Source organism: Pikeienuella piscinae (assembly GCF_011044155.1).
Taxonomy (GTDB): Bacteria; Pseudomonadota; Alphaproteobacteria; order Rhodobacterales; family Rhodobacteraceae; genus Pikeienuella; species Pikeienuella piscinae.
On record NZ_CP049056.1, the window covers coordinates 2023873 to 2080120 of the forward strand.

The 56248-nt window shown below is 68.2% G+C and carries 54 protein-coding genes and 1 riboswitch (2 of these 55 running past the window's edge); of the genes, 33 read left to right on the forward strand and 21 right to left on the reverse strand.

The features are described 5' to 3' along the window. A protein-coding gene (locus G5B40_RS09805) for a TRAP transporter permease (protein ID WP_211907441.1) crosses the window boundary here: on the forward strand, window positions 1–206 show its 3' end. Its footprint begins 1582 nt before the window's first position; 206 of the gene's 1788 nt are visible here — the last part of the coding sequence; its start codon lies off the left edge, out of view; it ends in the stop codon at window positions 204–206. Window positions 207–209: 3 nt separating this feature from the next. On the opposite strand, the gene G5B40_RS09810 is transcribed toward G5B40_RS09805, so the two are convergent. Beyond that, window positions 210–971, reverse strand: coding sequence for a competence/damage-inducible protein A (locus G5B40_RS09810; RefSeq protein ID WP_165098003.1), 762 nt, complete (start codon window positions 969–971; stop codon window positions 210–212). Between the two features lie 178 nt (window positions 972–1149). Between G5B40_RS09810 and map the strand changes: the two genes are divergently transcribed. From map to G5B40_RS09845, 7 genes are all read left to right on the forward strand, one after another. Next, entirely contained in the window at window positions 1150–1959 is an 810-nt protein-coding gene (gene map, locus G5B40_RS09815; RefSeq protein WP_165098006.1) for a type I methionyl aminopeptidase, read from the forward strand. Between the two features lie 83 nt (window positions 1960–2042). Further along, on the forward strand, window positions 2043–2723 hold the full coding sequence (locus G5B40_RS09820) for a VPLPA-CTERM sorting domain-containing protein (protein ID WP_165098009.1): 681 nt from the start codon (window positions 2043–2045) through the stop codon (window positions 2721–2723). A 123-nt stretch (window positions 2724–2846) separates the two neighbouring features. Further along, window positions 2847–4031, forward strand: coding sequence for an ABC transporter substrate-binding protein (locus G5B40_RS09825; RefSeq protein ID WP_165098011.1), 1185 nt, complete (start codon window positions 2847–2849; stop codon window positions 4029–4031). A 66-nt stretch (window positions 4032–4097) separates the two neighbouring features. After that, a complete protein-coding gene (locus G5B40_RS09830) occupies window positions 4098–4880 on the forward strand; it encodes an ABC transporter ATP-binding protein (RefSeq protein WP_165098013.1) in 783 nt (260 codons plus the stop codon). Then, window positions 4880–5590, forward strand: a complete 711-nt coding sequence (locus G5B40_RS09835; protein ID WP_165098015.1) for an ABC transporter ATP-binding protein — start codon at window positions 4880–4882, stop codon at window positions 5588–5590. The genes G5B40_RS09830 and G5B40_RS09835 overlap by 1 nt, the downstream gene beginning before the upstream one ends. Before the next feature lie 136 nt (window positions 5591–5726). After that, a complete protein-coding gene (locus G5B40_RS09840; RefSeq protein ID WP_165098017.1) occupies window positions 5727–6740 on the forward strand; it encodes a branched-chain amino acid ABC transporter permease in 1014 nt (337 codons plus the stop codon). Beyond that, complete coding sequence (locus G5B40_RS09845) at window positions 6737–8062, forward strand: branched-chain amino acid ABC transporter permease (RefSeq protein WP_165098020.1); 1326 nt, start codon at window positions 6737–6739, stop codon at window positions 8060–8062. The genes G5B40_RS09840 and G5B40_RS09845 overlap by 4 nt, the downstream gene beginning before the upstream one ends. A gap of 6 nt (window positions 8063–8068) precedes the next feature. Here the strand turns inward: G5B40_RS09845 and G5B40_RS09850 are convergent, their stop codons facing one another. Beyond that, the gene (locus G5B40_RS09850) at window positions 8069–10111 is read right to left on the reverse strand and encodes a tetratricopeptide repeat protein (RefSeq protein WP_165098023.1); all 2043 of its coding nucleotides are present in this window, start codon (window positions 10109–10111) and stop codon (window positions 8069–8071) included. A 94-nt stretch (window positions 10112–10205) separates the two neighbouring features. On the opposite strand from G5B40_RS09850, the gene G5B40_RS09855 reads away from it, so the two are divergent. Beyond that, the gene (locus tag G5B40_RS09855; protein ID WP_165098026.1) at window positions 10206–11096 is read left to right on the forward strand and encodes a DMT family transporter; all 891 of its coding nucleotides are present in this window, start codon (window positions 10206–10208) and stop codon (window positions 11094–11096) included. Window positions 11097–11100: 4 nt separating this feature from the next. Here G5B40_RS09855 and G5B40_RS09860 read toward each other — a convergent pair whose 3' ends face one another. After that, entirely contained in the window at window positions 11101–11988 is an 888-nt protein-coding gene (locus G5B40_RS09860; RefSeq protein ID WP_165098029.1) for a DMT family transporter, read from the reverse strand. An 82-nt stretch (window positions 11989–12070) separates the two neighbouring features. On the opposite strand from G5B40_RS09860, the gene G5B40_RS09865 reads away from it, so the two are divergent. The 5 genes from G5B40_RS09865 (at window position 12071) to G5B40_RS09885 (ending at window position 18255) form a co-directional block, all read left to right on the forward strand. Then, on the forward strand, window positions 12071–13225 hold the full coding sequence (locus G5B40_RS09865; RefSeq protein WP_165098032.1) for a M20 family metallopeptidase: 1155 nt from the start codon (window positions 12071–12073) through the stop codon (window positions 13223–13225). Beyond that, a complete protein-coding gene (locus G5B40_RS09870) occupies window positions 13226–14014 on the forward strand; it encodes a 2-keto-4-pentenoate hydratase (protein ID WP_165098035.1) in 789 nt (262 codons plus the stop codon). It abuts the gene before it with no gap. Window positions 14015–14084: 70 nt separating this feature from the next. Beyond that, entirely contained in the window at window positions 14085–16520 is a 2436-nt protein-coding gene (pheT, locus tag G5B40_RS09875; protein ID WP_165098038.1) for a phenylalanine--tRNA ligase subunit beta, read from the forward strand. Between the two features lie 81 nt (window positions 16521–16601). Next, window positions 16602–17033 (forward strand): large conductance mechanosensitive channel protein MscL, encoded by a 432-nt coding sequence (mscL, locus tag G5B40_RS09880; RefSeq protein WP_165098040.1) that lies wholly within the window; start codon window positions 16602–16604, stop codon window positions 17031–17033. Window positions 17034–17097: 64 nt separating this feature from the next. Beyond that, window positions 17098–18255 carry an alpha-hydroxy acid oxidase gene (locus tag G5B40_RS09885; protein WP_165098044.1) on the forward strand — a complete coding sequence of 386 codons (1158 nt, stop codon included), beginning with the start codon at window positions 17098–17100 and terminating at the stop codon, window positions 18253–18255. A 70-nt stretch (window positions 18256–18325) separates the two neighbouring features. Here G5B40_RS09885 and G5B40_RS09890 read toward each other — a convergent pair whose 3' ends face one another. Together G5B40_RS09890 and G5B40_RS09895 are read right to left on the reverse strand one after the other, a co-directional pair. After that, the gene (locus G5B40_RS09890; RefSeq protein WP_165098046.1) at window positions 18326–19336 is read right to left on the reverse strand and encodes a cytochrome d ubiquinol oxidase subunit II; all 1011 of its coding nucleotides are present in this window, start codon (window positions 19334–19336) and stop codon (window positions 18326–18328) included. Between the two features lie 4 nt (window positions 19337–19340). After that, window positions 19341–20720, reverse strand: a complete 1380-nt coding sequence (locus G5B40_RS09895) for a cytochrome ubiquinol oxidase subunit I (RefSeq protein ID WP_165098048.1) — start codon at window positions 20718–20720, stop codon at window positions 19341–19343. Window positions 20721–21130: 410 nt separating this feature from the next. Here G5B40_RS09895 and G5B40_RS09900 point away from each other — a divergent pair, with 410 nt between their 5' ends. The 5 genes from G5B40_RS09900 to G5B40_RS09920 are packed head-to-tail and all read left to right on the forward strand — an operon-like array spanning window position 21131 to window position 25527. Next, window positions 21131–22027, forward strand: coding sequence for a formate dehydrogenase accessory sulfurtransferase FdhD (locus G5B40_RS09900; RefSeq protein ID WP_165098051.1), 897 nt, complete (start codon window positions 21131–21133; stop codon window positions 22025–22027). Window positions 22028–22068: 41 nt separating this feature from the next. Continuing rightward, window positions 22069–22641 carry a molybdenum cofactor guanylyltransferase MobA gene (gene mobA / locus G5B40_RS09905; RefSeq protein ID WP_165103493.1) on the forward strand — a complete coding sequence of 191 codons (573 nt, stop codon included), beginning with the start codon at window positions 22069–22071 and terminating at the stop codon, window positions 22639–22641. Then, a complete protein-coding gene (gene mobB, locus G5B40_RS09910; protein WP_165098054.1) occupies window positions 22638–23138 on the forward strand; it encodes a molybdopterin-guanine dinucleotide biosynthesis protein B in 501 nt (166 codons plus the stop codon). Before mobA ends, mobB begins: the two co-directional genes overlap by 4 nt. After that, the gene (locus G5B40_RS09915; RefSeq protein ID WP_165098057.1) at window positions 23138–24388 is read left to right on the forward strand and encodes a molybdopterin-binding protein; all 1251 of its coding nucleotides are present in this window, start codon (window positions 23138–23140) and stop codon (window positions 24386–24388) included. The genes mobB and G5B40_RS09915 overlap by 1 nt, the downstream gene beginning before the upstream one ends. Next, window positions 24385–25527, forward strand: a complete 1143-nt coding sequence (locus tag G5B40_RS09920) for an MFS transporter (protein WP_165098059.1) — start codon at window positions 24385–24387, stop codon at window positions 25525–25527. Before G5B40_RS09915 ends, G5B40_RS09920 begins: the two co-directional genes overlap by 4 nt. A gap of 9 nt (window positions 25528–25536) precedes the next feature. Here G5B40_RS09920 and radC read toward each other — a convergent pair whose 3' ends face one another. After that, complete coding sequence (gene radC / locus G5B40_RS09925; protein WP_165098061.1) at window positions 25537–26277, reverse strand: RadC family protein; 741 nt, start codon at window positions 26275–26277, stop codon at window positions 25537–25539. A gap of 204 nt (window positions 26278–26481) precedes the next feature. On the opposite strand from radC, the gene greA reads away from it, so the two are divergent. From greA to G5B40_RS09940, 3 genes are all read left to right on the forward strand, one after another. Continuing rightward, complete coding sequence (greA, locus tag G5B40_RS09930; protein ID WP_165098063.1) at window positions 26482–26958, forward strand: transcription elongation factor GreA; 477 nt, start codon at window positions 26482–26484, stop codon at window positions 26956–26958. Window positions 26959–27007: 49 nt separating this feature from the next. Next, entirely contained in the window at window positions 27008–28090 is a 1083-nt protein-coding gene (locus G5B40_RS09935) for a hypothetical protein (protein WP_165098065.1), read from the forward strand. Between the two features lie 72 nt (window positions 28091–28162). Further along, window positions 28163–28340: riboswitch (FMN riboswitch) on the forward strand. Window positions 28341–28417: 77 nt separating this feature from the next. Continuing rightward, window positions 28418–28897 (forward strand): 6,7-dimethyl-8-ribityllumazine synthase, encoded by a 480-nt coding sequence (locus G5B40_RS09940; RefSeq protein WP_165098067.1) that lies wholly within the window; start codon window positions 28418–28420, stop codon window positions 28895–28897. Window positions 28898–29043: 146 nt separating this feature from the next. Here the strand turns inward: G5B40_RS09940 and G5B40_RS09945 are convergent, their stop codons facing one another. The 8 genes from G5B40_RS09945 to G5B40_RS09980 form a co-directional block, all read right to left on the reverse strand. Continuing rightward, window positions 29044–30222 carry a BaiN/RdsA family NAD(P)/FAD-dependent oxidoreductase gene (locus G5B40_RS09945; RefSeq protein ID WP_165098070.1) on the reverse strand — a complete coding sequence of 393 codons (1179 nt, stop codon included), beginning with the start codon at window positions 30220–30222 and terminating at the stop codon, window positions 29044–29046. Further along, window positions 30219–31112: a dihydrodipicolinate synthase family protein gene (locus G5B40_RS09950; RefSeq protein ID WP_165098072.1), complete on the reverse strand. Its 894-nt coding sequence runs from the start codon at window positions 31110–31112 to the stop codon at window positions 30219–30221. Before G5B40_RS09950 ends, G5B40_RS09945 begins: the two co-directional genes overlap by 4 nt. Before the next feature lie 88 nt (window positions 31113–31200). Next, on the reverse strand, window positions 31201–32370 hold the full coding sequence (locus tag G5B40_RS09955) for a M20 aminoacylase family protein (RefSeq protein WP_165098075.1): 1170 nt from the start codon (window positions 32368–32370) through the stop codon (window positions 31201–31203). Window positions 32371–32381: 11 nt separating this feature from the next. Beyond that, a complete protein-coding gene (locus G5B40_RS09960) occupies window positions 32382–33545 on the reverse strand; it encodes a M20 aminoacylase family protein (protein WP_165098077.1) in 1164 nt (387 codons plus the stop codon). Next, a complete protein-coding gene (gene argE / locus G5B40_RS09965; RefSeq protein WP_165098079.1) occupies window positions 33545–34699 on the reverse strand; it encodes an acetylornithine deacetylase in 1155 nt (384 codons plus the stop codon). Before argE ends, G5B40_RS09960 begins: the two co-directional genes overlap by 1 nt. A gap of 138 nt (window positions 34700–34837) precedes the next feature. Beyond that, a complete protein-coding gene (locus G5B40_RS09970; RefSeq protein ID WP_165098081.1) occupies window positions 34838–36121 on the reverse strand; it encodes a patatin-like phospholipase family protein in 1284 nt (427 codons plus the stop codon). A 46-nt stretch (window positions 36122–36167) separates the two neighbouring features. After that, complete coding sequence (locus tag G5B40_RS09975) at window positions 36168–36455, reverse strand: glycine zipper family protein (RefSeq protein WP_165098083.1); 288 nt, start codon at window positions 36453–36455, stop codon at window positions 36168–36170. 11 nt (window positions 36456–36466) lie between these two features. Then, entirely contained in the window at window positions 36467–36853 is a 387-nt protein-coding gene (locus G5B40_RS09980) for a Rap1a/Tai family immunity protein (protein WP_165098086.1), read from the reverse strand. Between the two features lie 307 nt (window positions 36854–37160). Between G5B40_RS09980 and G5B40_RS09985 the strand changes: the two genes are divergently transcribed. Then, the gene (locus G5B40_RS09985; protein WP_165098088.1) at window positions 37161–37928 is read left to right on the forward strand and encodes a SpoIIAA family protein; all 768 of its coding nucleotides are present in this window, start codon (window positions 37161–37163) and stop codon (window positions 37926–37928) included. A gap of 4 nt (window positions 37929–37932) precedes the next feature. Here the strand turns inward: G5B40_RS09985 and G5B40_RS09990 are convergent, their stop codons facing one another. Continuing rightward, window positions 37933–39600 carry an acyl-CoA dehydrogenase family protein gene (locus G5B40_RS09990; protein WP_165098091.1) on the reverse strand — a complete coding sequence of 556 codons (1668 nt, stop codon included), beginning with the start codon at window positions 39598–39600 and terminating at the stop codon, window positions 37933–37935. A gap of 355 nt (window positions 39601–39955) precedes the next feature. Here G5B40_RS09990 and G5B40_RS09995 point away from each other — a divergent pair, with 355 nt between their 5' ends. Genes G5B40_RS09995 through G5B40_RS10015 form a run of 5 tightly spaced genes read left to right on the forward strand, consistent with a single transcriptional unit; the run spans window position 39956 to window position 44595 of the window. Next, window positions 39956–40750 carry an ABC transporter ATP-binding protein gene (locus G5B40_RS09995; RefSeq protein ID WP_165098093.1) on the forward strand — a complete coding sequence of 265 codons (795 nt, stop codon included), beginning with the start codon at window positions 39956–39958 and terminating at the stop codon, window positions 40748–40750. Then, window positions 40747–41460, forward strand: a complete 714-nt coding sequence (locus G5B40_RS10000; protein ID WP_165098094.1) for an ABC transporter ATP-binding protein — start codon at window positions 40747–40749, stop codon at window positions 41458–41460. The genes G5B40_RS09995 and G5B40_RS10000 overlap by 4 nt, the downstream gene beginning before the upstream one ends. Before the next feature lie 9 nt (window positions 41461–41469). Continuing rightward, entirely contained in the window at window positions 41470–42348 is an 879-nt protein-coding gene (locus tag G5B40_RS10005; RefSeq protein WP_165098096.1) for a branched-chain amino acid ABC transporter permease, read from the forward strand. 1 nt (window position 42349) lies between these two features. Then, window positions 42350–43360, forward strand: coding sequence for a branched-chain amino acid ABC transporter permease (locus tag G5B40_RS10010; RefSeq protein ID WP_165098098.1), 1011 nt, complete (start codon window positions 42350–42352; stop codon window positions 43358–43360). A gap of 26 nt (window positions 43361–43386) precedes the next feature. Beyond that, a complete protein-coding gene (locus tag G5B40_RS10015) occupies window positions 43387–44595 on the forward strand; it encodes an ABC transporter substrate-binding protein (protein WP_165098099.1) in 1209 nt (402 codons plus the stop codon). A gap of 139 nt (window positions 44596–44734) precedes the next feature. Here G5B40_RS10015 and G5B40_RS10020 read toward each other — a convergent pair whose 3' ends face one another. Together G5B40_RS10020 and G5B40_RS10025 are read right to left on the reverse strand one after the other, a co-directional pair. Then, a complete protein-coding gene (locus G5B40_RS10020; RefSeq protein ID WP_165098100.1) occupies window positions 44735–45766 on the reverse strand; it encodes an amidohydrolase family protein in 1032 nt (343 codons plus the stop codon). Between the two features lie 63 nt (window positions 45767–45829). Beyond that, window positions 45830–47377, reverse strand: coding sequence for a trimethylamine methyltransferase family protein (locus G5B40_RS10025; protein ID WP_165098102.1), 1548 nt, complete (start codon window positions 47375–47377; stop codon window positions 45830–45832). 216 nt (window positions 47378–47593) lie between these two features. Here G5B40_RS10025 and G5B40_RS10030 point away from each other — a divergent pair, with 216 nt between their 5' ends. After that, entirely contained in the window at window positions 47594–49306 is a 1713-nt protein-coding gene (locus G5B40_RS10030; RefSeq protein ID WP_281350580.1) for an IlvD/Edd family dehydratase, read from the forward strand. A gap of 42 nt (window positions 49307–49348) precedes the next feature. On the opposite strand, the gene G5B40_RS10035 is transcribed toward G5B40_RS10030, so the two are convergent. Then, complete coding sequence (locus G5B40_RS10035; protein ID WP_211907442.1) at window positions 49349–50248, reverse strand: transglutaminase family protein; 900 nt, start codon at window positions 50246–50248, stop codon at window positions 49349–49351. Between the two features lie 104 nt (window positions 50249–50352). Between G5B40_RS10035 and G5B40_RS10040 the strand changes: the two genes are divergently transcribed. After that, window positions 50353–51246: a transglutaminase-like domain-containing protein gene (locus G5B40_RS10040; RefSeq protein ID WP_165098106.1), complete on the forward strand. Its 894-nt coding sequence runs from the start codon at window positions 50353–50355 to the stop codon at window positions 51244–51246. 108 nt (window positions 51247–51354) lie between these two features. Here G5B40_RS10040 and G5B40_RS10045 read toward each other — a convergent pair whose 3' ends face one another. Beyond that, on the reverse strand, window positions 51355–52197 hold the full coding sequence (locus G5B40_RS10045) for a bifunctional helix-turn-helix domain-containing protein/methylated-DNA--[protein]-cysteine S-methyltransferase (protein WP_165098108.1): 843 nt from the start codon (window positions 52195–52197) through the stop codon (window positions 51355–51357). A gap of 90 nt (window positions 52198–52287) precedes the next feature. Then, window positions 52288–52908, reverse strand: a complete 621-nt coding sequence (locus G5B40_RS10050) for a methyltransferase domain-containing protein (RefSeq protein ID WP_165098110.1) — start codon at window positions 52906–52908, stop codon at window positions 52288–52290. 93 nt (window positions 52909–53001) lie between these two features. On the opposite strand from G5B40_RS10050, the gene nth reads away from it, so the two are divergent. From nth to G5B40_RS10065, 3 genes are read left to right on the forward strand one after another with little or no spacing between them, the layout of a single operon-like run. Beyond that, window positions 53002–53646 (forward strand): endonuclease III, encoded by a 645-nt coding sequence (gene nth, locus G5B40_RS10055; RefSeq protein WP_211907443.1) that lies wholly within the window; start codon window positions 53002–53004, stop codon window positions 53644–53646. Next, the gene (locus G5B40_RS10060; RefSeq protein WP_165098113.1) at window positions 53643–54641 is read left to right on the forward strand and encodes an adenosine kinase; all 999 of its coding nucleotides are present in this window, start codon (window positions 53643–53645) and stop codon (window positions 54639–54641) included. Before nth ends, G5B40_RS10060 begins: the two co-directional genes overlap by 4 nt. Continuing rightward, window positions 54629–55111: a GNAT family N-acetyltransferase gene (locus tag G5B40_RS10065; protein ID WP_165098114.1), complete on the forward strand. Its 483-nt coding sequence runs from the start codon at window positions 54629–54631 to the stop codon at window positions 55109–55111. The genes G5B40_RS10060 and G5B40_RS10065 overlap by 13 nt, the downstream gene beginning before the upstream one ends. 272 nt (window positions 55112–55383) lie before the next feature. On the opposite strand, the gene G5B40_RS10070 is transcribed toward G5B40_RS10065, so the two are convergent. Continuing rightward, on the reverse strand, window positions 55384–56248 hold the 3' portion of the coding sequence (locus G5B40_RS10070; RefSeq protein ID WP_165098115.1) for a DNA recombination protein RmuC. Its footprint extends 275 nt past the window's final position; only the last 865 of its 1140 coding nucleotides appear in the window; the start codon falls outside the window, past its right edge; the stop codon is at window positions 55384–55386.

The following is a 56248-nucleotide window of genomic DNA, read 5'->3' on the forward strand; positions in this document are numbered from 1 at the left end:
TCTATCTCATCCCGCTGTCGATGGTCTCGCACCCGGCGCTGATCGCGCTCGCCGCCACGCCGCTGACGGCGCTCTTCGCCGCGGCGCAGGTCTTCGGTGGCCTCGCGCTGATCTCCCGCGCCATCATCGCGCCGGGGCGCCTCCTGATCCGCCTGCCGATGGGACTGGCGGGCTTGCTCCTGCTGTTCTGGCCGGCGCTGATCTGAGCCTCAACCCGGCGGCGTCTCCTCGTAGCGCTCGATTCCGAGGCCCTTCAGCGCCGCGCGCAGATCGGCGACGGCGGCCTCCAGCGCGCTCCGGTCCTGCGCGCGCGCCACCAGGGTGGAGCCGGCCACGGAGCGGTAGAACGGGTAGGAGCCGAACGAGACGTCGGGATGGCGCGCCGCGACGGCGCCGAGCGGCGTAGCCAGCTCGCCTTCGGGGGCCTCGACCCGGATGCTCCAGCTCAGGAGCGGCGCGCCGCCCTTCAGGGTCGGGCGGATCTCCTCCAGCATCGCCGCGAAGATCTCCGGGACGCCGGCCATGACGTGGACATTGCCGATGGTGAAGCCCGGCGCCTGGCTGACCGGGTTGCGAATCAGCGTCGCGCCATCCGGTATCCGCGCCATGCGCAGGCGAGATTCGTTCAGTTCGCCCGCCTTGTAGTGCGCGGTCAGGATCGCCCGCGCGTCGTCCCGCACGTCGATCTTCACACCGAAGGCGGCGGCGATGCTGTCGGCGGTGATGTCGTCATGGGTCGGCCCGATCCCGCCGGAAGTGAAGACATGATCGAAGCGTGCGCGCAGCGCGTTGACCGCCTCGACGATGGCGGCGCGATCGTCCGCAATGACGCGAATCTCCCGCAGCGACACGCCGATTTCGGTCATCACCCCCGCGAGCCGCCAGGCGTTTCCCTCGCGCGTGCGCCCAGAGAGCACCTCGTCCCCGATCACGATCATCGCCGCCGTCGGCTGGCTATTTCGCTCGTTCATTCCCATATCCTCCACCGGTCCCTTCGCGATATACAGGATCGACCCCGGAAAGCGACCCGCCGCGCTTCGCCGCAGCTTCAGCCGTAAGCGGCTTGAACGATGGCGCGGAACGGTCGAAACTGCGGCGACTCGCTAGAGGACGGCGAAGACAGGAACCAGCGGCCAGGGAAACGGCAAGGTGGAGCGGACGACGAGCGACAGGACGCCGGAGGGGATCAAGCTCCACTCCCGGCAGGACTTCGACGGGATGCGCGCCGCCGGACGGCTCGCGGCCGAGGTGCTCGACATGATCGCGGAGCATGTGGTCCCCGGCGTCACGACCGAGCGGCTGGACGACCTGATCCACGAATATATCGTCGCCCACGACGCAGTTCCGGCGACGCTCGGCTATCGCGGCTACACGAAATCTTCCTGCATCTCGATCAACCATGTGGTCTGCCACGGGATTCCGGGCGCCCGGGTGCTGAAACCGGGCGACATCCTCAATATCGACGTCACCACGATCCTCGACGGCTGGTTCGGCGACACCAGCCGGATGTATGTCGCCGGCGCGCCGAACCGCAAATCCGAGCGGCTGATCGACATCACCCATGAATCGCTGATGCGTGGCATCGCCGAGGTTCGCCCCGGCGCGACCTTTGGCGATATCGGCCACGCCATCCAGCGCTACGCCGAGGGCGAGCGCTGCGGCGTGGTGCGGGATTTCTGCGGCCACGGGCTCGGCCGGGTTTTCCACGACGCGCCGAACGTCCTGCATTACGGGCGCCCGGGGACCGGCGCCGTGCTGCGCCCCGGCATGTTCTTCACCATCGAGCCGATGGTGAATCTCGGCCGGCCGGAGACCAAGATCCTCTCCGACGGCTGGACGGCGGTGACCCGCGACAAGTCGCTCTCGGCGCAGTTCGAGCATTCGATCGGCGTGACCGAGGAGGGCTGCGAGATCTTCACCCTCTCCCCCGCCGGCAGGTTCCACCCGACGCAGGGCTGAGCCGGGGCGGCGCGCCCGGCCCTATTTCCGCCTCATTTCCTGTTAACTTTCTGCACTTCCAAACGGGTAAGGGGTTTGACGACATGATCGGCATTCACGTTTTTCTTCGGCCGGCCACGCTCGGCCTGCTGGCCGCCGTCACGGCTCATCCGGCTTCCGCCGCGATCGTGACCTTCACCGATCGCGCGATTTTCGAGGCCAATGTCAGCGGGCCGCTGACGACTGAAACGTTCAACGACTTCACGAATGACACGTCGTTCCTGTCGCCGCTGGATATCGGCGATTTCACGATCTCGACGGAATCGGACGTCGTGTCCGCCGGCGGCGAGCCGACGAACCAGCTTGACGCGTCCCCGTTTTCCTTCGGCTCCAGTATAATCGACGGCACCACGTTCGGGCAGGCCATCCTGCAGGACGACGAGGCGCTGACCTTCACCTTCGACGCGCCGATCTTCGCGTTCGGGATCGATACGAGAAATCTCGGCAATTCGGGGTTGCTGACTTCAATTCTGGTCGCCGGCGAAAGCTTCACGCCGTTGCAGGACGGGACAAGCCTGCTCTTCAGCGGCGTGATCTCCGACACCGCGTTCAGTTCGGTTTCTTTCGTCTTCGACGCATTGGGCGGCCCCTCGGCCGACGGTTTCGCATTCGACAATGTCGCCTATTCGGGCGCGACGGTCGTGCCGCTCCCGGCCAGCCTGCCGCTTCTCGTCGGCGCGCTTGGCGTGATTGGCTTTCTGGGGCGGCGTCGAAGCGCGCTCTGACATCCCTTCAGGCGGGGGGCGCGTTCCCCCGCTTGAATCCTGCGCAAATCTCCCGTCATATCGTTTCAGTTTCGCGCTCGAAGCCGCGAACGGATAATTTGCGACCTCAATGGGAGAGGATTAATGAAAAAGACCCTGATCGCCGCCGCAGCGGCGAGTTTCGCTCTGGCCGGCGGCGCCGCCGCTGACGATGTCAAACTCGGTGTCATCCTCGGCTATACTGGCCCGCTGGAGTCGATCACCCCGGCGATGGCCGCCGGCGCTGAACTCGCCATGAAGGAAGTCACCGACGCGGGCGGGATCCTCGGCGGCATGAACGTCGTCTCGGTCAGGGGCGATTCGACCTGCATCGACGCCGCCGCCGCCTCCGCCGCCGCCGAGCGGCTGATCACCTCGGACGGGATCGCCGCCATCGTCGGCGCGGACTGCTCGGGCGTCACCACGGCGATCCTGCAGAACGTCGCGCTGGCGAACGGCGTGGTGATGGTCTCGCCCTCCGCGACCTCGCCGGCGCTGACCACGATCGAGGATAACGGGCTCTTCTTCCGCACCTCGCCCTCGGACGCGCGCCAGGGAAAGATCGTCTCCGACGTCCTCACCGACAAGGGCGTGAAGGAAATCGCGATCAGCTACACGAACAACGATTACGGCAAGGGCCTCGCGGATTCGATCGAGACCAACTTCAAGGCGGCGGGCGGATCGGTGACGATCAACGCCTCGCATGAGGATGGCAAGGCGGATTACTCCGCCGAGGTCGGCGCGCTCGCCGCCGCGGGCGGCGAAGTGCTGGTCGTCGCCGGCTATGTCGATCAGGGCGGCAAGGGGATCATCCAGGCTTCATTGGACAGCGGCGCGTTCGACACGTTCTACCTGCCGGACGGCATGGTCGGACAGGCGCTGCCGGACGCGATCGGCGACGGGCTGAACGGCTCCTACGGCGCGCTTCCCGGCACCGACAGCGAGGGCGCGACGAACTATCTGAAGATGGCCGAAGAGGCCGGCTTCACCTCCGGCGCCTTCTCGCCGGAAAGCTATGACGCCGCCGCGCTGATCATGCTGGCGATGGAGGCCGCGGGCTCCACCGACAGCGCCGCGTTCAAGGACAAGGTCATGGAGGTCGCGAACGCGCCGGGCGAGCAAATCCAGCCGGGCGAGCTGGCCAAGGCGCTGAAGATCATCCGCGACGGCGGCGATATCGATTATGTCGGCGCGTCGGCGGTCGAACTGATCGAGCCGGGCGAGAGCGCCGGAAACTACCGCGAGATCAAGATCGAAGACGGCAAGATCGAAACGGTCGGCTACCGCTGATCCGGTCTTCTTGACGCGGCGATGGCCCGGCGCGGACGCGCCGGGCCATCGCGACAGGGGCGCGCGATGATCCGTTGCGAAGATGTTCACAAGAATTTCGGCGGCGTTCGCGCCGTCGACGGCGCGACGCTTGAGCTGGCCGCGGGCGCGATCACCGGGCTGATCGGGCCGAACGGCGCCGGCAAGACCACGCTTTTCAACTGCGTCGCCGGCGCCTTTCCGCCGACCTCCGGGCGCATCTTCCTCGACGACGAGGAGATCACCGGCCTGCCGCCGCATGAGCTCTACGACCGCGGGCTCTTGCGGACCTTCCAGATCGCGCATGAGTTCGGCACGCTTTCGGTTCGCGACAACCTGATGATGGCCGCCCCCGACCAGGCCGGGGAGACGCTATGGAACGCCTGGTTCTCGCCCGCGAAAGTGCGGGCCGAGGAACGGGCGATCCGCGAGAAGGCCGACGAGGTGATTGAATTCCTCGGTATCGGCCATGTCGCGGAGGAGCGCGCCGGCAACCTTTCCGGCGGCCAGAAGAAGCTGCTGGAGCTGGGCCGCACGATGATGGTCGACGCCAAGATCGTCTTCCTCGACGAGGTCGGCGCCGGCGTGAACCGCACGCTGCTGAACACGATCGGCGACGCGATCGTCCGCCTGAACGAAGAGCGCGGCTACACCTTCTGCATGATCGAGCACGACATGGACTTCATCGGCCGGCTCTGCGACCCGGTGATCGTGATGGCCGAAGGCAAGGTGCTGATGCAGGGAAGCGCCGCGGAGGTAATGGCCGACGAGCGGGTGATCGAGGCCTATCTCGGCCACGGCGTGAAGAACAAGGCCGAGGTCGGCGCCTGATGGCCGAGCCCTTTCTCATCGGCGAGGGGATGACCGGCGGCTATGGCGGCACGACCATTCTCAACGATTGCACGATCTCCGTCGACCGGGGCGAGATCGCGGTGATCGTCGGGCCGAACGGGGCCGGGAAATCCACCGCGATGAAGGCGGTCTTCGGGATGCTGGACCTGACCGCCGGCTCGGTCCGGCTCGACGGGCGCGACATCACCCGGCTCGCGCCGCAGGACCGGGTGCCGGAGGGCATGGCCTTCGTGCCGCAGAACGCCAATATCTTCGCCGGCATGACGGTGCGCGAGAATTTGGAGATGGGCGCCTATCTCCGGCGCGACGACATTTCCGGGACGATGGAGCAGGTGTTCGACCTTTTTCCGATCCTGCGCGAGAAACAGCGCCAGAACGCCGGCGAGCTTTCCGGCGGCCAGCGCCAGCAGGTCGCGGTCGGCCGGGCGCTGATGACGCGGCCGACGGTGCTGATGCTGGACGAGCCGACCGCCGGCGTCTCGCCCATCGTCATGGACGAGCTTTTCGACCGCATCATCGAGATCCGCCGCGCCGGTATCGCCATCCTGATGGTCGAGCAGAACGCAAGGCAGGCGCTGGAGATCGCCGATCACGGCTTCGTGCTGGTGACCGGCGAAAACCGCTACACCGACACCGGCGCCGCGCTTCTGGCCAACCCTGAAGTGCGGCGGAGTTTTCTGGGGGGATGATGGCGCGCGCGGACAAGCCGATAGTGCAAGGTCCCGGCTTCAAGCCGGGACCCGGATCCTCTGGCGCGCGGCCCGCCTGCGCCCGGCTGTTCGAGACCCCGGCGCGAGGCCGGGGTCATGTTTCCGTGGGGGCGCTGTGACCGACATACTCAACGCCCTCGTCGTCTTCGCCAATTTCGTGCTGGTGCCCGGCGCCTCCTACGGCGCGCAGCTCGCGCTCGGCGCGCTCGGCATCACGCTGGTCTACGCGGTGCTCAGATTCTCCAATTTCGCCCATGGCGACACGATGGCCTTCGGGGCGATGGTCACGGTGCTGGCGACCTGGGCGCTGCAAGGCGTCGGGGTGAGCATCGCGCCGTTGCCGACCGCGCTCCTGGCGCTGCCGGCGGGGATCGTGGCGACGGCGGCGTTCGTCCTGGCGACCGACAGGCTCGTCTATCGCTTCCATCGGCGCCAGCATAGCCAGCCGGTGATCTTCGTCATCGTCTCGGTCGGGGTGATGTTCGTGATGAACGGCGTCGTCCGGTTCATCATCGGCCCGGACGACCAGAGCTTCGCGGACGGCGCGCGGTTCCTCGTCACCGCCGGCGATTTCAAGCGCATGACCGGGCTGGCGGAGGGGCTGGCGATCAAGGCCTCCACCCTTCTCACCCTCGTCGTCGCCGTCGTCGTCGTGATCGCGCTGTTCTGGTTTCTGCAGAAAACCCGGACGGGAAAGGCGATGCGCGCCTATTCCGACAATGAGGATCTGGCGCTGCTCTCCGGCGTCGACCCGGACCGCGTGGTGATGATCGCCTGGCTGCTGGTCGCCGCGCTCGCGACCATCGCCGGCACGCTTTACGGCCTCGACAAGACCTTCAAGCCCTTCACCTATTTCCAACTCATCCTGCCGATGTTCGCCGCAGCGATCGTCGGAGGAATCGGCAGCCCGGTGGGGGCGATCGTCGGCGGCTTCGTCATCGCCTATTCGGAAGTGACGGTGACCTACGCCTATAAGCGCGTGCTCGGCCATCTCCTGCCAGACAGTCTCGCGCCGGACAGCCTCGTCCAGCTTCTTGGCACCGAGTACAAGTTCGCGGTCTCCTTCGTGATCCTGGTCGTCGTCCTGCTGGTCCGGCCGACCGGCATCCTGCGGGGGAAGGTGATATGAGCCCCACCTGGCGCGGCCCGATCCTCTTCGCCGTCATGGCGGCGGTGCTGACCGGCGTCGGCATGACGCAGAGCTGGTCGGTCGCACTCGGCATCGTCAATCTCTGTCTGATCTCCTCGATCATGGCGCTCGGGGTGAACATCCAGTGGGGCTACGCAGGTCTCTTCAATGTCGGCACAGTGGGCTTCGCCGCGGTCGGCGGGGTCGCGGCGGTGCTGGTCTCCGCGCAGCCTGTCCGCGAAGCCTGGGCGACCGGCGGGGCGGGACTTTTCCTCGCATTTCTGGCGGTCGCGGCGACGGTCGTCGCGATCCTCCTGATCCGGGCGCGCATCGGGCGGGGCCGGAAGCGCAATCTGGCGGTCGCCGCGGCGGCGCTGATCGGCTATTTCCTCGCCCGGCTGGCCTTCGACCCTGCGGTCGACCGGATCGAGGCGATCGACCCCGCGCTTTCCGGCTATCTCGGCGGGCTCGGCCTGCCAATCGTCCTCGCCTGGCCGATCGGCGGGCTGATGGCGGCCGGGGTCGCCTGGCTGATCGGCAAGGTCGCGCTTGGCCTGCGTTCGGACTATCTCGCCATCGCCACGCTCGGCATTTCCGAGATCATCGTCTTCATCGCCAAGAACGAGGACTGGCTGACGCGCGGTGTGAAGAACGTCACCGGCCTGCCGCGCCCGGTCCCCTACGAGATCGACCTGCAGCAGGCGGACTGGTTCGTCGCCCGCGCGGCGTCCTTCGGCCTCGACCCGATGGAGGCCTCGTCGATTTTCGTCAAACTGGCCTATGCCGGGCTTTTCGCGGTGGTCCTGCTCGCGCTGCTCTGGCTGTCGGAACGGGCGTTGAACTCGCCGTGGGGCCGGATGATGCGGGCGATCCGCGACAACGAGGAAGCGGCGGAGGCGATGGGGAAGGACGTGACCCGCCGGCGCCTGCACGCCTTCGTCATCGGCTCCGCGGTCTGCGGGATCGGCGGCGCGATGCTCACCACGCTCGACGGGCAGTTCACGCCGGGCACCTATAATCCCCTGCGCTTCACCTTCCTGATCTGGGTGATGGTGATCGTCGGCGGCTCCGGCAACAACTGGGGCTCGGTCCTCGGCGGGTTCCTGATCTGGTTCGTCTGGGTGGAGGCGGAGCCGGTCGGGCGCTGGCTGATGGATGTTCTGACCTCGGGCATGGGCGAGGACAACGCCCTCCGGACCCACCTGCTCGACAGCGCCGCCTATATGCGCATGGTGCTGATGGGCCTGATCCTGCTGCTGGCGCTGCGCTTCAGCCCGAAGGGGCTGCTGCCGGAGAAGATGCGGATCGGGCACCGGGCGTGAGGCGTGTCAGAGCCGCGCGTTGATTGTGGCGATCAGCATGTCCACTCGCTCGATCCCCTGTTTCGCGCCCATTTCACTAAAGAGCGCCCGCGCGCGCTCCGCCAGTTGCAGCGCCTCCGCGGGGCGATATTGGTCGAAGCGGAGCGCCGCTATGTTGAGGGAATTTTCGGCCATACCCTCCTTCCGCCCCATCTCCTCGTCGAGTTTCAGCGCCTTCAGAAGCATCTCCCCCGCCCGATCAAGTTCGCCTCGGGCGCAGTGAAGGATGCCGAGATTGCCGTATTTGACCGCAATCCCCTCCTTCCGCCCCATCTCGATGTCGATCGCCAGCCCCTTCAGATACATCTCCTCTGATCGGCCGAGTTCGCCCCGGGTGTGGTAAAGGAGGCCAAGATTGCCGTAGCTGGCCGATATCCCTTGCTTCAGCCCCATTTCCTCGTTGAGCGTTAGCGACTTCAGCAGCGTTTCCTCCGCCCGTTCGAGATCGCCGCTCAGCCGCAGTCGATGGCCGAGATTGCCAAGAAGGGCAGCCTCTGCGGTTTTCTCGCCACGGCGCCGGGCGCCCGGAAGGCCGGCCTCAAGCCAGCGAATGCGCTCAGAAAGGGCGAGCCTCAAGTCCAGCCCGCCGAAGTTCGGCAGCCGCATCGCCACATCAGCCGCGGCATCATCCACCGCAGCGGACGCGCCCGCAACTTCCGCCGCCGCGCGGATCGTCGCCAGTTCCTGATCGAGCAAGGCGAGCCCGGCGGCGATCCCGTCGCCGTGGCTGTCATACTGGTCGCCCGCGATCCCCATCATCTCCAGCGCGGCGCGGAGCCAGCCGTCGCGGAGCGGTTTCGCGTCCGGGTCGGCGGCGAGCCGGGCGCGGCCGACAGCGCGGAGATGGTCGTGGAGCCGCCAGCGGGCGCCGTGATCCTCCGCGAAGGGTGAATCGACCGGGATGATCAGGCTGCGATGGTGGAAGATTTCGAGCAACGCTTCCGCCGTCGCACGCTCCACGCCCCACATCGTCGCCGCCGATTGCGCGTGAAACCCGCCCTCGAACTGCGACAGCCCGGCCCAGCGCGCGGCCTCCTCCGGCCCCAGCGCATCGACGGAGAGCGCGAGCCGGGCCTGCACCTGCGCCAGCCTGTCGCCGCCGCCGTCGAGCGCGGCGTAATCGGCCAGCACCGAAGCCGCGCTGCGGCCGGCGCGGTGGCGGAGCGGATATTCCATCACCTCGATCAGCAGCGGCAAGCCGTCCGCCACTTCAAGCCAGGTCTTCACATCCGCCCCGCCGAGATCGGGGACGAGCACGTCCATCAGCACCCGCGCGTCGGTTTCGCCGAGCCGGTCGATCCGCACCTGCTCTACGCCCGGCAGATCGACCGGGTTGCGGCTGGTGACGAGGACGCTCGCGCCCTCGCCGGGCAGAAGCGGCCGCGCCTGATCCCCGTCCCGCGCGTTGTCGAGAATGACGAGGATATCTTTGCCGGAGGTCGCCTTCAGCCAGAGCGCCCGCAGCGCCGCCTCCGCCTGCGCCGGGTCATCGGGGAGCGCCCGCGCCGTTTCGCCAAGCTGCGAGAGCAGCGCGTTCAACGCGTCGCGGGCGGGGAGCGGACCGGCGCCGCTCTCCGAAAACCCTTGCAGATCGATCATCACCGCGCCGTCCGCGAACCTGCCTTCGCCGAGCAGCCGGTGCGCGACGACCTGCGCCGTTCCGGTCTTGCCGACACAGCCCATCCCCTCGATCCCGATGATCGAGGCGGCGTGACCGGAGCGCAGCGCGTCGGCGAGTTGGTCCAGCTTTTCCGCGCGCCCGGTATAGTTCGGGTTCGGCGCGGGAACGGTGATCGGGCGCCCTGCGCTTCCCTTCACGGCTTCGGTCGCAGTGGTCTGGCTTCCTCGAGACTTGGCGATGTTTCGCCAGATCCGCCCGCCAGTCGCAATGACGATAGCAGCCACCACAAGGCCGAAGATCGTGAAGCCCTGATTCAGCCAGGCCGCCGAAAGCCACGAAAGCACGGCGTCGACCAAGCCCGCGCTCTCCGCTCCGTCGCCAACCGCCATCGCGTCACCCTTCCCCCGACCGCAGCACGCTACGCCTGACGACCGCCACCGCCAAGCCTTGCCCCCGGCCCCGGCCCGTGCAACCAATCCGGCCATGCTCGCCGCGCTTTACCGCACCCCCACCGTTCTGATGACGCTCACCGCGGCGATGTGGGCGATGAACGCGATCTTCGGGCAGCTCGTGGTCGGGGAGATCACCCCCTTCGCGGTGGTGTTTCTGCGCTGGGTGATGGTCGCGTCGATCATGTGGACGCTTTACGGGCGCGAGGCGCGGGCCTGCTGGCCGGCGCTGCGTGGGCGGCTCGGGTTTCTCGCGCTCGCCTCGATCGCCGGGTTCACCGGATTCAATACGCTCTTTTACATCGCCTCCGCCCACACGACCGGCATCAATATCGGCATTCTTCAGGGCGCAATGCCGGTCGCGGTGCTGATCGGCGCCTTTCTCGCCTATGGCGACCGGGTCGGCCCCATGCAGATGCTCGGCGTCGTCCTGACCCTTGTCGGCGTCGTCCTGGTGGCGAGCGGCGGCGACATCCAGCGGCTGACCGCGCTCTCCTTCAACGAAGGCGATCTGATCATGCTCGCGGCCACCGTGCTCTATTCGGGATACGCGGTCGCGCTCCGGAAGCGCCCGGACATGCCGGGAACCGCGCTCTTCACGCTTCTGGCGCTGGTCGCGGCGATCTCCGCCCTGCCGCTGGCGGCCTGGGAAGCGATTCAGCCCGGCTATCCCTGGCCGACGGCGAAGGGGATCGGGCTGACGCTGATGATCGCGATCTTCCCCTCGTGCATCGCGCAGCTCTTCTTCCTTCGCGGGGTGGACCTGATCGGGCCGGGGCGGGCCGGGGTCTATATCAACCTCGTGCCGATCTTCGCCTCGATCCTCGCCATCCTGATCCTCGGCGAGGTGTTCGCACCCTATCATGGCGCGGCGCTGGCGCTGGTGATCGGCGGCATCTGGCTGGCCCAGCGCCAGCGGGCCTGACCTTTCAGCCGACGGCGCGCCCGGCGCGGAGAAAGGAATAGACCCCCGCGCATACGACAAGCCCGGCGCCGGCCAGCGTCAGCGGCCCCGGCGTATCGCCGAAGACCGCCCAGCCGAGGAGCAGCGCCCAGATCAGCATCGTGTAGCGAAACGGCGTGACGAAGCCCATGTCGCCGACGCGCATCGTCATCACGCTCAAGGTATAGCCGGCGAAAACGAACAGCGCCGCGAGCGCCAGCCGGCCGACATGGGCGGCCTGCATCGGCGCCCAGCCCTCGATCAGCACCGCAAGACCGCCGAGAATGGTGATCGCGACCGCCGTGATCAGCGAGATGAGCACCGACGGCGTCGAGGGCGACAGCCGCCGCGTCGCGAGATCGCGGATGCAGACGAAGAAGATCGCGCCGACCGCCCAGAGCGAGGCGTAGTTGAAAGCCTCAGTCCCCGGTTTCACGATGAGCAGGACGCCGGCGAACCCGGCGAAAATCGCCGACCATCGCCGCCAGCCCACGGACTCGCCCAGTAGCGTCGCCCCGATCATCGTCAGCACCATCGGCGAGGCGAGCATTATCGCGGTCACGTTGGCGATCGGCATGGCGAAAAGCGCGGTGAGAAAGCAGATCGTCGCGCCGACCTCCGCCAGGGCGCGCAGAATCCCGCGCCAGCGGTCACGGGGCGGCAGCGCCCGGAGGCGGGTCTCGCCCCGGTACGCCGCGAGCCCGCCGATCAGCACGACGGCGAAGAGGCCGCGAACGAACACCGCCTGCAGGACCGGCACCTCGCCCGAGAGCGTCTTGAGCAAGGTGTCGTTGAGAATGAAAGCGACCATCGCCGCCATCATCAGGGCGGCGCCGCGCAAATTCTCGTCTCGCGTCGCGGGAATGGCTCGCATCGGGCGAGCTAGGCCGAAACCGCGCCGGGCGTCAAAGCAATTCCGCTCGCCTTGGCGCGCGCTTTCGGCCATCTTGCCGGCGATGAGCACACCCGACCTCGCCGCCATGACCCGCGACCTCGCCGCGATGGTCCGCATCCCTTCGGTCAACCCCTATGACGCCGCGCCGGGGCCGGGGCGGCGCGAGGCGGAGATCGCCGCCTGGCTGCTCACGGCGATGGCCGATATCGGGCTGGAGACCGGACGAGAGGAGGTCGCGCCGGGGCGCCCGAACGTCTGGGGCCGGCTGCGCGGCGCCGGCGGCGGGCCGACGCTGATGCTCGCCGGGCATACCGACACGGTCGGGGTCGAGAACTGTGACGACGCGCCGTTCGAGGCGCGGGTCGAAGACGGGCGCCTTCACGGCCGCGGCGCGGTCGACATGAAGGGGCCGCTCGCGGCGATGCTGGAGACGGCGCGCCTGGCGAAGGGCGAGGCCCTCGCCGGGGATCTGCTGCTGATGTTCGTCGTTGACGAGGAACATCTCATGACCGGTTCGCTCTTCGCCGGCGGCCGGCGAAGCGCGGCTCCGAAGGCCGATTCCTGCGTCGTCTGCGAGCCGACGCGCCTCGCCGCCGCGCCGGCGCACAAGGGCCAGTCGGCCTTTCCGATCACCATAGAAGGTGTCGGCGCCCATTCCTCGCGCCCCGAACTCGGTGAAAACGCGCTCGTTTCCGCGGCGACTCTGATCCGCGCCATCGCCGACTATGACGCCGCGCTTCTCGCCCGCCCGCCGCATCCGCTCCTCGGTCATGGCCGTGCGACGCCGGTGCTGATGACCGGCGGGGAAAGCCATTCGGCGGTGCCGGCGCAGGCCGTGCTTACGGTGGACCGGCGCACCCTGCCGGCGGAGGACGCGGCGACGCTGCGGGCGGAGATCGAAGCCGTCATCGCCGGCGCCGGCGTGAAGGCGCGCGTCGGCGCCCCGGCCCCGGAGGTCGCAGGCCTCGACACGCCGGAGGAGGCGGCGATCCTCCGCGCCGCGCTGGCCGCGGCCGCGCGCGTCGGCGCGCCGGCCGCGCCGGTCGCCTTTCCGGGCGGGACGGACGCGCCGAATTTCGGCTGTCCGGCGGTGATCTGCGGGCCGGGCGATCTGGCGCAGGCGCACGCCGCAGACGAATATATCGAACTTGCTCAGTTGAGCGCCGCCGCGCGGCTCTATCTGGAGATCGCGCGCATCATGTTGAAGGGGAGATGAATGACGACCGACCGCACCGACGCCATCGCGCGCGAGATCATCCGCCAACATGAAGCGGGAGAGCCGTTTCGCAATCTCGAAGGCGATCTCGCGCCGCGCGACATGGCGGAAGCCTACGCGGCGCAGTTCCGCCTTCAGGAGATCCACGCCGAAACGGGGCGCGGCGCGCTTGGCGGACGGAAGATCGCGCTGGCCTCGAAGGTGCAGCAGGCGCTTTGCGGCGTCGACCACCCGCTCGCCGGCGGGATTTTCGCCTCCGAGATCCACGACAGCCCGGCGACGCTGGATCTCGCCGCCTATCACGGGCTCGGCCTCGAATTCGAACTGGCGGTGAAGCTGGGCGCCGATATCACGCCGGACGACGGGCCGCTCGACGCCGCGGCGGCGCGCGGCAGGGTCGCCTCGATCCACCCGGCCTTCGAGATGATCATCGATCGCGGCGCCGATTACAGCGCGCTGAACGGGCTGACCATGGCGGCCGACAACGCCTGGTGCGCCGGGATCGTGCTCGGCCCCGCGATCGAGGGCTGGCGCGAACTCGATGTCGATGAGCTTTCCGGCGCGCTCTTCTGGAACGACGAGCCGCCGGCGACGGCGCGGGTCGGCGACGCGGACCCGTTCGGCTCCCTCGCCTGGGTTGCTTCGGTGCTGACCGGGGCGGGGCGCGCGCTGAAGGCGGGCGAGGTGATCATCACCGGCTCGGTGATCCGCACCCGCGCGCCGCAAGCCGGCGACCACGTGCGCTACCGGATCGGCGAGACGGCGGAGGTCGAACTCCGGATCGCCTGAACGCCCTTTGCCCGACCGGCGTTATCCGCTACACCCCGGCCGACCTTATCGACCGACCGGATGACGACCGATGAAATTCACGCTGAACTGGCTCAGGGACCATCTGGAGACGGAGGCCCCGCTCGATGAAATCCTGGAGACCCTCACCGATCTCGGGCTGGAGGTCGAAGGGGTTGAGGACCCGGCGGCGGCGCTTGGCGCCTTCACCATCGCCCGGGTGATCGAGGCCGGCCGGCACCCCGACGCCGACCGGCTCAAGCTCTGTCGGGTCGAGACCTGGCCGAACGGGCCGGACGCGCCGTCCGAGGAGGTTCAGGTCGTCTGCGGCGCGCCCAACGCGCGGACCGGGCTGGTCGGCGTTTTCGCCGCGCCGGGAACGCATATTCCCGGCACCGGGGTCGACCTGAAACCGGGCGTCATCCGCGGCGTCGCGTCGAACGGCATGCTTTGCTCCGAGCGCGAGCTGATGATCTCCGACGAGCATGACGGGATCATCGAATTGCCGGAAACGGCGCCGCTCGGCGCCCGCTATATCGATTACGCCGGTCTCGACGATCCGGTGATCGAAATCGCGGTGACTCCGAACCGGCCGGACGCGCTCGGCGTCGCGGGGATCGCCCGCGACCTCGGCGCACGCGGGCTTGGGGCCGTGAAGACGCCGGCCATAGAGCCGGTCGCCGGCGCCTTCCCCTGCCCCATCGACGTGACCATCGACGCCGACGCGCTACAGGCGGCGCCGCTTTTCTGCGGCCGGCTGATCCGCAACGTCGCGAACGGCCCGTCGCCGAAATGGCTTCAGACGCGGCTTCGCGCCATCGGCCTTCGGCCCATATCGGCGCTGGTCGATATCACCAATTTCCTGACCTATGACCGCAACCGCCCGCTCCATGTCTTCGACGCCGACAAGGTGAAGGGCGCGCTGCGCGTCCATTGGGCCGAGACCGGATCGACGATCACCGCGCTCGACGACAAGGACTACGCGCTGGAGCCGACGATGCTGGCGATCTCGGACGCGAACGGGCCGGAAAGCATCGCCGGGATCATGGGCGGCGCGGCGACCGGCTGCACGGCGGAGACGGTGAACGTCTTCGTCGAAAGCGCGCACTGGGACCCGGTGACGATCGCGGCGGCGGGAAGGCGGCTGAAGATCGTCTCCGACGCCCGTTACCGGTTCGAGCGCGGCGCAGACCCCGAATTCGCCCGCCCGGGGCTGGAGCTGGCGACGCGGATGATCCTCGATCTTTGCGGCGGTGAAGCCTCTGAGGTGGTCACGGCCGGCGCGGCCCCCGACTCCGCGCGCAGCTACCGGCTCGACCCGGCCCGCACCATGAGCCTCGTCGGGCTTGAGATCGCGGCGGAGGAGCAGGTCCGCATCCTTGGCGCGCTCGGCTTCGAGGCGAAGAAGACGGCGGAGGGCTACGACGTCTCCGTCCCCTCCTGGCGGCCCGACGTGAAGGGAGAGGCGGATCTCGTGGAGGAGATCGCCCGCGTCGCCTCCCTCACGAAGCTGGAGGCGCGGCCGATGCGCCCCGCGAAGCCGGGCGTGCAGGGCGCGGTGCTGAAACCGATGCAGAAACGCACCGCGCTGGCGCGCCGGCGGCTGGCGGCGGCCGGACTCAACGAATGCGTCACCTATTCCTTCGTTTCGGGAAAGGAGGCCGCGCTCTTCGGCGGCGGCGACCCGCTCCTGAAGCTGGAGAACCCGATCTCCTCCGAGCTTTCCGACATGCGGCCCTCGCCGCTGCCCGGCCTGCTGGCGGCGGCGGCGCGCAACCAGGCGCGAAACATCGGCGATTTCGGGCTTTTCGAGGTCGGCGCGGAGTATTTCGGCCCCGAGCCGGGCGAGCAGCGCGATGTCGCCGCGGCGATCAGGGTCGGCGCGACCGCGCCGCGGCACTGGTCCGGCGTCCGCCGTCCGGTCGATCTCCATGACGCGCGCGCCGACGCCGAGGCGGTGCTCAGCGCCATCGGCGCCCCCGTCGCCCGGCTGACCGCCGTGCGAGAGGAGGCGCCGAACTGGCTCCATCCTGGCCGCGCTGCGGCGCTGAAGCTCGGCCCGAAGAACACCCTCGCGGTCTTCGGCGAGCTGCACCCGAGCGTGCTGGCCGCGCTCGACGTGAAGGGTCCGGTCGTCGCCATGGCGGTCTATCTGGAGAATGCGCCCTTCCCGAAAGCGAAGGGCGGCGCCCGTCCCGCGCTCGCGCTCTCCGCGTACCAGGCGGTGGAGCGGGACTTCGCCTTCGTCGTCGATGCGCGCACCGAGGCGGAGACGATTCTGCGCGCGGCGCGCGCCGCGGACAAGGCGCTGATAGAGGAGGCGTCGGTCTTCGACGTCTTCGACGGCCCGAAAGCAGAGGCGCAGATGGGCGAAGGGCGGAAGTCCGTCGCCATCTCCGTCCGGCTTCAACCGACCAAAGGCACTTTGACGGACGAGGAGATCGAAGCGGTGGCGGCGCGCGTCGTCGCCGGCGTCGAAAAGGCGACCGGCGGCGCGCTCCGTTCCTGAAGGTCCTCAATTCGCCGCATTCGCGGTATTGTAACGGCGCGGGGACGGCGCGCTCCGCCCGTCCAGGAGAGGAACAGAAACATGCTCAAGGAATTTCAAGAATTCGCCATGAAGGGCAACGTGCTCGACATGGCGGTCGGCATCATCATCGGCGCCGCCTTCACCACCATCGTCAAGTCGCTGGTCGATGGCATCCTCATGCCCATCGTCGGCTATTTCACGGGCGGGGTGGATTTCACCGAGATTTTCACCGTGCTCGGCGAGGGTGAATACGCCTCGCTCGCGGCGGCGGAGGAAGCCGGCGCGGCGGTGATCAAATGGGGCGTGTTCATCAACGCCGTGATCGCCTTCCTGATCGTCGCGTGGATTCTCTTCATCCTGATCCGGTCGATGAACCGGGCCCGCGACCAGCTTCTCAGCAAGGAAGAACCGGCGCCGGAGGCCGCGCCGGCGGGGCCGACGCAGGAAGAGCTCCTGCTCGATATTCGCGATCTTCTCGCGAAAAAGGTCTAAGCTGCGGGGCTTTTCTTTTCGGCCGGGCCGCCGCAAGTTGCCCTGAGATTTCGGGGGAACGAACATGGCCCAGCCGCTTGAAAAGCCTGATCTTCCGGCGCGCTTCGCGTCCTTCGCCGACTTTCGCGAAGGGGCGCGCCGGCGGATCCCGCATTTCGCATTCGAATATCTCGACGGCGGCATCGGCCGGGATATCGGGCTGGCGCGGAATTACGCCTCGATCGACCGCGTCCTGCTGACGCCGCGCACGGTGGACGAGGGCGTCGCGGTCGACGCCTCGGTCGAGATTCTCGGCGAACGCTCGGCCTATCCGTTCGGCGTCGCGCCGGTCGGGATGGGCGGGCTCTTCCACCCGGAGAGCGCGCCGGCGCTGGCGAAGAAGGCCGCTGCGCTCGGCATTCCCTTCTGCCTCTCCTTCGTCGCGTCGCACAGCGTCGAGACGATCCGCTCCGCCGCCGGCAAGGCGCCCTGGCACCAGTTCTACTGGCCGCGCCCGGAGGACGTGCAGACCGACATCCTGGCGCGGATGAAGGCGCTGGGCGTCTCCGTGCTGATGCCGACGCTCGACATACCCGGCCACCAGTGGCGCGAGCGGACCATCCGCGCCGGCGTCGCGGCGAAACCCTCGCCGCTGGTTCTGGCGCGCGACCTCGCGCTCCGGCCGCGCTGGGCGCTGGACACGCTGAAGGCCGGCGAACCGGGCCTGCCGAACATCTCCACCTATTCCGGCGGCGGCGCGGCGGAGGCGGAGATGTGGCTGCTGCAGAACTGCCTCCGCCCGGTCGGGCCGGAGGAGATCAGGCGCCTTCGCGACAAATGGGATGGCAAGCTGGTGGTGAAGGGCGTGATGGCGGCGGAGGACGCGGAGGATTTCGCGAAGGTCGGCGTAGACGGGATCGTCGTCTCCAATCATGGCGGCCGCCAGCTTGACGCGGCGCCGGGCACGGCCGAACTCCTGCCGCCGATCGCCGCTGCGGTGAAGGGCAAGGTCGCGATCCTCGCCGATGGCGGCGTCACCGACGGGCTCGATATTCTGAAGCTGATCCGTCTCGGCGCGGATTTCGTGATGGTCGGCCGTCTCCCCTATTACGCCTGCGCCGCGCTCGGCGCGCGCGGCGCGGCTTCGCTCGATCTGCTGGCGTTGCAGGTGAAAACCACGATGATTCAGCTCGGCGTCAGGAATTTCGACGAGTTGATGAAGCTCAAGGTGGAGATGGGCTGAGCCCGCCGCCCCCTCCGCAAGCCGTGCGCCGAACGGGGCGCGCGCGGCGTCGCCGCGCGCGTTCGCGATCTCAGTAATAGGTCAGCTTCGTCGCTTTCCCGCGGAACACCGTATAGGCGACAATCGTATAGCCGAGGATCACCGGCAGGACGAAAAGCGCGCCGATCAGGATGATCAGCAGGCTCTCGGGCGCGCTCGCGGCTTCATAGATCGTCAACTGGTCGGGGACGACATAGGGATAGAAGGAATAGGCGAGCCCGGCGAAGGCGAGGATGAAGAGCACCGAGGCGAGGGCGAAGGGCGCCCAGGAAAGCCGGTCCCCCTCCATCGGCGACCGTTCGAGCAGGCGGAAAAGAATCAGCCCCACCGCCGCCGCCGCGATGGGGAGCGGCGAGAGGAGGATGATCTCGGGGAAGGAGAACCACTTGTCGAAGATCCGCTCGCTCACCAGCGGCGTCACGACCGAGATGATCGCGAATCCGCCGATCATCGCGAACAGCCCGCGCCGCGCCCAGGCGACCGCGCGCCATTGCAGCTCTCCCTCCATCTTCAGGATCAGCCAGCACGCGCCGATAAAGGCGTAGGATGCGCTCAACGCCAGCGCGGCCACAAACGCGAAGCCGACCGTGGCCAGCGTCACCTTCAAGCCCATGATGTAGAGTCCGAGCATGAAGCCCTGCGCCAGCGATGCGCCGAGCGAGCCGATGAAGAAGACGAGGTTCCAGCGCTTGTGCGCCGCGCCCGTCGACTTGGCGCGGAACTCGAAGGCGACGCCGCGGAGAATCAGCGCGACCAGCAGAAGAACGCAAGGCAGATAGAGCGCGGTCAGGATCGAGCCATGCGCCGCCGGAAAGGCGACGAGCAGAAGCCCGACCGCCAGCACCAGCCATGTCTCGTTCGCATCCCAGAACGGGCCGATCGAGGCGATCATCATGTCCTTCTCTTTTCCGTCGGCGAGCGGCGTCAGCACGCCGACGCCAAGATCGAACCCATCGAGGACGACATAGATCAGGATCGAGAGGCCCATCAGCCCGGCGAAGGCGAAGGGAAGCCAGATTGCGGGATCGCCAAACATCTCCATCGCCCTACTCCCCCGCCACCGCGACCGTCGCCGCGCCAGATCGTTCCGGCTCTTCCGGCAACGAGCCCTGCGCCGCGCGCCGGGCGAGAATGAAGAGCATCGCCACATAGGCGATGAGCAGGACCGCGTAGACCGCGAGGTAGAGCGCCAGACTGGAGGCGACCATGCCAGTGGAATGGTGCGCCACCGCCGCCTCCGTCGTCAGCACATCCTGCACCAGCCAGGGCTGGCGGCCGATCTCGGTCGTGTACCAGCCGGCCAGCGTCGCGACCCAGCCGGAAAAGCTCATCGCGACGAAGCCGCGCAGGAGCCAGGGGTTGAGCAGCGTCGTCCCGCCCTTGCGCCAGATCATGAACGCGCCGAACCAGGCGAGCGCGAGCATGGCCAGCCCGACCGCCACCATCACCCGGAACGACCAGAAGAGCGCCGCGACCGGCGGGTGCAGCGCCGTTCCGTCCTCGGCGTAATAGTCGTTCAGCCCCGGCACGACGCCTGAAAGAGAATGCGTCAGGATCAGGCTGGCGCCGTGCGGCACCGCGATCTCGAAATCATTGCGCCGCTCCGCCTCGTCCGGCCAGGCGAAAAGGAGCAGCGGCACGTTCGGCCCGGTCTCCCAGTTCGCCTCCATCGCCGCGATCTTCTGCGGCTGATGCTCCAGCGTGTTGAGCCCGTGCTGATCGCCGGCGAAGATCTGGATCGGGATCAGCGCCGCCGCCACCCAGACAGACCAGCGAAAGGTCATCCGCGGCTCCCGGTCCTGATCCCCGATCAGGATCCGGTAGGCGGATATCCCGGCGATCAGGAAGGCGCAGGTCAGCCCGCTCGCCAGCAGCATATGCGCCATGCGGTAGGGCATGGAGGGGTTGAAGACGATTTCGAACCAGTCGGTCGCATGGGCGACGCCGTCGATCATCTCGAACCCCTGCGGCGTCTGCATCCAGGAATTCAGCACGAGGATCCAGAACGCGCTCAGCGTGGTGCCGATGGCGACCAAAACCGTCGCCAGAATATGCATCCAGCCCGGCACCCGGTTGAAGCCGAAAAGCATGATCCCGAGAAAGGCCGCTTCGAGAAAGAACGCCGTCAGCACCTCATAGGCGAGGAGCGGCCCGGCGATATTGCCCACCGTCTGCATGTAGCCCGGCCAGTTGGTGCCGAACTGGAAGGACATGGTGATGCCCGAGACGACGCCGAGCGCGAAGGAAAGCGCGAAGACCTTCACCCAGAACCGGTAGGCCGCCATCCAGCGCTCGTCGCCGGAGGCGACATAGCGCAGCCGGAAGGTCAGCAGCGCCCAGCCCATGGCGATGGTGATGGTCGGAAACAGGATGTGAAAGGAGATATTCGCGCCGAACTGGATCCGCGACAAAATGAGGGTGTCCATGCATTTCTCCGGTCGGTCTGGAATTCAACCATAGCATGAAATTGCGCAGGCGCAGCATAAGCGGCGTCGCATGCGTCGGAATAACGCTGCAAATGCAATGAATGAAGGGGACGCCGGGCGAAAGAACGCCCGGCCGTCGCGGAGGGGGAACCTCGACTGCCGGGCGTCAAGCGCATCTGCCCGGGCTGCGCTTTCATGGTTAACGCGCCCGCGCCGGCCGGGTTCCCGATCGCCCGAAAAATCGCTGGCGGCCGAGCGGCGCCATGAAACCGGCGGCGCGGGCGGGCGACCGGCGAAACGCACGAGTGGACCATCCCGCCGCTCTCATTGGTGGACATCGTCGCCGCGCTCCGCAAATCTGTCGCGTGTGAGACTTCAGCGGCGCGCGCGCCAGAGGGGGAGCGAACCCGATGGGGGTGAGAAGGCTGGCGGACACTCAGGATGACGACTTCATCATCGGCCCCGATCCGGCCGATCCACGCCTGACTCGCGCCGTCACCGGCGTGACCCACGAGGGGCGGGAGGAGGAGATGCGCGTCGTCGAGGAGCGGCCGCTGACGATCTTCCTGAACGCGCAGGAAATCGTGACCGCGATGACCATCGGCGACCATCCGGAATATCTGGCGGTCGGGTATCTCGGAAACCAGAACATGCTTCTGGTCGATGACGAGATCACCGGCGTCGATTTCGACCAGGAGCTGGAGACCGTCGTCGTCAGAACCACCCGCAAGACGAACTACGAGGAGAAGCTGAAGAAGAAGACCCGCACCTCCGGCTGCGCTGTCGGCACCGTCTTTGGCGACGTGATGGAGGCGCTGGAAGGCGTCCGGCTGCCGGAGGCGCCGCTCCGCACCTCCTGGCTCTATGCGCTGCAAAAGAGGATCAACACCGCGCCGAGCCTTTATCTGGAAGCGGGCGCGATTCATGGCGCGGTCCTCTGCCGGGAAGATCGCCCGCTGATCTACATGGAGGATGTCGGTCGCCACAACGCCGTCGACAAGATCGCCGGCTGGATGCGCATGGAGGGCGAACCCGGCGCCGACAAGATCTTCTACACCACCGGACGGCTGACCTCGGAAATGGTCATCAAGACCGCGCTCATGGGCGTTCCGATCCTCGCCTCCCGCTCCGGCTTCACCGCCTGGGGGGTGGAGATCGCGCGCCAGGTCGGGCTGACGCTGATCGGCCGGATGCGCGGCAAGCGCTTCGTCTGCCTCTCCGGCGCCGAGCGGCTGGTGCGCGACGCCGACCCCGGCGCGGTGGCGGAGGAAGACCCGAAGAACCGCCGCAAAGGCGAGCGGGCGTGAACCCCTTCGGCGTCATCCTCGCGGGCGGGCGGGCGACGCGGATGGGCGGTGGCGACAAGGCGCTTCGGGAAGTCGCGGGCCGGACGCTGCTGGCGCGGGTGGAGGAGCGACTCTCGACCCAGGTCGTCGCGACCGCGATCAACGCCAATGGCGATCCGGGTCGCTTTACGACCTTCGGCCTGCCGGTCGTCGCCGACGGCGTCGCCGGCTATCCGGGGCCGCTGGCCGGCGTCCTCGCCGGGATGGACTGGGCGGCGTCTTATGACGCGACGCATATCCTCACCGTCGCCGCCGACACGCCGTTCTTTCCCGACAATCTCGGGCGGCGGCTCATCGAGGCGGTGGAGGCCGGGGCGCCGATCGCCCTCGCCGCAACGCCGGACCCGGAACGCGGTCTTTCCCGCCACCCGACATTCGGGCTCTGGACCATCGCGCTCCGCGAGGATCTTCGCGCCGCGCTCGTCGGTGGGATCCGCAAGGTCGTCGCATGGACCGACCGCCATGACGCGGCGCTGGTCGAATTTCCGGCCGAACCCTTCGATCCCTTCTTCAACGTCAACACGCCCGATGATATCGCCCGTGCGGAACGGATCGTCGCGGAGCACGGGCTTTGAACATGTATGGCGTCACCGGCTGGAAGAACGCCGGGAAGACCTCGCTGATGGAGCGCCTGGTGAAGGAGATCGCCGGGCGCGGCCTCTCGGTCTCTACCGTCAAGCACGCGCATCACGACTTCGATATCGACCGCCCCGGCAAGGACAGCTTTCGCCACCGCGCCGCCGGCGCGCGCGAGGTGCTGGTCGCCTCCGACATGCGCTACGCGCTGATGCGCGAGATGCAGGGCGAAGCGCCGCCCACGCTGGAGGAGCTGCTCGCCCGGCTCGCGCCGGTCGATCTGGTGCTGATCGAAGGCTACAAGCGCGACCGGCACCGGAAGATCGAAGTCTGGCGCGCCGTGACCGGCGCCGCGCTGATCGCGCCGGACGACCCGACCGTGCGCGCCATCGCCAGCGCCGACCCGGTGGAGACCGACCGCCCGGTCCTGCCGCTCGACGACGCTCGCGCCATCGCCGATTTCATCCTCCGCGATCTCGGCATCGGAGCTGGCTGATGGATCCGCGCCGCCCGGTCAACGACTGCTTCGCCCTGCCGCCCGGCGTCGACTGGACGCCGGTCGCGGACGCGCTCGCGGCGCTGAAGGCCTCCGTCGCGACGGTGACCGGGACCGAGGAGGTCGGCATCGAAAACGCGCTCGGCCGGGTGCTGGCGAAGGATGTGACGGCGCGGATCGACCAACCGCCGGCGGCCAACGCGGCGGTCGACGGCTATGCTTTCGCACATGAAAGCTATTTGCAGGAACCGCTCCGCGTCGTCGACGGGCGGGCGGCGGCCGGGGCGCCCTATCCGCGCGCGCTAAGACCGGGCGAAGCGCTCCGCATTCTCACCGGCGCGCTGCTGCCGAAGGGCGCGGATACGGTGATGCTGGACGAGGACGCGCGCCGCGAGGGGGCGCTCCTCCACGGGCCGACCGGCCTGAAGCCCGGCGTCAACCGGCGCCGGGCGGCCGAGAACGCGGAGAAAGGCGCGGTCGCGCTCGGCGCCGGCGCGCGGCTGACGCCACAGGCGCTCGCTCACGCCGCGGCCGCCGGGCTATCGCGCCTCCCGGTGCGCCGGCGGCTGCGGGTCGGCCTCCTCTCGACCGGCGACGAGATACGCGAACCCGGCGCCGCGCTCGCGCCAGGTCAGATCCACGACGCAAACCGGCCGATGCTCACGGGGCTCGTCCGCGCCTGGGGTTGCGCGCCGGTCGATCTCGGCGTCGCGCCGGACAACGCCGCGGCGGTGCGCGCCGCGCTCGACGCCGGGGCCGCGGGCGCCGACGTCATCCTCGCCTCCGGGGGCGCCTCGGCCGGCGACGAGGACTGGCTTTCGCGACTGCTCGGCGCGGAGGGAAGCCGCGCGATCTGGCGCATCGCGATGAAACCGGGGCGCCCGCTTGCGCTCGGGCGCTGGCGCGGCGCGCCGGTCTTCGGTCTGCCCGGCAACCCGGTCGCCGCCTTCACCTGCGCGCTGATCTTCGCGCGCCCGGCGCTGCTGGCGATGGGCGGCGCGGGCTGGGCGGAGCCGGCGGCCGAGACCCGCCCCGCCGCTTTCGCCCGGCGCCGGAAGGCCGGCCGGCGCGAATATCTTCGCGCCCGGCTCGACGCCGATGGGCGGGTGGAGGTTTTCGCCAACGAAGGTTCCGGCCTCACGCGCGGTCTGGTCTGGGCCGAGGGCTTCGTCGATCTGCCCGATGACGGGCCGGACGTGGCGATCGGCGATCCGGTCGCCTGGCTTCCTTTTTCGGCGTTCGGCCTTTGACGCCGCCCGGCCTCGCGCGCACCTCCGGTTTCTATTTCTTCCTTTTCTTCGCGTTTGGCGCGCATCTGCCATTCTGGCCGATCTGGCTCAAGGACCGGGGCCTGACGGAGACCGAGATCGGAACCTACACCGCCGCCGCCATCGCGCTGCGCGTGGCGATGGGGTTCGCGGTTCCGCTCGCCGCCGACCGCGCCGGGGCGCCGCGCCGGGCGCTGGCGCTGCTCGCGTTGCTCACTTCGCTGGCCTTTCTCGCGCATCTCGCGGCGGGAACGCCGGGCGGACTTCTGCTAACCACGCTGTTGGCCGCCGCCGCCGTCGCCGGAATCGCCCCGATCGCCGACGCGCTCTCGCTTCGCGCCGCGGCGCAGGGCGGATTCGCCTATTCGACGGCGCGGAGCGCCGGCTCGGCCGCGTTCCTGATCGCCAACATTCTCTGCGGCCTCGCGATCGCACGCTTCGGCTCGAACGCCGCGCTCTGGTGGATTGTCCTTTCGCTTCTGCCCTGCGTCTGGCTCGGCCTCACCCATCCGGGCGGGGCCGGCGCGCCGCTGCCGCGCCCGCGCCTCGCGGACGCCGCCGCGCTGTTGCGCCACCCCGTCGTGCTGCTGACCATGCTGGCGGGGGCGAGCATTCAGGGCTCTCACGCGGTTCTCTACACCTACGGTTCGATCCACTGGCGCGCGGCGGGGATCGGCGACGGGACCATCGGCGCGCTCTGGGCGTTCAGCGTTCTGCTCGAAGTGCTGCTGATGTTCTTCGCCGGGCGCAGGCTGATCCGCCGCCTGACCCCCGCCGGCGCGATGGCGCTGGCCGGGGCGGCGGGGGTCCTGCGCTGGTCGCTGATGGCGGCGGACCCGGCCGCGATCTGGCTCTGGCCCTTGCAGGCGCTCCATGCGCTCACCTTCACCGCCGCCTATCTCGGCGCAGTCGCGATGGTGGAGCGCATCGCGCCCGCCAGCCTCGGCGCCACCGCGCAGGGACTGGTCGGCGCGACCGCGGTCGGCGTGGCGATGGCCGGCGGCGGGCTCGCCGCGGCGGCGGCCTATCCGGCATGGGGCGCCGGCGCCTACTGGATCGCGGCGGCGTTCTCGCTCACAGGGCTTGGCGCCGCCGCCTTGCTGCTGCGCCTCAAGGTCTGAGAGCGGCGCTCAGAGCAGCCCGAGCGCGCGAAAGCTGGCGTCCGTCTCCTTGCCGATCACCACATGGTCGTGCAGCGTCACGCCGACCGCCTCCAGCGCCGCCTCGATCCGCTGCGTCATCTCGATATCGGCGGGCGACGGCGTCGGATCGCCCGAGGGGTGGTTATGAACCATGATCATCGCCGAGGCGTTCAGCTCCAGCGCCCGCTTCGCCACCTCGCGCGGATAGACCGGCACATGGTCGACCGTGCCCTTCGCCTGCGCCTCGTCCGCCAGCAGCGCGTTCTTGCGGTCGAGAAAGAGAATGCGGAACTCCTCTGTCTCACGGTAAGCCATCACCGTCTTGCAATAGGTCATCAGCGCCGACCAGGAAGACAGCGCCTCTCGCCCAATGACGCGGGCCTGGGCCAGCCGGTGCGCGGCGGCCTCGACGATCTTCAGCTCGCGCGCCGCCGCTTCGCCCAACCCCTCGACCTTCGTGAGCCGGGCGGGCGGGGCGGAGATCGCGTGGTTGAAATCGCCGAACTCCGCCAGAAGCCGCTTCGCCAGCGGCTTCACATCGCGCCGCGGGATGGCGCGAAACAGCACCAGCTCCAGAAGCTCGTAATCCGCCAGCGCCGTGGCCCCGGCCCGGTCGAATCGCGCCCGCAGCCGCTCACGATGCCGGGCGTGATCGGGCTCCTTCTTCTTCGATCCGGCGGGCTCCAGCCCCGGCAACGCCGCCTCGCCCAGCCCCCGCGCCGCCGCCATGCGCCGCCCCTCTCATTAACCGCTCGTTCGGAAAATGCGCCGAAACCGTTTCGAGAGTGTTAACATCGCCCCGGCTTGCAACCGCAAAACGGCGCTCATATGTTCCTTGAACGAGCCGGGGCGCGCCCTGCGCGGGAGACCGCGAAGGGCGCGCCCCGCTTTTAGGCCAGGGATACGGGTCGGAACAGGAGTGGAGAGGCCAACATGGTCGACAAGGTGCCTGTCACTGCGGCTGGATACGCCGCGTTGAACGAAGAGCTGAAGGATCTGAAGTCGACGCAGCGCCCGGAGGTGATCCGCGCGATCGCTGAGGCGCGCGAACATGGCGACCTTTCGGAGAACGCCGAGTATCACGCGGCGCGCGAACGCCAGTCCTTCATCGAAGGCCGGATCAAGGAACTCGAGGGGCTGATCTCCCGCGCCGACGTGATCGACCCGGCAAAGCTTTCCGGCTCCTCGATCAAGTTCGGCGCCACGATCACCGTCGCCGACGAGGATACGGACGAGGAAAAGACCTATCAGATCGTCGGCGAGACCGAGGCCGACATCGCGCTCGGCAAGCTCAACATCCGCTCGCCGCTCGCCCGCGCGTTGATCGGCAAGGAGGCCGGCGACAGCGTCGAGGTGATGACGCCCGGCGGCGGCAAGAGCTATGAGATCATCTCCGTCGCGTTCCGGTGACCGGCGGGTGACTGACAGCTGACGGCCCCGGACCCCGAAAGGTGAACCGATGGAGACACCGAGCGGAGAGACGCCGATCGGGAAGCGGCTCTCCGCGCTTGGCCGTGGGTTTCGCGAAAACCGCGTCTTCGCCGCCGCGACCGTTCTCACGCTGATCTGGCTCGGCGGCGTCCTCGCCTACGCCGCCGGGTTCTTCGGGCTGTTCGAATCGGCGATCCTCGCCCCCCGCGCCGCCACGGCCCTGGAGATCGCGCTTTTCATCCTCGCCGCGCTGGCGCCGGCGACGCTGTTCTTCTACGGCGCGCATCTCGCGCAGCAGGCGGAGGAGATCAGGCGGGCGGCGTCGCGCCTCGCTGACTCGATCGACGCGCTGCATGGGCGTGAGCCAGGGACGCCCGACCGCCCCGTCCCCGATCAGGCGGAGCTTGCGGCGGCGCTGGCCGCCGCCCTTCGCGCCCCGTTGGAGGAGGAAAAAGCCGCGCTCGCCGCCGCGCTCGCCCGGATCGACGCCGCGCTCGGCCCGATGCAGGAGATGATGGCGCGGATCGAGGGCCGCGAAAGCGCGGCCCGACGCGAGGGCAAGATCGCCGGACCGCCCGCGCCCGCCGATGGCGCGCAGCCCGCCCTCCCCCTCGCCGGGGAGCCGAAACCGGCCGAGGGCGTGCGCTGGGACAGCGTCGTGCGCGCGCTCGACTTTCCGCGCGACGAGCACGACCGCGAGGGCTTCGCCGCGCTCCGCGCCGCGGTGAAGGAGCGCGAATTCGCCGAACTGCTGCAGGCGGCCGAGGATGTGCTCACGCTTCTCGCCGCCGACGGTCTCTATATGGAGGACATGACGCCGGAGGCGGCCACGCTGGAGGACTGGGTCGCCTACGCCCGCGGCGCCCGCGGCCCGGACATCGCCGCAGTCGGCGGCCTTCGCGACGAAGAGGCGCTCACCACGATCCGCGGCCGTATGCGCAGCGACGTGGTTTTTCGCGACAGCGCGCTGCATTTCCTCCGCCGCTTCGACCGGCTGCTTGGCCGGATGGCGCGCGAACTCGGGTCCGACCCGATGATCCTCGAAGCCGGCGACAGCCGCACCGGCCGCGCCTTCATGATCATCGCCCGCGTCACCGGGGCTTTCGACTGAATCCCGATCCGGGAACGATGGACAGCGCCCCTGCGTCGGGATAGATTTCCCCCGCCGCCCGCAGATCGGGCGGCGCGTTCTCGGGGCGGGGCGAAATTCCCCACCGGCGGTGTTGGCCAGGGGTTTCGCGATGCGGAGCCTTCGGCCTCAGCCCGCGAGCGCCCTTGCGTTTCAGGCGAAACGCCGGGGGTCAGCAGATCCGGTGCGATCCCGGAGCCGACGGTCATAGTCCGGATGAGAGAGAACGAGCGAGCGACAGGCGGCGCGCAGCGTCGCGACGCGCGTTCGTCGCCCTGATTCAACGCTTCCGACGCCATGGAGCAGAGCATGAATCAGAGCACCGAAACCAGAAACGAACCCTTGCGCTTCGCCTTTATCGAGGCCCGCTGGCACGACCGCATCGTCGATCAGGCCCGCATCGGCTTTCTCGACGAACTGGCGCGCCGCACCAACGGCGCCGCCGTCACCGACGTCTTCGACGCGCCGGGAGCCTTCGAAATCCCCCTGCTGGCGCAGCGCCTTGCGCGCAGCGGGCTTTACGACGGCGTGATCGGCGCCGCCTTCGTCGTGGATGGCGGCATATACCGGCATGAATTCGTGGCGGAGACGGTCGTGGCCGGGTTGATGCAAGCGCAGCTCGCGACCGAGGTGCCGATCTTCTCCGTCGTCCTCACTCCGCATCATTTTCAGGAGACGGCGGCGCATGAGGCGTTCTTCGCCGAACATTTCGTGCTGAAGGGAGGGGAGGCGGCGCGCGCCGCCCTCGCCACCGTCGCCCTCGGCGCGACGCTGCCGAAAGCGGCCTGAGCGAAGCTCGGGCCATCCCGGGCTTGATCCGGGACCCCGCAGGCGCGCGACGGGCCGAGGTCCCGGCCTTGCGCCGGGGCCCCGAACGGCGGCTCACCACGGCCGGAGGTCCCGGCTCAAGGCCGGGACCATTCTTTCCCCGCCCTTCAGACCGCCCCGCCGGCGGCGAAGCCCGACGACCAGGCCCACTGGAAATTGTAGCCACCGAGCCAGCCGGTCACGTCGACCGCCTCGCCGATGAAATGCAGGCCGGGGACGGCTTTCGCCGCCATCGTCCGCCCGTCCAGCCCCGCCGTGGAGATTCCGCCGAGCGTCACCTCCGCCGTCCGGTACCCCTCCGTCCCGACCGGTCTGACCTCCCATCCCGCGATGAAGCCGGCGATCTCGCGCAGCCGCCTGTCGGAAAGATCGGCGAGGTTGCGCCGCTCGCCGATCTCCGCCTCCAGCCAGTCGGCGAGCGCCTTGGGAAGGAACGCCGCGAGCGCGGTGCGGAGCGCCCGGCGCCCTGCCTCCGCCCGCGCCGCCCTGAGCGCGCCGAAAACCTCGTCGCCGCCCCCAAAGGCGATGCGCAGCGCCTCGCCCTCCCGCCAGTAGGAGGAGACCTGCAGGAGCGCCGGGCCGGAAAGCCCGCGATGAGTGAAGAGCATCGCCTCCTTGAACCACCCGGCGCCCGCCGTCGCCTCCACCTCCGCCGCGACGCCGACCAGCGGCTTCAGCCGCGCCAGCAGCTCCGGGCCGAGGGTGAAGGGAACCAGCGCCGGCCGCGTCTCCGTCACATCCAGCCCGAACTGGCGGGCGAGGTCATAGGCGAAGCCGGTCGCGCCCATTTTCGGGATGGATTTCCCGCCGGTCGCAACGATCAGCGCGGCGCAATCCGTGACCCCGCGCGAGGTGACGAGCCGGAACCCGTCCTCCGCCCGCTCCACCCGTTCGACCGGCTCCGAAAGCCGCAGCGCCCCGCCCGCGTCGCCAAGCTCGCTCAGCAGCATCTCGATGATCGCGCCGGAGCGCCCGTCGCAGAAAAGCTGGCCCAGCGTCTTTTCGTGCCAGCCGATCCCGTGCGCCTCCACCAGCCGGATGAAGTCATGCTGGTCGTAGCGGGTGAGCGCGGAGACAGCGAAGCGCGGGTTTTCGGAGAGGAACGCCTCCGGCCGGCTGTGGAGATTGGTGAAGTTGCAACGCCCGCCGCCGGAAATGCGGATCTTTTCCGCCGGTTTCGCGGCATGGTCGAGGACCAGCACCCGCCGTCCGCGCCGCGCCGCCTCCGCCCCGGCGAAAAGCCCCGCGGCGCCGGCGCCGAGAACCACCACGTCCCATTCGGTCACGCGACGAGACCAAGCTCCCGCGCCAGCGCTGCGCCGGCGGCCGGGTCGAAGGCCCGCAGCGGCGGGCGAACATTCGCCCAGCGCGGCTCACCCGTCATCAGCGCCTTGACCCGCTTCTGCGCCTCGATCAGCGGATGCGCCTGCGCCGTTTTCCGGAACGCCGTCACCGGCGGCTGCAGCGCGGCGGCTTTCGCCGGGTCCGCGTCATGGGCCGCGATCAGCTCGGCGATCGCCGGCGCGTTCAGGTTGGCGGTCGCGGTGATGCAGCCCGGCGCGCCGAGCGGCAGCGCTTTCGCGAGCGCGCTCTCCGCGCTCGGAAATACGACAAGGCCGTCGATCGCCAGCAGCGCCTCCGTGTTCGCCCAGTCGCCGGAGCTGTCCTTGATCCCCACCACCTCCTCGAACGCCGTGAACAGCCGCTCGACCAGCGCGACCGGCAGACCGACGCCGGAAATCTGCGGTATGTGGTAGAGATAGAGGCGAAAGCCGGGGTAATCGACCGCCTCGATCAGCCGGGCGTAATAGTCGTAGAGCCCGTCCTCGGGCACGTTCTTGTAATAGAACGGCGGCAGCGCCATCGCCCCGGCGCAGCCCATGCCGAGGCAGGCGCGGGTCAGCCGCGCGCTGTCGGCGATGCTGGTGAGCCCGGTCCCCGGGATCAGCCGCGCCGGGTCCGCTCCGGCGGCGATCAACGCCGCGAGGGTCGCGATCCGCTCATCGACGCCGACCGAGGTCGCCTCCCCCGTCGTCCCGAAGGGCGCGAGCGCGACGCAGCCCTGATCCAGCAACTCCAGCGCGTGACCGATATAGAGATCGGTCGCGATGGTCAGATCGTCATTGAACGGCGTGAAATTCGGCGCGACGACGCCGCGCGGCGCATCATGAGACATGAAAGGGTCTTTCCTTAGGGGAAGGAGAGCTAGCGCGGAAAGCGGCGCGGCGACAAGCCGATTCCCGCGCGGGACGCTCCCGCCTCCGTCAGGCCGCCGGCATCAGCTCCTCGACCAGCTTCGCCCAATAGGAGCAGCCCACCGGGATCGCTTCGTCGTTGAAGTCGTATTCCGGGTGGTGGACATTCGGCGTGTCGCCATTGCCGATGAAGATGAAGGCGCCCGGCCGCGCGTTCAGCATGAAGGAGAAATCCTCGCCCCCCATCACCGGCGGCGTCATGCGGTTGACCCGGTCCTCGCCGACGATCCGGGCGGCGACGTCGCCGGCCTTCTGCGCCGGCCCCTCGGCGTTCACCGTCGCCGGGTAGTTGCGCATGAAGTTCAGCTTCGCGGTCGCGCCGAAGGCCTTCGCGACATTCTCGGCGATCTCGCCCATGCGCGTCTCGGCCAGGTCCTGCACCTCTTTCGTGTAGGTGCGGACCGTCCCTTTCAGCTTCACCGCGTCGGGGATGACGTTATAGGCTGTCGTTTCGGTCTGGAACGAGGTGACGGAGATCACCAGCGACTCCACCGGGTCGAGATTGCGCGACGCGATGGACTGCAGCGCGACGACGATCTCCGCCGCGACCAGCGTGGTGTCGACGGCCTTGTGCGGCATCGCCGCGTGGCCGCCCTTGCCGGTGACGTCGATCTCGAAAAGATCGGCCGCCGCCATCAGCGGGCCGGGACGGATCGCGAAGCTGCCGAGCGGGGTGCCGGGCATGTTGTGCATCCCGTAGACCTCCTCGATCCCGAAGCGCTCCATCATGCCTTCGTTGACCATCTCGCGGCCGCCGCCGCCGCCTTCCTCCGCCGGCTGGAAGATCACCACCGCCGTGCCGTCGAAATTCCGCGTCTCGGCCAGATATTTCGCCGCGCCCATCAGCATCGCCGTATGGCCGTCATGCCCGCAGGCGTGCATCTTGCCGGGGGTCTTCGAGGCGTGCGGAACCCCCGACGCCTCCTCGATCGGCAGCGCGTCCATATCGGCGCGCAGCCCGATCACCTTGCCGCCCTTTCCCTTGCCGCGAATGACGCCGACGACGCCGGTCTTGCCGATCCCCTCGACCACCTCGTCGCAGCCGAATTCCTTCAGCTTCGCGGCGACGATTCCGGCGGTGCGGTGAACGTCGAACTGCAACTCGGGATTCTCGTGGATGTCGCGCCGCCAGGCGGTGATCTCGTCATGGAGATCGGCGAAACGGTTGATCGTCGGCATGGGTCTTCCTTTCAGCTCAGCGGCAGCGCGCGCTCGGCGAGGCGCACCCAGTAAGAGGCCCCAGCGGGCATGGTCTCGTCGGCGAAATCATAGGCCGGGTGATGGCAGGCGGCGGAGGGGCCGTTGCCGACCATGATCATCGCGCCCGGCCGGGCCTCCAGCATATAGGCGAAATCCTCCGCCCCGAGCAGCGGGGGCGTGTCGCGGATGCAGGCGCCGGCGATCTCCTCGGCGGTCTCGGCGGCGAAGGCGGCGCGCTCCGGGTCGTTCACCGTCGGCGGATAGCCGCGCTCCCACTCGACCGCGCCGACCGCGCCGGCCGAAGCCGCGATCCCCGCCGCGAGCGCGTCGAGCCGCTCGCGCGCCATGGCGCGGTTTTCCTCGGAATAGCAGCGCACCGTGCCGGTCATCCGCGCCGTCTGCGGGATGACGTTGTAGCTCTCGGCGGTGGTCAGCGAGCAAACCGTCACCACCATCATCTCGGTCGGGTCTAGACTGCGCGAAACGACCGATTGCGCCGCCCGGACGAAGCGGCAGGCGGCGACGGTCGGGTCTATGCAGAAATGCGGCTTCGCGGCGTGGCCGCCCTTGCCGGTGAAGGTGATCGTGAACTCGTCGGTGGAGGCGAGCGCCGGCCCGGAGCGGATGGCGAATTGTCCGACCGGCAGATCGGGCATGTTGTGCATCCCGTAGACCTCGGTGACGCCGAACCGCTCCATCAGTCCGTCCTGGACCATCTTCTCGCCGCCCGCGCCCGCCTCCTCGGCGGGCTGGAAGATGACCGCGACCGCGCCGTCGAAATTCCGCGTCTCGGCCAGATGTTTCGCCGCGCCGAGCAGCATCGCCATGTGGCCGTCATGGCCGCAGGCGTGCATCTTGCCTGGAACGGTGGAGGCGTGAGCCGCCCCGGTCGCCTCCGCGATCGGCAGCGCGTCCATGTCGGAGCGCAACCCGACCACCCGGCCGGAGGTTCCCGCCCGCCCCCGGATCAGCCCGACGACGCCGGTCCTGCCGATCCCTTCGACGACCTCGTCGCAGCCGAAGGCGCGCAGCTTTTCAGCGACGATCCCCGCCGTGCGGTGAACGTCGAATTCAAGCTCCGGATGGCGATGGAAATCATGACGCCATTCGACCATGTCGGGTTGAAGCGCCGCGACGCTGTTCAGGATCGGCATCAGGCGGCGAGCCGGTCGATCAGCCGTCGCATGAAGGCCTCGCCGGCCTCGAACTGCTCGATGCTGATATATTCGTTCGGCTGATGCGCCTGGGCGATGGAGCCCGGCCCGCAGATGCAGGTGGAATAGCCGCCCTCCTGGAACTGTCCCGCCTCGGTGCCGTAGGAGACGACGTTCTCGCTGTTGTCGCCGGTCAGCGCGCGGGCCAGCGCCTCCGCCGCGCCATCGTCTTCGCGCAGGCAGGGCGGGTTCGACATCCGGACCTCGACATCGACCCGCGCCTCGGGCCGTATCTTCTGGATGTCCTTCTCGACCTCGGCGGCGAAGGCCATGTAGCGGTCCCGCCATTCAGCCGGCGTCTCCGGCGGGCAGACCCGGAAATCGGAGACGAACTCGCAATCCTTCGCGGTGATGTTGCCGGCGGTGCCGCCCTTGATCACCCCGACATGCAGCGTGGTGAAGGGCGGCTCGAAAGGCGAGGACCGGTCGGCCTTCGCCATGTTCTCCTCGGTCCGCTCGCGGATCCAGTTCACCAGCCGCGCCGCGGTCATCACCGCCGAGACGCCGGTATGCATCAGGCTCGAATGCACTTCGAACCCGCGCACGCGCGTGGTGAGCCCGACCGAGCCCTTGTGCTCCGTCACCACCTTCATCAGCGACGGCTCGCCGACGATCACCGCCGAAGCGGGCGGCATCGTCTCGCGCATCTCGGCGATCATGCCCGGCGCGCCGCGGCAGCCGATCTCCTCGTCATAGGAAAGCGCGATCTGCACCGGCCGCTTCAGCCCGGCCTTCAGCATGTCGGGAACCAGCGCCAGCGCCAGCGCGTCGAACCCCTTCATGTCGCAGGTCCCGCGACCATGCAGCTTGCCGTCCTTCTCCACGACGGCGAACGGATCGCTCGCCCATTCCTGCCCATCGGTCGGCACGACATCGGTATGGCCGGAGAGGATCACGCCGCCCGTCGTCTCCGGTCCGACCAGCGCGTAGAGATTCGCCTTGGTTCCGGTCTCGTCGTAGACGCGCCGGCAAACGACGCCGTGACCGGTCAGATATTCTTCGACGAAATCGATGAGGGGCAGATTTGAATCGCGCGAAACCGTGGGAAAGCCGACGAGTTTCTCGAGCATTTCTCGGGGGGTGTAGACGTGCATGAAGGACCATTTCCGCTGGAGACGCGTTAACCTGTCAACTGCGCGCCTCAGGGTCAAGCGCGCACCGGGGGCCGCTCGCCCGGCCGCCGCGAGGGGCGCGCGGACCAGCGCGGCAGGCAGGCGAAGCGATCCCGCGGGTCAGGAGCCGTCGGCGACACGCGCCGGCGCCGCCGTCGCGTCCAGCGGCGGCGCGAAGCCCGGCGGATACGGGCTCCAGTGCTCGCCGGAGAGCCCTTGATCGTAACCGACCTGATACAGCTTGCCCATATAGACCGGGTCGAACATCTCTTCCGGGTCAGCCGAGAAATCCGGCGGGATGGAGATAACCTCGAGCGCGGCCCCGTCGCGTTCGGCGACCGCATAGATGCGATAGACATCCCCCGACCCCGACCCGCCGATCAGCGATGAGCCCGCCTTGGCGGCGATGTCGAAGACGCGGGGGCGGACCGGGTCATATGGCTTGCGAAGCTTGTTGTTGACCACCACCCAGACCCGCCGGTCAACCTTGGCCCCGGTCCGCTCGTCGAGTTCGGACATGCGCAATTCCGGGCTGAACAGGATCACCTGCTGCGTGGCGCCGCCATCGACATGCATCTCGTCATAACTCTGGCCATGATAGTTCACCGGGACCAGCACTGGCGGGAAGGCCGCGGGAATCGCCGACGAGGCCTGGATGACGTCCCGGATCAGCCTCTTGGCTTTCGGATCGCCGCTCGCGGCGATGGCGCCGACATTCCAGTTCACCGGCCGCGACGCGTCGATATTCGTCGTCCCGATCAGCAGAACCCTGCCGTTCCTGTAAGCCTCGGCGATCTCCGCGACGATCTCGTCGTCGATATACTTGTCGATCAGCCGGCGATAACCGCTGGTGTCGAACAGCGCCGTGCCGCCGGTCAGGCCGGAGAAGAACGTCGTCGTGGCGAGGTCCTTCGTCGTGTACTCGGTGTAGATCTCGCGCAGCTCGTCGTCATATTCCGGCCCGAGAAAGGCGAAGAGCGCGATGATCGCGCCGGTCGAGACGCCGGTCACCAGCTGGAATTCCGGCCGGTCGCCCCGCGCCGTCCACCCGGCGAGAAGACCGGCCCCGAAAGCGCCGTCCGGGCCGCCGCCCGAAAGCGCGAGACTGTCCATGCGGATCGTCTCGCCGCGGGCGATTTCTTCGGCGTGGGAGCGTTCGAGCGCGCGGGCCCGCGTTTCCACGACGAACTCGACATCGGCCTGGTTCAGCCCGTCGCCCCATGCGCGCAGAAGCGGGGCTTCGATACCGTAGGGGCGCGCCGTCTCCAGCCCGTCCTCGGGGACCGCCGCGCGAAACAGCACGGTCGTGCAGCCGCCGAGCAGGGTCGCCGCGATCAGCAGCGACAGGCCGCCCATCCGCATCAGGACTCCCGGCGCCCGCGCCGTCATGCTCTCCCGCTCCATCGCAGCGTCTCCCCTGCCCGGCGTCGCCGGGCCCGTCGTTCAGACCCTAGTTTCGCCGTCCGTCCGCGACGCCCTGGCGATAGGCGGCCTCCTTGTCGGTCTGAACCTTGTCGACGATCAGCCCGCCGGCGAGGCCGGCCCCGGCGCCGATCGCGGCCCCGAGCGCCGCGTCGCCGGCGATCGCGCCGACAAGCGCGCCGCCGGCGGCCCCGGCCGCCGTGCCGGTCAGGGCGCGTTGTTGTTGCGGATTGAGATCCCCGCACGCCGCGAGACTGAGGATCAGCGCCCCGGCGGCCGGAAGTGCGAAGCGGGAGAGAGCGGAAGCAATCGCCATGATGTCAGTCCTTACTTGCAGGGATAAGTGAACGCGGCCCAGCGCATCAGCGCCTCTACCGCGGGCGCCGCCGCGGCGTCATCATCGCCCGCCACCCACGCCGCGAAATTCGAAGCCACCTCGTCGCGCGTCGGCGCGCCCGCGTCCGCGTCGGCCAGACAGTAGATCCCCGTGCCGCCTTTCGCCCTCATCCACGCCTCGTGAAACTGGTTCACGCCGACGATGTATCCTTCGCACATGTGGATCGACGCCGCGTAATCCGCGTGCGACGGCGTCACGGCGCAAAGCGCGGCGAGGTCGGCGCCCGTCGAAACCATGAAATTATCCTGCTCCACCGCCGAGACGGCTCCGGCGGATAGAAGCAGCGCAACCGCTGCGACCGGCATAGTTCTCTTCATGCGAATTTTCCCTCTTTCGACCGTTGAGTAAGGCCGCCAACCTGTTCGCCGCAATCCCAAAGCCGCAGCTTCCCACACCATGACATTAGACGCGAAACACGCTTGCCAGTCAAAGTGAACTTTCGCGCCCGGCGTCGTTTCCGACGCGAAAACACTGTCGCCCGCCGATCCATCGCCGCCTTCGCCCAAGTCGGCGCGGCGATAGGGAGCCAGGGTTTTCCTGCGACTCCGCGACGCCAACCCGCTAAACTGTGGCGCTCGCCGCTCCCGCCGCGGGCGCGCGAGAACACGCCAGAGGAACGGACCCATGCTCAAGATCGATTTCGACGCCGCGCATAACTGCTTCCGGCTGGAGCCTTCGGGCAGACTGACGGAAGCGGATTTCACCGCGCTGACAAGCGAATTCAACGCCAAGGTGAACGAGACCGACAACATACCAAATCTCGTCATCCACGCCGCGACCTTTCCCGGCTGGGCGGATTTCGCCGGTTTCGTCAAGCATTTCGACTTTCTGCGCGACCATCACCGGATGATCGACCGCGTGGCGCTGGTCTCCGATTCGCGCATTCTCGACATCGCGCCGCGCATCGCCCGCCATCTCGTCTGGGCCGAGATCCGGCATTTTCCCGGCGACGAGCTGGACGCGGCGCTCGCCTGGGTCGCCGAGCGCAAGACCGCGCCGGAGAACGTCACGGTGATCGAGGGGCTGCCGCCCGCCGTTCTCGGCATCTCGGTGCGCGGCGTCATCGGCGCGCGCGACTACGCCGAGCGGATCGTGCCGCTGGTCGAGGAGAAGCTGGCGGCGCACAAGCGGATCAGGCTCCTCTACCACATCGGGCCGGAGTTCGAATCGATGACGCCCGGCGCGGTCTGGAGCGACGCGCGCGTCGGCGCGATGCATCTCAACCAGTTTTCCAAGATCGCGGTGGTCAGCGATCTCGACTGGATCCGCCACGCGACGCGGATCTTCGCGCCGCTCGTCTCCGGGCAGGTGCATGTCTTCGGCGATCGCGAGCTCGAGGCGGCGAAGGCGTGGATCTCCGCCGACGCCGATGGAGACGAAGACGACAACTAGGCGCTCAGCCCGCCATCGCCCGGCCGAGAAGCAGCGCCTCGTCCATCTCGGCGCGGTGCGCGGCGAAGGTCAGCCCGCCGGTCTCGCCAAGCCGGCTGGCGACGAAGGCGTCGCCGACCGGCGCCGGCGCCCCTTCGACGAGCAGGGCCGCCTGCAGGATCAGGGCCATCCGCTCCGCGACATGCCGGGCGTCGCGCTCGTGGATCGCGCCCCCGGCCAGGAGCCCCTTCAGCTCCGCCATCGCTGCGCCGAGCCGCGCGCGCCTGGCCCCCGCCGCGCCAACCTCTGCGAGGAACGCGTCGAGCGCCTCGGGCGCCTTCGCCAGGGTCCGGAGCACGTCGAGCGCAATAACGTTGCCTGACCCTTCCCAGATCGCGTTCAGCGGCGCCTCCCGGTAGAGGCGCGGCAGCGGGCTTTCCTCGACATAGCCGGCGCCGCCGAGGCACTCCATGCACTCATAGACGAAATTCGCGCAGCGCTTGGTCAGCAGGTATTTCGCCAGCGCGACGGCCAGCCGGGCGAAGGCGCGGCCCTCCGGCGTGGGCGCATCGAAGCGCGCCGCGACGCGCATCACCAGCGCCGCCGCCGCTTCGTATTCGAGCGCCAGATCGGCCGTGACCCGGCGCATCAGCGGCTGGTCGATGAGCGTCTTCTGGAACGCCCGGCGCCCGGAAACATGGTGGATCGCCTGGACGAGCGCGCCGCGCATGATCCCCAGCACGCCGGAGATCGTGCCGAGGCGGGTGTGATGCACCATCTCGATGATCGTGTTGACGCCGCGCCCCTCCTCGCCGATCAGCTCGGCGTAGGCGTCGTGATACTCGATCTCGGCGGAAGCGTTGGACCTGTTGCCGAGTTTCTCCTTCAGGCGCATCAGGTGAATGGCGTTGCGCGCCCCGTCCGGCGTCACCCGCGGGACAAGGAAGCAGGAAAGCCCCTTTTCGGTGTAGGCGAGGCTCAGGAACCCGTCGCTCATCGGCGCGGAGCAGAACCATTTGTGCCCGGAAAGGACGAAAGCGCGCGGCCCGGCCCCGGCGAAGCGGGTGGCGCGCGTGGTGTTGGCGCGCACGTCCGAGCCGCCCTGCTTCTCGGTCATCGCCATGCCCATGGTGACGCCGCGTTTCGCCGCGATCGGCACCAGCGGCGCATCATACGCCCCGCCGACGATCTTCGCCTCCCAGGCGCGCCCGACCTCCGGGTCGGCCCTCAGCACCGGGACCGCGGCGTAGGTCATCGTCATCGGGCACATGACGCCCGCCTCGGCCTGGGTGAAGAGCGCGAGCATCGCCGCATGGGCGCAATGCGCGCCCCGCCCCGGCCCGGTCCAGGACAGATCGTGGACGCGCCGCTCCATCGCCAGCGCCATCAGTTCGTGATAGGCGGGGTGGAAGCGGACCTCGTCCAGCCGCCGGCCGTAACGATCGAAACCGATCAGCTCCGGCGGGTTGCGATTCGCCGCTTCGCCCCGGTCCAGAACCTCGCCCGCGCCGACGCACGCCCCGAAGGGGGAGAGAACATCATCAAGCCAGTCGCCCGCCTCGCGCCGGGCCGCTTCGCGCAGCGGCGCGTCGAGCAGATAGAGATTCCGATCGGCGAACCCGTCCGGCTGGTTCGTCACCTCATGCGTCGCGAGATCGGCGCGGGCGGGTGCGGGGGCGGGGGCGGTCTGCATGGCGTTTCCTCTGCGGTGCGACAGCGGCTCCGGTGAGGCGGGCGGGCGGCGTCCGGCGCGCGTCCGCCGCGGGGCGCGGCGGTGATGATCGCGCCTTCGCAAGCGTTCCGCAAGCGGCCCGGCTTCGCCCCGGCGCCCCGCGCGCCGGCCGACCTCACAATTTCGAGTATTGCGTGATCGCGCCGGATCGAGGCTTGATCGCCACGTAATTTTCTGTCTCTGTGCAATGATAATACCGGCTGACAAATGACCGGAATCCTGGGAGCGAATACGTGCCGACAGAAGAATCGATTGGCGGCGCATGCATGCCGGCCATCGTCGACGCATCATTGCGGCGGCGTTGTGAGGGGGGCGCATGCACGCAGCGGTGACGGGCGCGGCCGGCGCGGCGGTGATCTCGATACGCGAGGTCACCGTCCGCTTCGGCGGCATCCTCGCGCTGGACGGGGTCGGCTTCGACATCATCGCGGGCGAGATTCTCGGGCTGATCGGGCCGAACGGGGCCGGCAAGACCACGCTCTTCAACTGCCTCAGCCGACTTTACACCCCGACCTCGGGCGATATCGAGTTCGAGGGCGAGTCGATCCTCGGGCTTGAGCCGCATCGCATCGCCGGTCTCGGAATCGGGCGCACCTTCCAGAACGTCGCCGCCTTCTCCAACCTCTCAGTGCGCGACAACATCCGCGTCGGCGGCCATTCGGCGACGGTGGGCGATCCGATCACAGACGCGTTCCGACTCGGCCGCGCGCGGCGCGAGCGCGCGAAGATCGACCGAACGGCGCAGGACCTGATCGACTGGCTCGATCTCGGGGAGGTCGCGGAGCTGCCGGTCGCCGGGCTGCCCTTCGGCTGGCAGAAACGCGTCGAAATGGCCCGCGCGCTGGCGACCGAGCCGAAGCTTCTCCTGCTCGACGAGCCGGCCGCGGGGCTCAACCATGACGAGGTCGAGGCCCTCGGCGACCTCATTCGCCGGGTGCGCGACGAGCGCGGCGTGACCGTGCTTCTCGTCGAGCATCACATGTCGCTGGTGATGTCGGTCTCCGACCGCGTCGTGGTGATGAATTTCGGCCGCAAGATCGCGGAGGGGCCGCCCGCCGCGGTCCAGCAGAACCCCGAGGTCGTCGCCGCCTATCTGGGAGGCGGGGAATGAGCGCGATTCTGGAGGTCCGGGGCCTCGAGGCCTCCTACGGCGCGCTGCAGGTCCTGCGCGGGATCGATTTCGAGGTCAAGAAGGGCGGCGTCACCGCGCTGCTCGGCGCCAACGGCGCCGGCAAGACGACGACCCTGCGGGCGCTCTGCGGCATGATCCGCAGGAAGGGAGAGATCACTTTCGACGGCGCGCGGATCGAACGCATGAACACCGAGTCCATCGTCCGGCTCGGCGTCGCGCATATCCCCGAAGGGCGCGGCACCTTCACCTCGCTGACGACGGAGGAGAACCTTCAGCTCGGCGCGATGACGCGGCCGCAGGGGCGCGACATCCAGTCCGATATCGACCGCGCTTACGAGTTTTTCCCGGTGCTGAAGGAACGGCGGAACCAGCAGGCGGGCACGCTTTCCGGCGGCGAGCAGCAAATGCTCGCCATCGCCCGCGCGCTGATGCTGCGCCCGAAACTGATGTTGCTCGACGAGCCCTCCTTCGGCCTCGCGCCGCTGATCGTCCGGCAGATTTTCGACATTCTCGCCGATGTGCAGAAGGAGGCCGGCGCGTCCATGCTGATCGTCGAGCAGAACGCCGCGCTGGCGCTCGAACTCGCCGATCACGCCTACCTGATCGAGACCGGCGCGATCGTCATGTCGGGCGACGCGAAATCGATCCGCGAGGATGACAGCGTCCGCGCCTCCTATCTCGGCTATTGAGGAGCCATAATGGAGCTATTCCTGCAGCAGATCGTCTCCGGGGTCGCCACCGGCGGGATCTACGCCTGCATGGCGCTCGCGGTGGTGATGATCTACCAGGCGATCCATCACCTGAATTTCGCCCAGGGCGAGATGGCGACCTTCTCCACCTTCATCGCATGGCAGTTGCTGACCTGGGGCCTGCCCTACGCCATCGTCATCCCGCTCGCCATCCTGATCAGCTTCGTCGGCGGCTTCATGCTGGAGCGGATCGTCTTCAAGCCGATCCAGAACGCGCCGGTCCTCAGCCATGTCGTCGTCTTCATCGCGCTTTTCGTGATCTTCAACTCGGCCTCCGGGTTCATCTGGAATTTCAGCATCAAGCCGATGCCGAGCCCGTTCGGCGAAGGCCCGCTCTACGCCGACAGCCTGATGAGCAAGCATCAGGCCGGCATGATCGCGGTGACGCTCCTCGTCCTCGCGCTCCTCTGGGCGTTCTTCCGCTTCACCCGCGTCGGCCTCGCGATGCGGGCGGCGGCGGCGAACCCGGAAAGCGCCCGGCTCGTCGGCGTCAAGGTCGGGTTCATGACCGCGCTCGGCTGGGGCATGGCTTCGGCCATCGGCGCGGTCGCGGGCATCCTGATCGCGCCGGTGGTGTTTCTTGAGCCGAACATGATGCTGGCGATCCTGCTCTACGGCTTCGCCGGCGCCGTGCTCGGCGGGCTCACCAGCCCCGGCGGCGCGGTCATCGGCGGGTTTCTCGTCGGGATCATCGAGAATCTGTCAGGAACTTACATCCCCGTCGTCGGGGGCGAGCTGAAGCTGCCGATCGCGCTGTTCCTGATCGTCGTCGTTCTGGTGTTCAAACCGACGGGGCTCTTCGGGCGTCGCGTCGTGCAGAGGGTCTGAGATGGCGTCGACGACGGAAACCACGCCCGCGGCCGCGCCGCTCTTCACGCTGGAGCGGGCGGGTTATCTCTTCATCCTCGTCGTGCTGATCGCGCTGCCGTTCTTCTCCAAGAGCTTCTTCGTCTTTCAGGTCACGCAGATGCTGGTCTACGCGATCGCCATCATGGGGCTGAACTTCCTGACCGGGATCAACGGGCAGTTCTCCCTCGGTCACGGCGCCTTCTACGCGGTCGGGGCCTACACCACCGCGATCCTGGTGGAGATGGCGGGGGTTCACTACGCGCTCACGCTGCCGGCGGCCGGCGTGATCTGCTTCATGGTGGGCTTTCTCTTCGGGCTGCCCGCGCTCCGGCTCGAGAGCATCTATCTCGCGCTCGCGACCTTCGCGCTGGCGGTGGCGACGCCGCAATTCCTCCGCCTCTCGGTGCTGGAGGAATACACCGGCGGCGTTCAGGGCATCGTGGTCTTTTCCGAGACATTCGAGGCGCCGGTGCCCTTCGGTCTGCCGCTCAGCTCCGAGGTCTGGATCTATTTCTTCACCCTCGGCGTCGGCGCCCTTCTCTACTGGCTGGCGAAGAACCTCGTCGCCAGCCGCACGGGACGCGCGCTGATGGCGATCCGCGACAACCCGATCGCGGCGCAGTCGATGGGCGTCAACACCGCGCTCTACAAGGCGACCGCCTTCGGGATCAGCGCGCTCATCACCGGCGTCGCCGGCGGGCTGAGCGCCATCGTGGTCAAATTCGTCGCCCCGGACAGCTTCACCTTCACGCTTTCGGTCGCGCTCCTCGTCGGAATCGTCGTCGGCGGCGTCGGCTGGCTGCCCGGCGCGCTGATCGGCGCGGTCTTCATCGTCTTCGTGCCGAACGTGGCGGAGGAGCTCTCGAAAGGGCTCTCCGGCGCGATCTACGGCGTGTTCCTCATTCTCATGATATACCTCGCGCCGACAGGCGCGGGCGGTCTGATCCGCTCCGGCGCGATCAGGCTCAAAAGGCTGTTCAACAGTCGATGACGACAAGACAGAAGGGAGACTGAAACATGATCACGAGACGACAATCCCTCATCGGCGCAGCCGCCAGCGCGCTGGCGCTCAAGGCCGGCCCCTCTCTCGCCGATACGGTGGGCGTGAGCGACAGCTCGATCAAGATCGGCAACACGATGCCCTATTCCGGCCCGGCCTCGGCCTATGGCCAGATCGGCGAAACCATCGGCAAGTTCTTCGAGATGCTCAATGACGCGGGCGGCGTCAACGGCCGCATGGTCGAGTTCATCAGCTATGATGACGGATACTCGCCGCCCAAGACCGTGGAGCAGACCCGCAAGCTGGTCGAGCGGGACGAGGTCGCGCTGGTCTTCCAGGGCCTCGGCACAGGCACCAACACCGCGATCCACAAATACATGAACGCGAAAAAGGTGCCGCAGCTCTTCGTCGCCACCGGCGCGTCGAAATGGAACGACCCGAAGAACTTTCCCTGGACCATGGGCTGGCAGCCCAACTACAAGACGGAAGCGAAGATCTACGCGCAGCACGTCCTTCAGACCCAGCCCGACGCGAAGATCGGAATCCTTTATCAGAACGACGATTTCGGCAAGGATTACCTCGAAGGGTTCAAGGCGGGGCTCGGCGACAAGACCTCGATGATCGTCGACGAACAGCCCTACGAGACCATGGATCCGACCGTGGACAGCCAGATGATCTCGCTCAAAGCCTCGGGCGCCGACGTGTTCCTCAACGTCACGACGCCGAAATTCGCCGCTCAGGCGATCAAGAAGGCGCATGAGATCGGCTGGAAGCCGACGCATTACCTCACCAACGTCTCGATCTCCGTGGGCGCGGTGATGAAGCCGGCGGGTTTCGAGGCGGCGCAGGGCATCATTTCCGCCGGCTACCTGATGGACTCGACCGATCCGCAATATGACGACAATGAGGAAATGCAGGCTTGGCGCGCGTTCATGGACAAATGGTATCCGGACGGCGATCAGGCCTCCAGCTTCACCATTTACGGCTACGCGGTCTCCAGGACGATGGTGAAGGTGCTGGAACAGGCGGGCGATGACCTGAGCCGCAAGAACATCATGAAGCAGGCGACGAGCCTGCGGCAGGTGGACATACCGCTGCTGCTTCCTGGTATCACGGTCTCGACTTCGCCGGAGGATTACGCGCCGATCGAGGCCATGCGCCTGCAGAAGTTCACCGGCGAGACGTTCGAGCTCTTCGGGGATGTGATCGCCGCCGAAAGCAGCTGACCGGCGCTTTGATCGCGACTTCTCTTGCGGCCGCCCTTTCCGGGGCGGCCGTTTTCGCCCGGAGCGCCGCGGCGACTGTCGCGCAAGCGGCGCCGGCCGGCTCGCGGCGCACGCCAGCCGCCGCGCCCGTCGCGGGCGCTCAGACCGAAAGCCGGTAGGTCTCCGCCGCCGTTTCCCGAAAAAGCCGGTCCTTCTCCGCTTCCGAGGCGCCCGAGGAGAGACGGGAGAAGGTGTTCCAGAGATTGGTGTAGCTCACCTGTCCCTTGTCGACCGGAAAATTGCTCTCGAACATCGCCCGCTCCGGGCCGAAAAGCTCGATGCAGGTCTCGATATAGGGCCGCCATGACGCCGCCAGTTCTTCCGAGCCGGGCGGCGACGCCGCCGTCTCGAAGCCGAAACCGCAGGTGTGCATGGCGAGCCCGCCGAGCTTCACCCGCGTGTTCGGCAAGGCCGCCAGCGCCGCCATGTCGGCGCGCCAGCCCGCGAAGGCGTCCTCGCGTTTCCCCGTGAACCCGCCGACCCCGAGAACGCCGCCGACATGGTCGATCACCACCACCGTCTCGGGCGCCCGCCGCGCCAGCACCAGAAGATCCTGCAACTGGGTCTGGAACGACCAGGTGTCGAGCACCAGCCCGCGCCGCCCGATCTCGCGCGCCGCCGCCGCAACGCTCTCCTCGCGCATCAGCCCCTCCGGCGGGTCGACGACGCTGCCGACGATGGCCGGGTCGCCCGATTTCGCCATCGGGAAGCGGATGCCGCGCAGCCGCCCGTTCGCCCCCGCCTCCAGCGCGTCCAGCACCCGGCCGACATCCGCGCCGAGGGTCATGTCCGCCGTGCCGACGATCCCGGCGCAGATGCGACAATCGCCGTAATGCCCGCTCTCCGCCATCGCCGCCGCGCCGGCCGCGAACTCCACCTCGCCGACCGGCGCCAGTTCCGGCGGCCCGTCAGCGCGGTGCATCGAGCGGCACTGGATATAGACCGTGGCGCGGATGTCGTGGCCGGCGGAGACGTCCGCGAGCAGATCATGGAAGAGATAGCGCGCCTTCGGCCGCTCCCAGAGATGGTGATGCGGGTCGATGATCGGACGGCCCGGCTCGATCGGCGCCTCGACATTCTTCGCAAGCCAGTCAGGCCGCACCTCAAGATGCGGCATCGCCACGTTCTCCATCACGTCCCTCCGGTTTCGCGGCATTGGAGGGCGAGAGTCGCGCCCCGTCAAACGAATTTCGCGTCACTCGCCCGGCGGCGCTCCGCCAGCTTCGGTGCGCCGGGTGATGAACTTGTCGAGCGCGGCGAGCCGCTCTTCGCTGACGCCGTCCGGCTCGAAAGCCGCCAACCGCGCCTTCCAGACCGAGGTCGCGCGCGCGTCGGCCGGCATCGCGCCTGCCTCGGTCCACTGTCCGAGATTCGCTGTCCCGGCCACGATCGGCTCGTGAAACGCGGTGCGATAGCGCGTCATGGTGTGCGCCGCCGCGAAAAAATGGCCGCCCGGCGCGACCTCCGCGATGGCGTCGAGCCCGCGCGCCGCCTCGTCGGCCTCGAACGGCGCGCAAAGCTCGGCGATGCTCTCCAGCATCTCGATGTCGAGGATGAGCTTCTCATATGAATGCGTCAGCCCGCCCTCGAGCCAGCCCGCGGAATGGATCACCATGTTCGCCCCGGCCAGCACGGCCGCCCAGAGCGCGAAAGCCGTCTCGGCGGCGCCCTGCGCGTCGGCCATGTTCGTCGAGGTGCCGACCGAGGCGCGCCAGGGCAGCCCGATCCTGCGCGCGAGTTGGCCGGCCCCCAGCGTCGCCTTGACGTGCTCCGGCGTCCCGAAGGCCGGCGCGCCCGAACGCATGTCGACATTCGAGGCGAAATTCCCGTAGACGACCGGCGCGCCGGGCGCGGCGAGCTGCGCCAGCGTCACGCCGGCGAGCGCCTCCGCGTGTTGCAGGGTCAGCGCCCCCGCCACCGTCACCGGCGCCATCGCGCCAAGGAGGCAGAAGGGCGTGATGACTGAAACTTGCCCCCAGCGGGCATGGTCGATGATCCCCTCGGCCATCGAACGGTCGATCTGACGCGGCGAATTGGTGTTGATGACGGTGTAGGTTCGCGGCTCAGCGCGAAACGCCGCCTCGTCCAGCCCGGCGCCGATCATCAGCATCCGGAAGCAATCCTCCACCTGCGCCCTTCCGCGCGAATAGGTGAAGGCGACCTTGGGCGAGGTCGCGAGCTGACAGCGCGTCATCGCGTAGTGGCGGAGCGCCGGCGCGATGTCCTGCGGCTCGGCCATCGGGGCCAGGAAATGGATCGCGTCGAAACTGGCGGCGAGCCGGGTCAGCTCCTCGAAATCCCGGAAGGAGCCGGGCCGGCGGCCGCGCTCGCGGTCGGTCGCGTTCGGGCAGCCGGCGCCGGGGCCGAAGAGAAGCGCGCCCGGCGCGTAGTCGAGATCATGCGCGGCGGCGCCGGCGCGGATGATGAATTCCGACGGCGCCGCCGCCAGCGCCGCCTCGACGATCTCCCGCCCGATGCGGACCATTCCGCTGTCTTCGTCCACCAGCGCGCCGGCCGCGCGGAAGATCGCCCGCGCCTCGGGCGAGAGCGCCACCAGCCCCAGATTCTCCAGCACCGTGAGCGCCGCACGGTGGAGAGACTCGATTTCATCGTCGGAAACCGCGCGTTGCGCGGTGAAGGGATTGCGCAGCCCCCGCCGCCGCGCCGCGCGCACCGGAGTCTCGCCGGCGCCCCGCCGCCCGCGCCGTCCCCGCCTCTCCTCCGGCGCGCGCTCCTGATCCATGATGCGCTCCCTTCGCGAACAGCTTCGCGACGCCGCGCCGGCGCCGCGCGCGCGATTGCGGCGCCTGCGCGGCGCTTTTCCGATTTCAAAACCATCCCGAAACGCTCTACTCTTCGGCGCGACAAGCAGAGTGAACGCCTTGGGAGGAGCCAAGCCTTGAGCCAGAAACGCAAATTCAGATCTCTCGAGTGGTTCGATTCCCCGCACCGCACCGACATGACCGCGCTTTACATCGAGCGCTACTGCAACAACGCCTTCACCTATGAGGAGCTGCGCTCCGGCAAGCCGGTGATCGGCATCGCCCAGACCGGCTCCGACCTTTCGCCCTGCAACAAGATCCACCAGCAGCTCTCGCCGCGCGTGCGCGACGGCATCAGGGAGGCCGGCGGCATCCCGATGGAGTTTCCCGTCCACCCGATTCAGGAGACCGGCAAACGCCCGACCGCGGCGCTTGACCGCAACCTCGCCTATCTCGGGCTGGTCGAATTGCTGCACGGCTACCCGATCGACGCGGTGGTGCTGACGACGGGCTGCGACAAGACCACGCCCGCCCTCCTGATGGCGGCGGCGACGGTGGACATCCCCGCCATCGTCCTTTCCGGCGGGCCGATGCTGAACGGCTGGCTCGACGGCGACGACCTGATCGGCTCCGGCACCGCGATCTGGAAGATGCGGCGCGAGCTCGGGGCCGGCAAGATCACCGAGGAGGAGTTCCTGATCGGCGCCTCCGGCTCCGCGCCCTCGCTCGGCCATTGCAACACGATGGGCACCGCCTCGACCATGAACGCCATCGCCGAGGCGCTCGGCATGTCGCTCACCGGCTGCTCGGCGATCCCGGCCCCCTACCGCGAGCGGATGGGCATGGCCTATGTCACCGGCAAACGCATCGTCGAGATGGCGCATGAGGATCTCAAACCCTCCGACGTGATGACGCGCGAAGCGTTCCTGAACGCCATCGCGGTCAATTCCGCCATCGGCGGCTCGACCAACGCCCAGCCGCATCTGCACGCCATCGCCAACCATGTCGGGGTGGAGCTGAAGCCGGCGGACTGGCAGGTGCACGGCCATGACGTGCCGCTCCTCCTCAACATGCAGCCGGCCGGCAAGTATCTGGGCGAGCGGTTCTACCGCGCCGGCGGCGTCCCGGCGATCATGTGGGAATTGCGCGAGGCCGGGCGCCTCCATGACGCGCCGACCGTCACCGGGAAGGGCATGCTCACCAATCTCGACGGGCGCGAGTCGAAAGACCGGGAGATGATCCACGCCTATGACGATCCGATCGTCGACCAGGCGGGCTTCGTCGTGATGACCGGCAACCTCTTCGACACCGCGATCATGAAGACCTCGGTGATCTCGAAGGAGTTCCGCGACCGCTATCTCTGCAACAAGGGCGACGAGAACGCATTCGAGGCCCGCGCCATCGTCTTCGAGGGTTCGGAGGATTACCATGACCGGATCAATGACCCGGATCTGAACATCGACGAATACTGCGTGCTCGTCGTCCGCGGCGCCGGCCCGATCGGCTGGCCCGGCTCCGCCGAGGTGGTGAACATGCAACCGCCGGACGCCTTGCTGAAACGCGGCATCACCTCGCTGCCGACCATCGGCGACGGCCGCCAATCCGGCACGGCGGACAGCCCCTCGATCCTGAACGCCTCGCCCGAGGCGGCGGCTGGCGGCGGCCTCGCCTATCTCAAGACCGGCGACATGGTGCGGATCGATCTCAACACCGGCCGCTGCGACGCGCTGGTCGATGAGGCGGAATGGGAGGAGCGCAAGAAGGCCGGCCCGCTGATCCCGCCCGAGAGCCAGACCCCGTGGCAGGAGCTGGCCCGCAACCACGTGACGCAACTGGCCGCCGGCGGCTGCATCGACCTCGCGATCAAGTACCAGAAGGTGAGGGACGCGATCCCGCGGCACAATCACTGAGCAGACGCCTGCGCAAGAGAGTCTCTTTGCGCAGGCCCGCGCTCAGGGCAGGCGTTCCGCTTCGCTCACATCGACCGAAACGGTGAGCCCGAGGAAGACAGCGCCGGCGCCGACATAGCTGCCCGAGACCGGCGAGGCCTGGGACGGCGTGCGCGTCGTCGCCACCCGGACCAGTTCGCCCCCCGCGGTGATCCTGTTCGTCGGATCGAACTCGATCCACCCTTCGCCCGGCACGAAGACGTCGGCCCATGCGTGGGTCGCGCCGCCGCCGACCGGCCCCTCCGCGTCGGCCGCCCCGTCTCGCCCGGCGTTGAGGTCGTTCAGATATCCGGTGACGAACCGCGCGGCGAAGCCGAACCTGCGCGACGCCTCCATGAACAGGAACGCGAAGTCGCGGCAGGTGCCGAGACCGCGGAAGATCGTCTCCGCCGCGGTTTGCGTCCCCATCTCGTCGCGGCTGGAATAGGTCAGGCTGCGATGGATCGAATCGCTGAGGCTATGGAGGAAATGAAAGGCGCCGCCGGGCCGGTCGACGAAATTCGCCTCCAGCCATTGATCCAGAATATCGGCGTCTTCAGGAAACTGGAGGCCGAGATAGGGATGAAGATCCCGCCTTTCCTCGTCAGTGTAATCGAACGGAAAGGGACAGATATGCGCACCGTCCGGCTTGAAGGAAAAGTCGGTGACGTAGCGGCGGAGAAAAAGCTCGCTCTCGATCAGGAGCGAATCCGTCGCGTCGGCGAACGTCGCGACGGCGATCGAATTGCCGAACGTGTCGAAGGACCATCGCAATTCGGCGCGCGGTCTGATGGTCAGAAGGGCGTCGTCGACCCAGAGGTCGTGACCGTCGCGCGGCCGCAACATGAGCCTGTGCGGATTGAGGCTCACGAGACGGTCGTATCTGTATTCCGTCCTGTGTAGGATGCGCATGATGCGGGGCACGGGAACCTTTCCGGGGGTGGCGCGCTGAGGCAGGGAATGGGCAATCACTCTCACTCGGGGCGCGGAGCATCACCGCCAGCTTTCCCGAACGCAAGGACCAAGCCATGCTGATCCGCTTCGGATTTGAAATCGATATCGAGTGCGCGAGTCCGGTCGCGATGCTGCTGGCGCTTTCAACGCACAGCCAACTCGAAGGCCGCATGATCGGCGAAGACTTCGTCCGTCTGCCGCCTCAGCGCCGTCGCTCGACATATCTGGACCGGTTCGGAAACCGGATCACCCGGCTCCTGGCGCCGATCGGGCCGACCAACATGTGGTCTGATTGCGTCATCGAGGTGGACGGGCGACCGGATCGGCAATCCCCCTCGGCCGCGCAGCACCCGATTCCCGATCTCCCGGACGACGTCCTCGCCTATCTCCTCCCGAGCCGGTATTGCGACAGCGACAAGCTGACGAACGAGGCCTGGTCGAATTTCGGCGGCTTCCCCGAAGGCTGGGCGCGGGTGCAGGCGATCACCGACTTCGTTCACCAGCACGTCACCTTCGGCTATCAGTTCGGCCGCGCCGACAAGATGGCTTCGGACGTGTTCAAGGAAAAGGCCGGGGTCTGCCGCGACTTCGCCCATCTCTCGATCGCACTCTGCCGCGCGATGAACATCCCCGCGCGCTACGCCAGCGGATATCTCGGCGATATCGGCGTCCCCTATTCAGGCCCGGGCGATTTCTGCGCCTGGTTCGAGGTCTATCTCGGCGGCCGCTGGCATACGTTCGACGCGCGCTACAATACCCCCAGGATCGGCAGGATCCTGATGGTGCGCGGGGCGGACGCAGCCGACGTGGCGATGATCACGTCCTTCGGCGGATATGAGCTCAAACATTTCCGGGTCTGGACAGACCAGGTCGAGGATGGTCTCGGCGATGACCAACTCCACGAGATGCTGCGCACCCGGCCCGACGGAGAGCCGCTTGTCTACCAGTCCTCGGCCCGCGTCGCCTGAACAGGCTGGCGCGCCGGACCCCGCGCCGATCGCGCGCGCCATTTCAGATTTTCGTATGAGTTCAGCCACCCGCCCCCCTTTCGCTCGCGATAGGGGGGCTTTCCAAGCTCAGGCCTCGGCCCGCGCCGCCTCATAGGCCAGCATCGCCCGCTTGACGCCGAGACCCCAGTGATAGCCGCCGAGCCCGCCGCCTTTCCTGAGCGCCCGATGGCAGGGGATCAGCCAGGAGACCGGGTTGCGCCCCACCGCCGTCCCGACCGCCCGCGCCGCCTTCGGCCGGCCGATCACCTTGGCGATCTCGGAATAGGTGGTGACGTGGCCGGAGGGGATGGTCATCAGCGCCTCCCACACCTTCAACTGGAAGGGCGCGCCGATGAGTTGCAACCGCGCCTCTCCGCCGCCGCCGAAAGCCGCCTCGACCCAGGGCCGGATCGCTTCCGGGTCCTCGCGATAGCGCGCTTTCGGCCAGCGCCCGCGCATGTCCGCCAACGCCGCGGCGCGCCCGGTCTCGGCGGCGAAGGCCATGCCGCAGAGCCCGCGCCCGGCGCCCATCGCCAGCGTCTCGCCAAAGGGTCCGTCGAACCAGCCGTATGCGATCTCCAGCCCCTCGCCGCCGGCGGCGTATTCGCCGGGGCTCATCGCCTCCCAGCGGATGAAAAGATCGTGAAGCCGCCCGGGCGAGGACAACCCGGTCTCCATCGTCGCGTCGAGCACGGTGAATCGCTCCGCCAGCAGCCGCTTGGCGTGGTCGAGCGTCAGATATTGCAGATAACGCTTTGGCGAGACCCCGACCCATTCCGAGAACAGCCGCTGAAAATGCGCCGGGGAAAACCCCATCCGCGCCGCGATGACGTCGAGCGAGGGTTGCTCTGGCGCGGCCTCCTCGATCAGCCGGATCGCCTCCGCGATCAACTCGTAGTGAAAGGCCGAAGGGGTGGGGCGCTGATTCATCCGATGTCTCCTTGCGCCTGAAAATGGGCGCGATCGCCCGCGCGCGCCACCCGATTCATGCGTTCCCGACGGGTTTCGGATCAGTCCGGATCAGGAACCGTCCGATTCGAAAACGCCTGCGGCGCGCGTGAACACCGCCATCTGGCTCGCCCCGCCCAGCGTGGGATGCCGGCCCGCGATATCCTCGTGCGCCACACCATACCCCGTCCGCGCCGCCACGCCCGCCGCCCAGGCGCGAAACCGCGCCCGGCCCCATTCGAAACGATGATCGGGACGGCGAAAGCGACCGGGCTTCACCCCCAGAAGCCCGTTGAACTCCACGTTCGGCGTGGTGATCGCGACGGTTCGGGGCCTGAGCCCGCCAAAGAGCGCGGTCTCCAGCCGGGAAAGCGTCTCCGGCGCCAGATGCTCGATGGTCTCCACCAGCGCCGCGCAATCGAACCCGGTCAGTCCCGGCGGCGGCGCGATCATCGACCCGTGAAGCAGCTTCACGCGCCCGCCGTCTTGGCGCGTCTTCAACGCCGCCCGCAGCCGCTCCAGCGCGGGGAGCGAGAGGTCGACCCCGGCGATCCGCTCGATCTCCGGCACGCCCAACAGCCGCAGGATGAGATCGCCCTCGCCGCAGCCAAGATCGAGGACCGAGCGCGCGCCCGAGGCGCGGATCGCGCCGATCACCGCCGCCAGTCTCTCCTCATGCAGCCAGCTGGTCATGCCCCGCTATCGGGCGCCCGGCGCGCCGCCGCAAGCGCCCGCCGCAAGCCCGCGCCCATTGCGCGCCCGCACCGCCCTTGCCATAAGCCGGACATGTTGCGCCCGATGACCTATCAGGAGATCGACGAGGCCTTCCGGCGCTTTCGCGCCGCGGAGCCCGAACCGAAGGGCGAGCTTCACCACCTGAACGCCTTCACGCTGCTCGTCGCGGTCGCGTTGTCGGCGCAGGCGACCGACAAGGGCGTGAACCGCGCCACCGCCGCGCTCTTTCCCATCGCCGACACGCCGGAGAAAATGCTGGCGCTCGGCGAGGAGGGGCTGATCGAGCATATCAGGACCATCGGCCTCTACCGGAACAAGGCGAAGAACGTCATCCGGCTTAGCCGCATCCTGATCGATGAATTCGGCGGCGAGGTGCCGTCCTCGCGCGAAGCGCTCCAGTCCCTGCCCGGCGTCGGCCGAAAGACCGCCAATGTCGTTCTCAACATGTGGTGGGGCCTGCCGGCGCAAGCGGTGGACACGCATATCTTCCGCCTCGGCAACCGCTCCGGCCTCGCGCCCGGCAAGGATGTCGTCGCGGTGGAGCGGGCGGTGGAGGACCGGGTGCCGGCGGAATACCAGCGCCACGCGCATCACTGGATGATCCTGCATGGCCGCTATATCTGCACGGCGCGGAGACCGCGCTGCGCCGATTGCCTGATTTCCGATCTCTGCCAGTTCGAGGAGAAGACGATATGAAAACCTATGACGTGGTCGGGGTCGGCAACGCGCTGGTCGATATCCTGAGCCATTGCGAGGACGCCTTCCTCGCCGAGCACAAGATCGAGAAGGGGATCATGACCCTGATTGACGCCGCGCGCGCGGTGGAGCTTTACGGCGCCATGGGCCCGGCGCAGGAGGTCTCCGGCGGCTCGGCCGCGAACACCATCGCCGGGCTCGCCATGCTCGGCGCCCGCACCGCCTATGTCGGCAAGGTGAAGGACGACCAGCTCGGCTCGATCTTCGCGCATGACATCAGGGCGATCGGCGCGACCTACGAGACGCCGCGCGCCCCGGCCTCCGACGAACATGAGACCGGGCGCTGCATGGTCCTCGTCTCGCCGGATGGCGAGCGGTCGATGTCCACCTATCTCGGCGTCTCCGAGACGCTGGGGCCGGACGATATCGACCCGGCGATGATGGCGGAGGCGGCCTGGATCTATCTCGAGGGCTACCGGTTCGACGGCGCCGCCTCGGTCGCGGCGTTCGAAAAGGCGATCGGCGCGGCGAAGAGCGCCGGCGGCCGGGTCTCGATCACGCTCTCCGACCCGTTTTGCGTCGACCGGCACCGGGAGGCGTTCCGCGCGCTGATCGCGGACCACACGGACCTTCTCTTCGCCAACGAGCATGAGCTGATGTCTCTCTACGAGACTGACGATCTCGATGTCGCGATGCAGCGGGTGAAAGCCGATGTCGATATCGCGGCGGTGACCGTCGGCGCGAAGGGCGCCCATGTGGTGACGCCGGCGGAATCGGTCCATGTCCCAACCGCAGCCATGAGCGTCGTCGACGCCACCGGAGCCGGCGATCTCTTCGCCGCAGGTTTCCTCGCCGGGCTGGCGCAGGGGCGCGAGCTGGCGCATTGCGCGGCGATGGGTTGCGTCGCGGCGGGCGAGGTGATCGGCCATATCGGCGCCCGCCCGGAGGCCGATCTCGGCCAGCTGATGAAAGAGCGCAAGCTGTGGGCGCGCTGATCCGGGATATCGACCCGGCGGACCTTCCCTGGGTCCTCGCGCTCAACCTCGCGCACGAGGTCGAGCTTTCGCCGCTGAACGAAGGCAGGCTGGCGGCGCTGATCGACGCCGCGACCTACGCCCGCGCGGCGGAGGGCGGCGCCTTCCTGATCGGATTCGACCAGTCGGCCGACTATGACAGCGAGAATTTTCTCTGGCACCGCGCGCGGCGCGAAAAGTTCCTCTATGTCGACCGGATCGCCGTCGCCGCGACCCATCGCCGGCGCGGGCTCGCCGCCGCGCTCTACGCCGACCTCTTCGCCTTCGCCGCCGAGCGCGGCCTTGAGCGCGTCGTCGCTGAGGTCAACGCCGAACCGCCGAACCCCGCCTCCGACGCGTTCCACGCCCGGCTCGGCTTCGTCACTGTCGGCGAAGCGCGGCTGAAAGCGCGGGAAAAGACGGTGCGCTATATCGAACGCGTTCTGGATTGACCCCCGGCGAGCGCGCCTGAGCGCGCGGCCAGCCTTTGCTTGCGGCGCTTTCCCGCGCAACCCGTCTCGCGCGGCGCGCGATCAGGAAGTCTGGAATCGACGCCGCGGCGAGACCCGGAAGGGCGCGGAAACGCGCGGCGAAACGGGCCTTCCTAGGGCGTCAAGGGCGCGAATTTCATTGAAATCTGGTTAACGGAATTCGAAATTCCATTATAAATCAAACGATTGCATCCGTTATCGCACGCGATAACGCACCGCTTTCGCGCCCAGTCCTACTCGGCCGCGTTCGGCAGCGCCGGCGCCGGCTCGTCGAACTCGAAACTCTCCAGCTTCCCGGCCCGGCTCCCGGCTTTCGAGGCGCTGATCTTGATCTGCTCGACATCGCGCCGCGCCTGTTCGAAATGCCCGTCGAGCTTGCCGACCCGGTCGACCAGCCGGTCCATGTCCTTCGTGAGCATCCCCAGCTCGCGCCGGATCGCGCCGGCCTGCTCGCGCATCCGCGCGTCCTTCAGGATCGCCCGCATCGTGTTCAGCGTCGCCATGCAGGTGGTCGGCGAGACAATCCAGACCCGGCGCGCGAAACCCTCGCGCACCACGTCGCCGAAACCGGCGTGAAGCTCGGCGTAGACCGCCTCCGAGGGCAGGAACATCAGCGCCCCGTCGGCGGTTTCCTCCGGCACGATATAGCGGTCCGCGATGGCGCGGATATGGGTCTGGACGGCGGTCTTGAAGGCGCGCCCGGCCTCGACCTTGCCGCGCTCGGTGTCCGCCGCGCGGAGCGCCTCATAGGCTTCGAGCGGGAATTTCGCGTCGATCACGATCGGCCCCGGCGGGTTCGGCAGATGGATCAGGCAATCGGCGCGCTTCCCGTTCGAAAGCGTCGCCTGAAAGCCGTAGGCGTCGGGCGGCAGAGCCTTCGAGACGATCTCCGAAAGCTGAATCTCTCCGAAGGCCCCGCGCGCCTGCTTGTTCGAGAGGATGTCCTGAAGCGAGAGCACATCGCCCGAGAGCTTCTCGATATTGGTCTGCGCCTTGTCGATGACCGCCAGCCGCTCCTGCAATTCGGCGAGGCTGCGCGTGGTTTTCTGTGACGTTCCATGCAGCGATTCGCCCATGGATTTCTGCACCGCCTCCAGC

Coding starts and splice junctions, on each gene's coding strand:
- G5B40_RS09830 (WP_165098013.1), top strand. CDS start 4,098: ATGATCCGTTGCGAAGATGTTCACAAGAATTTCGGCGGCGTTCGCGCC.
- G5B40_RS09980 (WP_165098086.1), bottom strand. CDS start 36,853: ATGAAGAGAACTATGCCGGTCGCAGCGGTTGCGCTGCTTCTATCCGCC.
- G5B40_RS09850 (WP_165098023.1), bottom strand. CDS start 10,111: ATGGCGGTTGGCGACGGAGCGGAGAGCGCGGGCTTGGTCGACGCCGTG.
- G5B40_RS09820 (WP_165098009.1), top strand. CDS start 2,043: ATGATCGGCATTCACGTTTTTCTTCGGCCGGCCACGCTCGGCCTGCTG.
- G5B40_RS09885 (WP_165098044.1), top strand. CDS start 17,098: ATGGCCCAGCCGCTTGAAAAGCCTGATCTTCCGGCGCGCTTCGCGTCC.
- argE (WP_165098079.1), bottom strand. CDS start 34,699: ATGCACGTCTACACCCCCCGAGAAATGCTCGAGAAACTCGTCGGCTTT.
- G5B40_RS10005 (WP_165098096.1), top strand. CDS start 41,470: ATGGAGCTATTCCTGCAGCAGATCGTCTCCGGGGTCGCCACCGGCGGG.
- G5B40_RS09935 (WP_165098065.1), top strand. CDS start 27,008: ATGGAGACACCGAGCGGAGAGACGCCGATCGGGAAGCGGCTCTCCGCG.
- G5B40_RS09855 (WP_165098026.1), top strand. CDS start 10,206: ATGCTCGCCGCGCTTTACCGCACCCCCACCGTTCTGATGACGCTCACC.
- G5B40_RS09860 (WP_165098029.1), bottom strand. CDS start 11,988: ATGCGAGCCATTCCCGCGACGCGAGACGAGAATTTGCGCGGCGCCGCC.
- G5B40_RS09985 (WP_165098088.1), top strand. CDS start 37,161: ATGCTCAAGATCGATTTCGACGCCGCGCATAACTGCTTCCGGCTGGAG.
- G5B40_RS09900 (WP_165098051.1), top strand. CDS start 21,131: ATGGGGGTGAGAAGGCTGGCGGACACTCAGGATGACGACTTCATCATC.
- G5B40_RS10015 (WP_165098099.1), top strand. CDS start 43,387: ATGATCACGAGACGACAATCCCTCATCGGCGCAGCCGCCAGCGCGCTG.
- G5B40_RS09970 (WP_165098081.1), bottom strand. CDS start 36,121: ATGGAGCGGGAGAGCATGACGGCGCGGGCGCCGGGAGTCCTGATGCGG.
- G5B40_RS09960 (WP_165098077.1), bottom strand. CDS start 33,545: ATGCCGATCCTGAACAGCGTCGCGGCGCTTCAACCCGACATGGTCGAA.
- G5B40_RS09975 (WP_165098083.1), bottom strand. CDS start 36,455: ATGGCGATTGCTTCCGCTCTCTCCCGCTTCGCACTTCCGGCCGCCGGG.
- G5B40_RS10025 (WP_165098102.1), bottom strand. CDS start 47,377: ATGGATCAGGAGCGCGCGCCGGAGGAGAGGCGGGGACGGCGCGGGCGG.
- G5B40_RS09835 (WP_165098015.1), top strand. CDS start 4,880: ATGGCCGAGCCCTTTCTCATCGGCGAGGGGATGACCGGCGGCTATGGC.
- G5B40_RS09845 (WP_165098020.1), top strand. CDS start 6,737: ATGAGCCCCACCTGGCGCGGCCCGATCCTCTTCGCCGTCATGGCGGCG.
- G5B40_RS09995 (WP_165098093.1), top strand. CDS start 39,956: ATGCACGCAGCGGTGACGGGCGCGGCCGGCGCGGCGGTGATCTCGATA.
- mobA (WP_165103493.1), top strand. CDS start 22,069: ATGGGCGGTGGCGACAAGGCGCTTCGGGAAGTCGCGGGCCGGACGCTG.
- G5B40_RS09870 (WP_165098035.1), top strand. CDS start 13,226: ATGACGACCGACCGCACCGACGCCATCGCGCGCGAGATCATCCGCCAA.
- pheT (WP_165098038.1), top strand. CDS start 14,085: ATGAAATTCACGCTGAACTGGCTCAGGGACCATCTGGAGACGGAGGCC.
- G5B40_RS09865 (WP_165098032.1), top strand. CDS start 12,071: ATGAGCACACCCGACCTCGCCGCCATGACCCGCGACCTCGCCGCGATG.
- greA (WP_165098063.1), top strand. CDS start 26,482: ATGGTCGACAAGGTGCCTGTCACTGCGGCTGGATACGCCGCGTTGAAC.
- G5B40_RS10050 (WP_165098110.1), bottom strand. CDS start 52,908: ATGACCAGCTGGCTGCATGAGGAGAGACTGGCGGCGGTGATCGGCGCG.
- G5B40_RS10010 (WP_165098098.1), top strand. CDS start 42,350: ATGGCGTCGACGACGGAAACCACGCCCGCGGCCGCGCCGCTCTTCACG.
- G5B40_RS10000 (WP_165098094.1), top strand. CDS start 40,747: ATGAGCGCGATTCTGGAGGTCCGGGGCCTCGAGGCCTCCTACGGCGCG.
- G5B40_RS09955 (WP_165098075.1), bottom strand. CDS start 32,370: ATGCCGACGATCAACCGTTTCGCCGATCTCCATGACGAGATCACCGCC.
- G5B40_RS09940 (WP_165098067.1), top strand. CDS start 28,418: ATGAATCAGAGCACCGAAACCAGAAACGAACCCTTGCGCTTCGCCTTT.
- G5B40_RS10040 (WP_165098106.1), top strand. CDS start 50,353: ATGCTGATCCGCTTCGGATTTGAAATCGATATCGAGTGCGCGAGTCCG.
- G5B40_RS09895 (WP_165098048.1), bottom strand. CDS start 20,720: ATGGACACCCTCATTTTGTCGCGGATCCAGTTCGGCGCGAATATCTCC.
- mscL (WP_165098040.1), top strand. CDS start 16,602: ATGCTCAAGGAATTTCAAGAATTCGCCATGAAGGGCAACGTGCTCGAC.
- G5B40_RS10045 (WP_165098108.1), bottom strand. CDS start 52,197: ATGAATCAGCGCCCCACCCCTTCGGCCTTTCACTACGAGTTGATCGCG.
- G5B40_RS10020 (WP_165098100.1), bottom strand. CDS start 45,766: ATGGAGAACGTGGCGATGCCGCATCTTGAGGTGCGGCCTGACTGGCTT.
- G5B40_RS09950 (WP_165098072.1), bottom strand. CDS start 31,112: ATGTCTCATGATGCGCCGCGCGGCGTCGTCGCGCCGAATTTCACGCCG.
- G5B40_RS09890 (WP_165098046.1), bottom strand. CDS start 19,336: ATGGAGATGTTTGGCGATCCCGCAATCTGGCTTCCCTTCGCCTTCGCC.
- G5B40_RS09915 (WP_165098057.1), top strand. CDS start 23,138: ATGGATCCGCGCCGCCCGGTCAACGACTGCTTCGCCCTGCCGCCCGGC.
- G5B40_RS10060 (WP_165098113.1), top strand. CDS start 53,643: ATGAAAACCTATGACGTGGTCGGGGTCGGCAACGCGCTGGTCGATATC.
- G5B40_RS09810 (WP_165098003.1), bottom strand. CDS start 971: ATGAACGAGCGAAATAGCCAGCCGACGGCGGCGATGATCGTGATCGGG.
- radC (WP_165098061.1), bottom strand. CDS start 26,277: ATGGCGGCGGCGCGGGGGCTGGGCGAGGCGGCGTTGCCGGGGCTGGAG.
- nth (WP_211907443.1), top strand. CDS start 53,002: ATGTTGCGCCCGATGACCTATCAGGAGATCGACGAGGCCTTCCGGCGC.
- G5B40_RS09990 (WP_165098091.1), bottom strand. CDS start 39,600: ATGCAGACCGCCCCCGCCCCCGCACCCGCCCGCGCCGATCTCGCGACG.
- G5B40_RS09825 (WP_165098011.1), top strand. CDS start 2,847: ATGAAAAAGACCCTGATCGCCGCCGCAGCGGCGAGTTTCGCTCTGGCC.
- G5B40_RS10030 (WP_281350580.1), top strand. CDS start 47,594: ATGACCGCGCTTTACATCGAGCGCTACTGCAACAACGCCTTCACCTAT.